This is a genomic window from Sphingorhabdus sp. M41 (assembly GCF_001586275.1).
In the GTDB taxonomy this organism is placed as follows: Bacteria; Pseudomonadota; Alphaproteobacteria; order Sphingomonadales; family Sphingomonadaceae; genus Parasphingorhabdus.
The window spans coordinates 1,119,157-1,174,688 of record NZ_CP014545.1; the positions used below are offsets into that span (position 1 = coordinate 1,119,157).

General features: G+C 57.1%; 57 protein-coding genes (1 of these 57 running past the window's edge). 41 read left to right on the forward strand and 16 right to left on the reverse strand.

Annotation, left to right across the window (positions count from 1 at the left end):
* The first annotated feature begins 221 nt into the window (after positions 1 to 221).
* The 14 genes from AZE99_RS05385 to AZE99_RS05445 all read left to right on the forward strand — a co-directional run bounded on the left by AZE99_RS05385 (position 222) and on the right by AZE99_RS05445 (position 12,502).
* On the forward strand, positions 222 to 542 hold the full coding sequence (locus tag AZE99_RS05385) for a helix-turn-helix domain-containing protein (protein WP_067198686.1): 321 nt from the start codon (positions 222 to 224) through the stop codon (positions 540 to 542).
* Positions 543 to 553: 11 nt separating this feature from the next.
* Positions 554 to 2,215, forward strand: a complete 1,662-nt coding sequence (locus tag AZE99_RS05390) for a SulP family inorganic anion transporter (RefSeq protein ID WP_231862693.1) — start codon at positions 554 to 556, stop codon at positions 2,213 to 2,215.
* Between the two features lie 167 nt (positions 2,216 to 2,382).
* Positions 2,383 to 3,102: a heme ABC transporter permease CcmC gene (gene ccmC / locus AZE99_RS05395; protein ID WP_067198688.1), complete on the forward strand. Its 720-nt coding sequence runs from the start codon at positions 2,383 to 2,385 to the stop codon at positions 3,100 to 3,102.
* Positions 3,099 to 3,230 carry a hypothetical protein gene (locus tag AZE99_RS16420; RefSeq protein WP_257721891.1) on the forward strand — a complete coding sequence of 44 codons (132 nt, stop codon included), beginning with the start codon at positions 3,099 to 3,101 and terminating at the stop codon, positions 3,228 to 3,230. The genes ccmC and AZE99_RS16420 overlap by 4 nt, the downstream gene beginning before the upstream one ends.
* The gene (gene ccmE / locus AZE99_RS05400) at positions 3,227 to 3,676 is read left to right on the forward strand and encodes a cytochrome c maturation protein CcmE (RefSeq protein ID WP_067198690.1); all 450 of its coding nucleotides are present in this window, start codon (positions 3,227 to 3,229) and stop codon (positions 3,674 to 3,676) included. Before AZE99_RS16420 ends, ccmE begins: the two co-directional genes overlap by 4 nt.
* On the forward strand, positions 3,673 to 5,610 hold the full coding sequence (locus AZE99_RS05405; RefSeq protein WP_067198692.1) for a heme lyase CcmF/NrfE family subunit: 1,938 nt from the start codon (positions 3,673 to 3,675) through the stop codon (positions 5,608 to 5,610). Before ccmE ends, AZE99_RS05405 begins: the two co-directional genes overlap by 4 nt.
* Positions 5,607 to 6,134 (forward strand): DsbE family thiol:disulfide interchange protein, encoded by a 528-nt coding sequence (locus tag AZE99_RS05410; RefSeq protein ID WP_067198694.1) that lies wholly within the window; start codon positions 5,607 to 5,609, stop codon positions 6,132 to 6,134. Before AZE99_RS05405 ends, AZE99_RS05410 begins: the two co-directional genes overlap by 4 nt.
* Positions 6,131 to 6,547 carry a cytochrome c-type biogenesis protein gene (locus AZE99_RS05415; protein WP_067198696.1) on the forward strand — a complete coding sequence of 139 codons (417 nt, stop codon included), beginning with the start codon at positions 6,131 to 6,133 and terminating at the stop codon, positions 6,545 to 6,547. Before AZE99_RS05410 ends, AZE99_RS05415 begins: the two co-directional genes overlap by 4 nt.
* Positions 6,544 to 7,200: a tetratricopeptide repeat protein gene (locus AZE99_RS05420; RefSeq protein WP_231862694.1), complete on the forward strand. Its 657-nt coding sequence runs from the start codon at positions 6,544 to 6,546 to the stop codon at positions 7,198 to 7,200. The genes AZE99_RS05415 and AZE99_RS05420 overlap by 4 nt, the downstream gene beginning before the upstream one ends.
* A gap of 154 nt (positions 7,201 to 7,354) precedes the next feature.
* A complete protein-coding gene (locus AZE99_RS05425; RefSeq protein WP_067198699.1) occupies positions 7,355 to 9,295 on the forward strand; it encodes a potassium transporter Kup in 1,941 nt (646 codons plus the stop codon).
* 236 nt (positions 9,296 to 9,531) lie between these two features.
* Positions 9,532 to 9,984: a ribose 5-phosphate isomerase B gene (gene rpiB / locus AZE99_RS05430; protein ID WP_067198701.1), complete on the forward strand. Its 453-nt coding sequence runs from the start codon at positions 9,532 to 9,534 to the stop codon at positions 9,982 to 9,984.
* Positions 9,981 to 11,288: a serine hydroxymethyltransferase gene (glyA, locus tag AZE99_RS05435; protein WP_067198703.1), complete on the forward strand. Its 1,308-nt coding sequence runs from the start codon at positions 9,981 to 9,983 to the stop codon at positions 11,286 to 11,288. Before rpiB ends, glyA begins: the two co-directional genes overlap by 4 nt.
* A gap of 15 nt (positions 11,289 to 11,303) precedes the next feature.
* Positions 11,304 to 11,765, forward strand: a complete 462-nt coding sequence (gene nrdR / locus AZE99_RS05440) for a transcriptional regulator NrdR (protein WP_067198705.1) — start codon at positions 11,304 to 11,306, stop codon at positions 11,763 to 11,765.
* Entirely contained in the window at positions 11,762 to 12,502 is a 741-nt protein-coding gene (locus AZE99_RS05445) for an RNA methyltransferase (protein ID WP_067198706.1), read from the forward strand. Before nrdR ends, AZE99_RS05445 begins: the two co-directional genes overlap by 4 nt.
* Positions 12,503 to 12,514: 12 nt before the next feature.
* Here the strand turns inward: AZE99_RS05445 and AZE99_RS05450 are convergent, their stop codons facing one another.
* Positions 12,515 to 12,823, reverse strand: a complete 309-nt coding sequence (locus tag AZE99_RS05450; RefSeq protein WP_067198708.1) for a chorismate mutase — start codon at positions 12,821 to 12,823, stop codon at positions 12,515 to 12,517.
* 219 nt (positions 12,824 to 13,042) lie between these two features.
* Between AZE99_RS05450 and rpsD the strand changes: the two genes are divergently transcribed.
* Entirely contained in the window at positions 13,043 to 13,657 is a 615-nt protein-coding gene (rpsD, locus tag AZE99_RS05455; RefSeq protein WP_067198710.1) for a 30S ribosomal protein S4, read from the forward strand.
* A gap of 74 nt (positions 13,658 to 13,731) precedes the next feature.
* Here the strand turns inward: rpsD and AZE99_RS05460 are convergent, their stop codons facing one another.
* The gene (locus tag AZE99_RS05460) at positions 13,732 to 15,801 is read right to left on the reverse strand and encodes a S9 family peptidase (RefSeq protein WP_231862695.1); all 2,070 of its coding nucleotides are present in this window, start codon (positions 15,799 to 15,801) and stop codon (positions 13,732 to 13,734) included.
* 48 nt (positions 15,802 to 15,849) lie between these two features.
* Between AZE99_RS05460 and AZE99_RS05465 the strand changes: the two genes are divergently transcribed.
* From AZE99_RS05465 to aguB, 5 genes are all read left to right on the forward strand, one after another.
* Positions 15,850 to 17,526 (forward strand): M28 family metallopeptidase, encoded by a 1,677-nt coding sequence (locus AZE99_RS05465; protein WP_067198711.1) that lies wholly within the window; start codon positions 15,850 to 15,852, stop codon positions 17,524 to 17,526.
* Positions 17,527 to 17,541: 15 nt separating this feature from the next.
* Positions 17,542 to 18,525: an agmatine deiminase family protein gene (locus tag AZE99_RS05470; RefSeq protein WP_067198713.1), complete on the forward strand. Its 984-nt coding sequence runs from the start codon at positions 17,542 to 17,544 to the stop codon at positions 18,523 to 18,525.
* Between the two features lie 78 nt (positions 18,526 to 18,603).
* On the forward strand, positions 18,604 to 20,124 hold the full coding sequence (locus AZE99_RS05475; protein WP_067198715.1) for an FMN-binding glutamate synthase family protein: 1,521 nt from the start codon (positions 18,604 to 18,606) through the stop codon (positions 20,122 to 20,124).
* Positions 20,125 to 20,201: 77 nt separating this feature from the next.
* Positions 20,202 to 21,056, forward strand: a complete 855-nt coding sequence (locus AZE99_RS05480; RefSeq protein WP_067198717.1) for a class I SAM-dependent methyltransferase — start codon at positions 20,202 to 20,204, stop codon at positions 21,054 to 21,056.
* Positions 21,057 to 21,074: 18 nt separating this feature from the next.
* The gene (gene aguB, locus AZE99_RS05485; protein WP_067198718.1) at positions 21,075 to 21,923 is read left to right on the forward strand and encodes an N-carbamoylputrescine amidase; all 849 of its coding nucleotides are present in this window, start codon (positions 21,075 to 21,077) and stop codon (positions 21,921 to 21,923) included.
* Between the two features lie 70 nt (positions 21,924 to 21,993).
* Here aguB and AZE99_RS05490 read toward each other — a convergent pair whose 3' ends face one another.
* A complete protein-coding gene (locus AZE99_RS05490) occupies positions 21,994 to 22,500 on the reverse strand; it encodes a MarR family winged helix-turn-helix transcriptional regulator (RefSeq protein ID WP_067198720.1) in 507 nt (168 codons plus the stop codon).
* Positions 22,501 to 22,651: 151 nt separating this feature from the next.
* Here AZE99_RS05490 and AZE99_RS05495 point away from each other — a divergent pair, with 151 nt between their 5' ends.
* Entirely contained in the window at positions 22,652 to 23,695 is a 1,044-nt protein-coding gene (locus AZE99_RS05495) for a dipeptidase (protein WP_067198721.1), read from the forward strand.
* On the opposite strand, the gene AZE99_RS05500 is transcribed toward AZE99_RS05495, so the two are convergent.
* Together AZE99_RS05500 and AZE99_RS05505 are read right to left on the reverse strand one after the other, a co-directional pair.
* Entirely contained in the window at positions 23,676 to 24,353 is a 678-nt protein-coding gene (locus AZE99_RS05500) for a uracil-DNA glycosylase (protein ID WP_067198723.1), read from the reverse strand. The genes AZE99_RS05495 and AZE99_RS05500 overlap by 20 nt on opposite strands.
* Before the next feature lie 40 nt (positions 24,354 to 24,393).
* Positions 24,394 to 24,759 carry a DUF3597 domain-containing protein gene (locus AZE99_RS05505; protein WP_067203317.1) on the reverse strand — a complete coding sequence of 122 codons (366 nt, stop codon included), beginning with the start codon at positions 24,757 to 24,759 and terminating at the stop codon, positions 24,394 to 24,396.
* 244 nt (positions 24,760 to 25,003) lie between these two features.
* Here AZE99_RS05505 and AZE99_RS05510 point away from each other — a divergent pair, with 244 nt between their 5' ends.
* Positions 25,004 to 25,585 carry a DUF937 domain-containing protein gene (locus AZE99_RS05510; RefSeq protein ID WP_231862696.1) on the forward strand — a complete coding sequence of 194 codons (582 nt, stop codon included), beginning with the start codon at positions 25,004 to 25,006 and terminating at the stop codon, positions 25,583 to 25,585.
* A gap of 27 nt (positions 25,586 to 25,612) precedes the next feature.
* Positions 25,613 to 25,993 carry a hypothetical protein gene (locus AZE99_RS05515; RefSeq protein WP_067198725.1) on the forward strand — a complete coding sequence of 127 codons (381 nt, stop codon included), beginning with the start codon at positions 25,613 to 25,615 and terminating at the stop codon, positions 25,991 to 25,993.
* Here AZE99_RS05515 and AZE99_RS05520 read toward each other — a convergent pair.
* Both AZE99_RS05520 and AZE99_RS05525 read right to left on the reverse strand, forming a co-directional pair.
* Positions 25,983 to 26,462, reverse strand: a complete 480-nt coding sequence (locus AZE99_RS05520) for an NfeD family protein (protein WP_067198727.1) — start codon at positions 26,460 to 26,462, stop codon at positions 25,983 to 25,985. The genes AZE99_RS05515 and AZE99_RS05520 overlap by 11 nt on opposite strands.
* Before the next feature lie 26 nt (positions 26,463 to 26,488).
* Positions 26,489 to 27,457 (reverse strand): SPFH domain-containing protein, encoded by a 969-nt coding sequence (locus tag AZE99_RS05525; RefSeq protein ID WP_067198729.1) that lies wholly within the window; start codon positions 27,455 to 27,457, stop codon positions 26,489 to 26,491.
* A gap of 102 nt (positions 27,458 to 27,559) precedes the next feature.
* Here AZE99_RS05525 and AZE99_RS05530 point away from each other — a divergent pair, with 102 nt between their 5' ends.
* From AZE99_RS05530 to AZE99_RS05545, 4 genes are all read left to right on the forward strand, one after another.
* Positions 27,560 to 29,056: a M28 family peptidase gene (locus tag AZE99_RS05530; RefSeq protein WP_067198731.1), complete on the forward strand. Its 1,497-nt coding sequence runs from the start codon at positions 27,560 to 27,562 to the stop codon at positions 29,054 to 29,056.
* Positions 29,057 to 29,106: 50 nt separating this feature from the next.
* Complete coding sequence (gene guaB / locus AZE99_RS05535; protein ID WP_067198738.1) at positions 29,107 to 30,585, forward strand: IMP dehydrogenase; 1,479 nt, start codon at positions 29,107 to 29,109, stop codon at positions 30,583 to 30,585.
* Between the two features lie 89 nt (positions 30,586 to 30,674).
* Positions 30,675 to 31,853 carry an RsmB/NOP family class I SAM-dependent RNA methyltransferase gene (locus tag AZE99_RS05540; RefSeq protein WP_067198740.1) on the forward strand — a complete coding sequence of 393 codons (1,179 nt, stop codon included), beginning with the start codon at positions 30,675 to 30,677 and terminating at the stop codon, positions 31,851 to 31,853.
* Positions 31,854 to 31,922: 69 nt separating this feature from the next.
* A complete protein-coding gene (locus AZE99_RS05545; RefSeq protein ID WP_067203320.1) occupies positions 31,923 to 32,453 on the forward strand; it encodes a tetratricopeptide repeat protein in 531 nt (176 codons plus the stop codon).
* Between the two features lie 19 nt (positions 32,454 to 32,472).
* Here AZE99_RS05545 and AZE99_RS05550 read toward each other — a convergent pair whose 3' ends face one another.
* The 3 genes from AZE99_RS05550 to AZE99_RS05560 all read right to left on the reverse strand — a co-directional run bounded on the left by AZE99_RS05550 (position 32,473) and on the right by AZE99_RS05560 (position 35,102).
* Entirely contained in the window at positions 32,473 to 33,423 is a 951-nt protein-coding gene (locus AZE99_RS05550) for a DUF481 domain-containing protein (protein WP_067198742.1), read from the reverse strand.
* A gap of 22 nt (positions 33,424 to 33,445) precedes the next feature.
* On the reverse strand, positions 33,446 to 33,931 hold the full coding sequence (locus tag AZE99_RS05555; RefSeq protein ID WP_443027816.1) for an RNA pyrophosphohydrolase: 486 nt from the start codon (positions 33,929 to 33,931) through the stop codon (positions 33,446 to 33,448).
* 220 nt (positions 33,932 to 34,151) lie between these two features.
* On the reverse strand, positions 34,152 to 35,102 hold the full coding sequence (locus AZE99_RS05560) for an alpha/beta hydrolase (RefSeq protein ID WP_067198745.1): 951 nt from the start codon (positions 35,100 to 35,102) through the stop codon (positions 34,152 to 34,154).
* A 181-nt stretch (positions 35,103 to 35,283) separates the two neighbouring features.
* On the opposite strand from AZE99_RS05560, the gene AZE99_RS05565 reads away from it, so the two are divergent.
* The 8 genes from AZE99_RS05565 (at position 35,284) to AZE99_RS05600 (ending at position 44,548) form a co-directional block, all read left to right on the forward strand.
* On the forward strand, positions 35,284 to 37,173 hold the full coding sequence (locus AZE99_RS05565; protein ID WP_067198747.1) for a 2-oxoacid:acceptor oxidoreductase subunit alpha: 1,890 nt from the start codon (positions 35,284 to 35,286) through the stop codon (positions 37,171 to 37,173).
* Positions 37,170 to 38,201, forward strand: a complete 1,032-nt coding sequence (locus AZE99_RS05570) for a 2-oxoacid:ferredoxin oxidoreductase subunit beta (protein ID WP_067198749.1) — start codon at positions 37,170 to 37,172, stop codon at positions 38,199 to 38,201. The genes AZE99_RS05565 and AZE99_RS05570 overlap by 4 nt, the downstream gene beginning before the upstream one ends.
* A 45-nt stretch (positions 38,202 to 38,246) precedes the next feature.
* Entirely contained in the window at positions 38,247 to 38,636 is a 390-nt protein-coding gene (locus tag AZE99_RS05575) for a GxxExxY protein (RefSeq protein WP_067198751.1), read from the forward strand.
* Between the two features lie 46 nt (positions 38,637 to 38,682).
* Entirely contained in the window at positions 38,683 to 39,663 is a 981-nt protein-coding gene (locus tag AZE99_RS05580; protein ID WP_067198753.1) for a metal-dependent hydrolase, read from the forward strand.
* 14 nt (positions 39,664 to 39,677) lie between these two features.
* Positions 39,678 to 41,072: a cryptochrome/photolyase family protein gene (locus AZE99_RS05585; RefSeq protein WP_067198755.1), complete on the forward strand. Its 1,395-nt coding sequence runs from the start codon at positions 39,678 to 39,680 to the stop codon at positions 41,070 to 41,072.
* Positions 41,073 to 41,232: 160 nt separating this feature from the next.
* Positions 41,233 to 42,015, forward strand: a complete 783-nt coding sequence (locus AZE99_RS05590; RefSeq protein ID WP_067198757.1) for an SDR family oxidoreductase — start codon at positions 41,233 to 41,235, stop codon at positions 42,013 to 42,015.
* A gap of 55 nt (positions 42,016 to 42,070) precedes the next feature.
* Entirely contained in the window at positions 42,071 to 43,318 is a 1,248-nt protein-coding gene (locus AZE99_RS05595) for an SAM-dependent methyltransferase (RefSeq protein ID WP_067198758.1), read from the forward strand.
* Between the two features lie 21 nt (positions 43,319 to 43,339).
* Positions 43,340 to 44,548: a serine hydrolase domain-containing protein gene (locus tag AZE99_RS05600; protein WP_067198760.1), complete on the forward strand. Its 1,209-nt coding sequence runs from the start codon at positions 43,340 to 43,342 to the stop codon at positions 44,546 to 44,548.
* Between the two features lie 6 nt (positions 44,549 to 44,554).
* Here the strand turns inward: AZE99_RS05600 and AZE99_RS05605 are convergent, their stop codons facing one another.
* Positions 44,555 to 45,256: an SDR family NAD(P)-dependent oxidoreductase gene (locus AZE99_RS05605; RefSeq protein ID WP_067198762.1), complete on the reverse strand. Its 702-nt coding sequence runs from the start codon at positions 45,254 to 45,256 to the stop codon at positions 44,555 to 44,557.
* Positions 45,257 to 45,258: 2 nt separating this feature from the next.
* Positions 45,259 to 46,782 (reverse strand): amidophosphoribosyltransferase, encoded by a 1,524-nt coding sequence (gene purF, locus AZE99_RS05610; protein WP_082788257.1) that lies wholly within the window; start codon positions 46,780 to 46,782, stop codon positions 45,259 to 45,261.
* A 177-nt stretch (positions 46,783 to 46,959) separates the two neighbouring features.
* Here purF and hisI point away from each other — a divergent pair, with 177 nt between their 5' ends.
* The 4 genes from hisI to AZE99_RS05630 are packed head-to-tail and all read left to right on the forward strand — an operon-like array spanning position 46,960 to position 50,185.
* Positions 46,960 to 47,331, forward strand: a complete 372-nt coding sequence (hisI, locus tag AZE99_RS05615; RefSeq protein ID WP_067198764.1) for a phosphoribosyl-AMP cyclohydrolase — start codon at positions 46,960 to 46,962, stop codon at positions 47,329 to 47,331.
* Positions 47,331 to 47,852: a hypothetical protein gene (locus AZE99_RS05620; RefSeq protein ID WP_067198766.1), complete on the forward strand. Its 522-nt coding sequence runs from the start codon at positions 47,331 to 47,333 to the stop codon at positions 47,850 to 47,852. The genes hisI and AZE99_RS05620 overlap by 1 nt, the downstream gene beginning before the upstream one ends.
* A 37-nt stretch (positions 47,853 to 47,889) precedes the next feature.
* Complete coding sequence (locus AZE99_RS05625) at positions 47,890 to 48,327, forward strand: MerR family transcriptional regulator (RefSeq protein ID WP_067198768.1); 438 nt, start codon at positions 47,890 to 47,892, stop codon at positions 48,325 to 48,327.
* A 55-nt stretch (positions 48,328 to 48,382) separates the two neighbouring features.
* Complete coding sequence (locus AZE99_RS05630; protein WP_067198770.1) at positions 48,383 to 50,185, forward strand: acyl-CoA dehydrogenase C-terminal domain-containing protein; 1,803 nt, start codon at positions 48,383 to 48,385, stop codon at positions 50,183 to 50,185.
* 9 nt (positions 50,186 to 50,194) lie between these two features.
* Here the strand turns inward: AZE99_RS05630 and AZE99_RS05635 are convergent, their stop codons facing one another.
* Entirely contained in the window at positions 50,195 to 50,983 is a 789-nt protein-coding gene (locus AZE99_RS05635; protein WP_231862697.1) for an aspartyl/asparaginyl beta-hydroxylase domain-containing protein, read from the reverse strand.
* A gap of 270 nt (positions 50,984 to 51,253) precedes the next feature.
* Between AZE99_RS05635 and AZE99_RS05640 the strand changes: the two genes are divergently transcribed.
* Positions 51,254 to 51,538: a hypothetical protein gene (locus AZE99_RS05640; RefSeq protein ID WP_067198772.1), complete on the forward strand. Its 285-nt coding sequence runs from the start codon at positions 51,254 to 51,256 to the stop codon at positions 51,536 to 51,538.
* 33 nt (positions 51,539 to 51,571) lie between these two features.
* On the opposite strand, the gene AZE99_RS05645 is transcribed toward AZE99_RS05640, so the two are convergent.
* Genes AZE99_RS05645 through AZE99_RS05655 form a run of 3 tightly spaced genes read right to left on the reverse strand, consistent with a single transcriptional unit; the run spans position 51,572 to position 54,525 of the window.
* Positions 51,572 to 52,312 (reverse strand): dienelactone hydrolase family protein, encoded by a 741-nt coding sequence (locus AZE99_RS05645; RefSeq protein WP_067198774.1) that lies wholly within the window; start codon positions 52,310 to 52,312, stop codon positions 51,572 to 51,574.
* Complete coding sequence (gene cysK / locus AZE99_RS05650; protein WP_067198776.1) at positions 52,309 to 53,229, reverse strand: cysteine synthase A; 921 nt, start codon at positions 53,227 to 53,229, stop codon at positions 52,309 to 52,311. Before cysK ends, AZE99_RS05645 begins: the two co-directional genes overlap by 4 nt.
* A 24-nt stretch (positions 53,230 to 53,253) precedes the next feature.
* A complete protein-coding gene (locus tag AZE99_RS05655) occupies positions 53,254 to 54,525 on the reverse strand; it encodes an MFS transporter (protein WP_335339234.1) in 1,272 nt (423 codons plus the stop codon).
* A gap of 160 nt (positions 54,526 to 54,685) precedes the next feature.
* On the opposite strand from AZE99_RS05655, the gene AZE99_RS05660 reads away from it, so the two are divergent.
* Positions 54,686 to 55,532: the 5' end (the start) of a DUF885 domain-containing protein gene (locus tag AZE99_RS05660; protein WP_067203325.1), read on the forward strand. It continues 905 nt past the right edge of the window; only the first 847 of its 1,752 coding nucleotides appear in the window; the start codon lies at positions 54,686 to 54,688; its stop codon lies off the right edge, out of view.

Consider the following 55,532-nt stretch of genomic DNA (forward strand, 5'->3'; position numbering starts at 1 on the left):
TTGTTTGCGGCAGCCGCAGAATATTCAGCCTGCGACTGTGAAGGCGGTGAACCGGCCGGTCGCGGGGCAGGCACCATCACCGCTGTGAAATTTGTCTGGTCCATGTTCCTGTCAGTATTGCCGGTCCAGATTAGCGGCAACGACAGTTGCCCTCTATACACTATCAGAATAAATTGTTAATACTGAGTTTTGATGTATAATGTATCATAAGGGGTGGATGGATGATCACGTCGCAGCAAATGCGGGCAGCGCGTGCCCTGCTCGGTATCGATCAGCGGCAACTGGCCGAACTGGCTGGCCTGTCGCTGCCGACGATCCAGCGGATGGAAGCGTCGGGCGGGCAGGTGCGTGGCGTGGTCGACACTCTGGTCAAGGTTATCGGGGCGCTCGAAAGCGGCGGAATCGAGCTGATTGGCGAAAATGCGCCCAGCATTGGCATCGGCCGCGGTGTGCGGATGCGCGAGACCATGGATGGCAGAGCGGCGAATGCGGTGGGCTCGATATTGTTCGATCAGGCAAGGTCGGACGCGGACAAAGAATAGTCGTTCGTCCGGTGCAAGGCTTTACCCCCAAAATCATCACGACAATGCGTGAAGGCTATAATCCCGGCCTGTTCAAGGCCGATGCTGTCGCAGGACTGACGGTCGCAATCGTTGCTCTGCCGCTTTCGATGGCCCTGGCAATTGCCAGCGGGGCTTCTCCCGACAAGGGCTTGATTACCGCGGTTATTGCCGGATTCCTGATCTCTTTCCTCGGTGGCTCGCGGGTTCAGGTTGGCGGGCCGACGGGTGCCTTTGTCGTGGTTGTGTACAATGTCATTGCCCAATATGGCTATGACGGCTTGCTGCTCGCCACATTCATGGCGGGTCTGATTCTCATAGCTGCCGGGGCGTTCAAGCTCGGCCGGCTGATCAAATTTATCCCGCATCCGGTGGTGACCGGCTTTACCGCCGGGATCGCCGTGATCATTGCCTCCAGTCAGGTGAAGGATTTTCTCGGCCTGTCGCTCGATAATGTCCCTTCCGAATTTTTACCGAAATGGCAGGCCTATTTCAGCGCGATATCGTCGGTTCATATGGCGACTCTGCTGGCCGGGGGCGGTGCTTTCTTCGTGATTGTCGCACTCAAGAGATTTGCCCCCAGGCTGCCGGGTTTCCTGATTGCGCTCGTGCTGGCCTCGATCATGGTCGCGCTGCTCAAGCTGCCCGTCGATACGATCGGGACGCGGTTTCCAGATATGCCGGCGACGATGCCGATGCCGTCGCTGCCGGTGTTCGGCTGGGCAAGGATGGTCGAATTGCTCCCTTCTGCCTTCACGATCGCCTTTCTTGCCGGGATCGAGGCGCTGCTGTCGGCGGTGGTCGCGGACGGGATGATTGGCACGCGCCACCGTTCCAATCAGGAGCTGATCGGGCAGGGCATTGCCAATCTCGGTTCGGTCGCGTTCGGTGGACTGCCTGCGACGGGTGCGATTGCGCGGACGGCGACGAATATCAAGGCCGGGGCAAAAACCCCCGTGGCGGGTATGATGCACGCGCTGTTCATCCTGTTGTTCATTTTGTTCGGCAGTGGCCTGATGGCCTATGTGCCGATGGCTGCGCTGGCTGCCATCCTGTTCGTCGTCGCCTGGGGCATGTGCGAAATCGACCGGTTCATTGCGCTGCTGCGCATGCCCAATAGCGATCGCGCGGTATTGCTGCTGACCTTCGGGCTGACCATATTGGTCGATCTTACCGTGGCGATTGGCGTCGGCGTCACCCTGGCATCGCTGCTGTTCATGGCTCGGATGAGCGAGACCGTGGAGCTGGAGAACGGAAATTCAGCTGATCGCGAGGGCCAGTCTGATGGTGATGATCTGGATCAGCGCGACGATCTCCCGAGCGGAGTTGAAGTGTTCCGGATCAGCGGTCCGGTATTTTTCGGGGTGGCGGGTGAATTGCTTGACGCGATGCGCAAGATCGGGCGCACACCCAGGGTCATCATCCTGCGTATGCGGCTGGTGCCGATGCTCGATGCCAGCGGGGTGACGATGATCGAGGAATTTATCGAACAGGCCCGCGTCTCGGGCGCGAAGATCATTTTATCGGGTGTGCAGCCGCAACCGAGGGACATGCTCCGGCGCATCGGCTTGTCAGAGGACGAAGCAGATGTCTGTTTTGCAGCCGACTATGCCGCTGCGCTGCGGAATGCCGAACGACTGACATCCTCAGGCTGATCTGGCGAAGGGTTTGAGGAGGGTTGGCAGAGAGCGGTCCATTTGGGGGTTTCCAACTTTGTTACTGGCCGCAATTCGCAAAAACGCTTGTCGGCCAGCCACGCTTCTGCCATCGAAAGTCGCGATTGATGTTGATCATCCGTAACCGAGGCAATATCGCTTTACCCATGCATGCATATGCGAATCCCACCCGTTTCCTGTCACTTGCCAGGCCGCTGACGCCGTTTTTGCTGTTCGGCGGTATCGCCATGGTAGTGGCCGCTTGCATATGGGGCCTGCTGGCTACGCCAGCCGAGCGGTTGCAGGGCGACACGGTGAAGATCATCTTTGTTCATGTGCCGATGGCATGGCTCGGCATGGCGGGCTGGTCGGGCATTGCGATTGCCAGCATCACCGAGCTGATCTGGCGGCATCCGCTCGCCTCGCATGCGGCGCGCGCGATTGCGGTGCCCGGGGCGCTGTTTTCCCTTTTATGTCTGATCACGGGAGCAATCTGGGGACGTCCGGCATGGGGTACATGGTGGGTCTGGGACGGTCGCCTGACCTCGATGCTGGTGCTGTTTTTTCTCTATCTGGCCTATATCGTGCTCGCCAACGAGACGAGCAAGAGCAACGGCCAGAGCCGGATCGCGGCAATTTTCGGCGTTGTCGGCATCATCAATCTGCCAATCATCCGTTTTTCGGTCGAATGGTGGGAAACCCAGCATCAGGGGACGAGCATCAATATCATGGGCAAATCCACCATCGATGCGCTCTATTTATGGCCTCTATTGGTTTCGGCCGTAGGTTTCTCTCTGCTATTCGGCGCGATTGTGCTTATGCGGATGCGGGCCAGTCTGGCGCAAACCAAGGTCGATGCGCGGCTGAAAAGGATGGCAGCAGAATGAACCACTGGACTTTTGTCTTTGCCGCCTATGCCATAGTGCTGATTGGGACGGCAGCCGTTATCATGAACAGCTTTGTCGCGATGCGAAGGGCAGAACGCAAGGCAGATCAGTTGAGCAAGCGGAAATGAAAGCAAAGCATCAAAGACTGACCCTGGTTCTGCTGGCGGTGGTGGCGCTGGTCGGTGCTGGTTTGCTGGCCGCTTATGCGCTCCAGGATCAGGCGAGCTATTTCTACACGCCTTCTGATATTGCGGACAAGAAACCGCAGGCGGGTACGGCCATCCGGCTGGGTGGCATGGTAGAAAAAGGCTCGATCCAGCGCTCGGCGGACGGCGTGACGGTGCAGTTCATCGTGCAGGACGCCAAAGCCCAGCAAAAGGTCACGTATACCGGTATCACTCCGGACCTGTTTGTCGAAGGTTCGGGCGTGGTTGCCGATGGACGGCTCGATGCCAACGGTCTGTTTGTTGCCGAGACTTTGCTCGCCAAACATGATGAAAATTACATTCCGCGCGAGCTGGAAGGCATTGATATGACATCCGGCAAAAATAAAACGGAGACGCTGGTCCAATGATCGCCGAAACCGGCCTGATCGCGCTATGGCTCGCCGCTGCGCTTGCGCTCCTGCAATTTGCTCTCGGCGCGATTGGCCTGCGCGCGCAGCGGGACGAATATTTTTCTGCGATCCGGCCGGTCGCGGTTGCGCAAGGGCTGTTTGTCAGCCTGTCGTTTCTGCTGCTGATCTGGCTGTTCCTGCGCTCCGACATGTCGGTTCGGCTGGTGGTGATGAACAGCGCCTCGGTGAAGCCTTTGCTCTACAAATTTGCCGGAACCTGGGGCAATCACGAGGGATCGATGCTGCTCTGGGTTACGGTGATGGGCCTGGCCGGTGCCTTCATTGCGCTATTCGAACGATCACTGCAGACCAGAACGCTGGTCGCAACCCTGGCGGCTCAGGCTTTTATCAGTCTGGGTTTTTACGCTTTCCTGCTGGTATCATCCAATCCGTTCGAACGGATGTTTCCGGTGCCGGCGGACGGGCAGGGACTCAATCCGCTGCTGCAGGACCCCGGTCTCGCCTTTCATCCACCCACTCTCTATTTCGGCTATGTCGGGCTTTCGGTAGCCTTTTCCTTTGCGGTCGGAGCGATGATTACCCGCGATGTCGGCGCGTCTTTTGCCAAGGCGATGCGGCCTTGGGTATTGGGTGCCTGGATATTTCTGACGCTCGGCATTACCGCGGGCAGCTACTGGGCTTATTATGAACTGGGCTGGGGCGGCTGGTGGTTCTGGGATCCTGTGGAGAACGCCTCGCTCATGCCGTGGCTGGCGGCGACGGCCTTGCTCCATTCGGTGACAGTACTGGCGACGCGAGACAGCCTGCGCGCCTGGACGCTGATGCTGGCTGTGGTCGCTTTTTCGATGTCGATGATCGGGACTTTCCTCGTACGCTCCGGTATCTTGACGAGCGTACACGCCTTTGCGGTCGATCCCGAACGCGGCAGCTTCATATTGGCCTTGCTTGCCATCTATATTGGCGGAGCGATGGCTTTGTTCGCGCTGCGGGTCGGTACGGTGAAGGAAGGAAAGCGTTTTGAACTGGTCAGCCGGGAAGGCGCACTGGTTGCCAATAATCTTCTGCTGTCGGTCATTTTGGCACTGGTTTTCATCGGCACGCTTTATCCGTTGCTGGTCGAAGCGGTGACCGGAGACAAGCTTTCGGTTGGTCCACCCTATTTCAATCTGGCTACCGGTCCGCTGGCACTGATTCTGGTGTCGGTTATGGCGGCCGGGCCGCTTCTGCGATGGCGACGCGACAATCCGAAGGCGTTGCTGAACCGCATTTCGATACCCATTTTGCTCACTGCCGCAGCCCTGTTTGCACTGGCATTGTTCACCACCGGGATGTCCATTCTTTCGCTGCTCGGCCTCGGGCTGGCAGCTGGCGTTGCCGTCGCCAGTTTCGCGCCTTTGTGGAAACGGAACCTGCGGCGGACGCCGCTTCACACTTACGGCATGGTGATCGCTCATTTCGGTATCGCGGTTGCGCTGACCGGAATGGCTTGTGAAAGCAGTTTCACCGAAGAAAAGCTGGTCGCGGCTATGCCGGGGGATGAAATTGCGGTGAACCAGTGGAAGCTCAAGTTCGAAGCGATCGAACCGATGGCCGGACCCAATTGGACCGCGCTCGAAGGGCGGATGACGGCGCAATATGGCGACGGGGCGATCCACGAGATCACGCCGCAGAACCGTATGTTTGCTGCTGCACAGACCCAGACCAGCGAAGCGGCGCTGCTGACTCGCTGGAACGGGCAGCTCTATGTGGTGCTCGGCGACGGGGACAGCGAAGGACGCTGGCAGGTTCGGGTCTGGTGGAAGCCATTCGTGCCCTTGATCTGGTTCGGCGGAATATTGGTCGCTCTTGGCGGATTTCTGGCGATGATTGGCAGGCTGCGGCGTGGCTATAAGCAGCGCAAGCAGCGCGAATATGCAGAGGCGATGCTATGAACCGCTGGTTGCTCTGGCTACCGCTCGTGCTCTTTGGCCTCTTCTTCGCTGCGGTCGCAGTCGGGCTGATCATGCCCAAGAATGATATTATCGAGAGCAAGATGGTCGGCAAGCCGATGCCAGCCTTTGCCTTGCCAGCAGCGGTGGAGCAGCGGCCCGGATTAAGCAGTACCGACCTGACCAAGGGCAAGCCGACCTTGCTCAATATATTCGCCAGCTGGTGCGTGCCCTGCATCGCCGAGGCACCGCAACTGCTGGCGCTGCAGCGGGCGGGTGTTGAAATCAACGCAATCGCCAGCCGTGACACGCCCGAAGATATTGCCAATTTTCTTAATCGCTGGGGCAATCCCTATAATCGGATCGGAACCGACACGACCAGCAAGGTGCAACTCGAACTGGGTTCGTCCGGCGTACCCGAGACCTTTGTCATCGATGGTAATGGCATCATCGTTCATCAGCATATCGGCGACATCCGCCAAGAGGATGTCGCAAAGCTGATCGAATTGCTGGAGGAAGCGGGATGAAGCGATTTCTTGTTCTGCTTATTCTGTGCCTCTCGGTGCCGATTGCCGCGCAAACCGGTCTGCCACAGGCGCCTTATGCCGACCGGCAACTGGACGATCCCCGGCAGGAAGCCGCCGCGCGCGACCTGATGGAAGAATTGCGCTGCCTGAAATGCCAGAGCCAGTCGATTGCCGACAGCAATGCGCCGATGGCGGGCGATATGCGCAGTCAGGTGCGGGAGAGAATCGCCGCCGGCGAAACGCCGGAACAGGTCAGAAACTGGCTGATCGAGCGCTATGGCAATTGGGTTTCCTATAATCCGCCGATAGGGTCGGCGGTCACCTGGCCGCTGTGGATTGCGCCGATCATTCTGTTGCTCGCTGCCCTGTGGCTGGCGCGCGGGCGTTTCCGCAAATCCAAGGATGATCAATGATGGGCTGGATCATAATTTTTCTGTTCGTATTGATTTGCGCTGGCGCTCTGATCAAGCTCGGCAAATTATCCCGTGGCACCTATGAAATTACCGCTGCGGCCCTGTTGCTGGGGGTTGCCGGTTACGCCTGGCAGGGGCATCCCGGGATGGCGGGGGTCTCGGTTGAGCCAATCGAAAAACCCAATAGCTTTGACGATGATACAATTGACGCACGCAACGAGATGGGCGAGCGCTTCGGTACCGCACGGGAATGGCTGGTCTTTTCCGACTCTCTCAATCGTACCGGAAAACACGGAGCGGCAGCCAATTATCTGCGCAACGGGGTAAAAGAACATCCCGATGATCCCGATCTCTGGGTCGGGCTGGGCAATGCTCTGGTTGTTCATGCCGATGGTGTCATCACGCCGGCCGCGCAATTTGCCTTTCAGAAAGCCGCCGATCTGTCGCCGGAACATCCTGGACCGCCATTCTTCCTCGGACTGGCTTATGCCCAGTCGGGCAAGATCGATCAGGCCCGGGCAATCTGGACCGAATTGCTGGCGCGGAGCAGCGCAGATGCCCCGTGGCGCGCCGATCTCGAGTCGCGACTGGCGACGATGGAAAAGATACAACCGTCGCTTCCAACGGCGCCGGACTCCCCTGCAGAGCAGTAAAAACCTTGTGTTATGAATGGGTTGATATTCGCAGTCAGTCGGTTTGTTGCGCCCGATAAAAGCCGGTGCTAAGCGCTCGCGCTTGCTGAGACAAATGTCAGTAAACAGAGTATTTTGTCCAAATTGATCGGGGTACGCCTTACACGGCCAACCAATGTCCGCAGAAACAACCGAAAGCGCAGAAGCGCAAGGCAGCACGGTGCAAACCCACGGCTCGCCTCAGCGTAACACTGCTATCGCCAAGCTGGCCGCGGGCGCGATTGGAATCGTGTTCGGCGACATCGGCACGAGTCCACTCTATGCGTTTCGCGAAACCTTCGTCGGGGCGCATCCGCTGGAACTGGATCGCATCCATGTTCTAGGCGTGGTCAGCCTGATCTTCTGGTCGATGACGCTGGTCGTGACCATTCAATATGTCTCGATCACGATGCGGGCGGATAACAAGGGGCAGGGCGGCAGTCTGGCGTTGGTGGCGCTGATTTCCGGTGCCATGCGACGGTCAAAATATGGCTGGTTGGCGATCTTGCTCGGTGTGTTTGCGACAGCGCTTTTTTACGGCGACAGCATGATCACGCCGGCGATTTCAGTGCTCTCGGCGGTTGAGGGCCTGACCGTCGTGCAGCCCCAACTGGGACATCTCGTCATTCCGATCGCGCTCACCCTGCTGATATTCCTGTTCCTGCTCCAGTCCCGCGGTACCGCGAAAATCGGCGCGTTGTTTGCGCCGGTGATGTTTGTTTATTTTGCCGTGATCGGGACGCTCGGCATCATTCAGATCGTCGAACATCCTTCGATTCTCTTTGCCTTCAACCCCTGGTACGCTGTGCAGTTTTTCATCACCGACGGGGTGAAGGCCTTCCTCGCCCTGGGTTCTGTCGTGCTGGCCGTAACGGGTTCCGAAGCCCTGTTTGCCGATATGGGCCATTTCGGCAAGAAGCCGATGCGTATCGCATGGTATGGTTTCGTCATGCCGGCGCTATTGTGCAATTATTTCGGCCAGGGCGCGATGATCCTGTCGCTTGATGCCGCTGGCGCAGCCGCGGCGATTGAAAGTCCGTTTTTCATCATGGCACCCGAAGTGCTGCGCCTGCCGCTCGTCATACTGGCGACGGCGGCGACATTCATTGCCAGCCAGGCCGTTATTTCGGGTTCCTTCTCGGTGACCCATCAAGCGATCCAGCTTGGTTTCATTCCGCGGCTGACGATCAAGCATACCAGCGCGTCCGAGGCCGGCCAAATCTATATCCCGTTCGTCAACTGGGCGATCATGATTGCGGTGATCCTGCTGGTGCTGACCTTCCAGAGCTCGAGCAATCTCGCTTCGGCTTATGGTATCGCGGTCACCGGTGCGATGTTCATCGACACCTGTCTGCTGGCCATCGTGATGGTGGTTCTGTGGAAGTGGAAACTATGGATCACCGTGCCGTTGCTGGCGGTTTTCTTCATCGTCGATGGTGCTTATTTTGCCGCCAATCTGACCAAGGTTCCCGATGGCGGCTGGTTCCCGCTGGCTGTCGGCGGTGTCGCTTTCATCATCCTGACGACCTGGGCCAAGGGCCGCAAGATCATGCGCAAGAATATGGCGGAAGCGGCGATGCCGATCGAGATATTCACCAAATCTGCCGCCAACAGCGCCACCCGCGTGCCGGGCACCGCGATTTTCATGGCATCTTCATCCGCTGGTGTGCCGTCGGCGCTGCTCCACAATATCAAGCATAACAAGGTGATCCACGAACGGGTTGTCATCCTGACCGTGAATATCAAGGATGTCCCGACAGTGGCTCCCAACAAACGCTGCGAAGTGAAGGACCTGGGCCATGGTTTCTACCGGCTCATCCTCCATTTCGGTTTCATGCAGGAAACCGATGTTCCCGAGGCGCTGAAACTGGTGAAAGGCTGCGGAATGGAATTCGACATGATGACCACCAGTTTCTTCCTCTCGCGCCAGACCCTGCTGCCGTCGAAGAAGCCGGAGATGATGATCTGGCGGGAGAAACTCTTTGCCTGGCTGCTGCGCAACGCGGCGACGGCCATGGAGTTTTTCAAGCTGCCCACCAATCGGGTGGTGGAGCTTGGAAGTCAGATGGAAATCTGACCGGCTGGCAGGCTGCTTTCCGGGCGTGAAATCAGGAGCCTGTCCGGCATGGTTGAGAAGGCATCTTGTCTTGAGTCGGAAAGAGACACCGGCCTTCGCCGGGGTTGATCCCCGCCTTCGCAGGGACAGGCTGTATCGTCCCGCTGCGCATGACGCGGCGCGTCAAATATTTGGTGGCCTATCGCCGGACTCTCTACTAAATAGCGGCCATTCGATTCTAACCACAGGAACAGCCCATGCGCGTCGCTATTGCCTCCGATCATGCCGCCCTTGAAATGAAGGCCGCGCTGGTGGATTGGTTGCAACAGGCAGGTCACGACGTCAGCGATCTGGGACCGATGACCACCGATAGCGTCGATTATCCCGATTATGGTTACAAGCTGGCCGACGAAGTAGCCTCGGGCCGGGTGGACCGGGGGGTCGCGCTTTGCGGATCAGGTATTGGCATTTCGATGGCGGTCAACCGCAATCCCGCCTGTCGCTGCGCGCTGGTGTCCGAGGGCCTCTCGGCGAAACTGGCCCGGGAACATAATGATGCAAATGTCATCGCCATGGGCGCGCGGCTGGTTGGCATAGAAATCGCGAAAGACTGTCTGGACGTCTTTCTGAAAACAGAATTTGGCGGCGACCGGCATCAGCGGCGGGTCGATAAATTGTCCGCACCACAAGTTGAAGGAGCAAGTGCATGAGCAACGTCGCAGATATTCAGGATATCAGGCAGACCGGATTTTTCGACTTTTCGGTCGATGAAAGCGATCCAGCTGTAGCAGGCGCCATTAACGCGGAATTGTCGCGCCAGCAAAATCAGATCGAATTGATCGCTTCGGAAAATATCGTTTCTAGGGCCGTGCTGCAGGCGCAGGGATCGATCTTCACCAATAAATATGCCGAAGGCTATCCCGGACGCCGCTATTATCAGGGCTGCGCGCCGTCGGATGATGTCGAGACGCTGGCGATCGAACGCGCCAAGCAGCTGTTTGATTGCGGCTTCGCCAATGTTCAGCCGCATTCGGGTGCGCAGGCCAATGGCGCGGTTATGCTCGCGCTGGTCAAGCCGGGCGATACGATTCTGGGCATGTCACTCGACGCTGGCGGCCATCTGACCCATGGCGCGAAACCGGCGCTGTCGGGCAAATGGTTCAACGCGATCCAATATGGCGTCAATGATGACGATCACCTAATCAACTATGAAGAAGTCGAGGCTCTGGCGAAGGAGCATCAGCCGAAACTGATCATTGCCGGTGGTTCCGCCTATCCGCGCCAGATTGATTTCGCCAAATTCCGGGCCATTGCCGATGCTGTGGGTGCTTTGTTCATGGTCGATATGGCGCATTTCGCCGGACTGGTGGCTGCCGGGCTGCACCCCAGTCCTTTGGGCTATGCTGATGTGGTCACGACCACGACGCACAAGACACTGCGCGGACCGCGCGGTGGCATGATTTTGACCAATGACGAAGCCATTGCCAAGAAGATCAACTCTGCGGTTTTCCCCGGCCTGCAGGGCGGCCCGCTGATGCATGTGATCGCGGCCAAGGCGGTTGCCTTTGGCGAAGCGCTGCGTCCCGAGTTCAAGAGCTATTCTGCTGCCGTGATCGAAAATGCAAAAATTCTCGCGGCCACGCTCAAGGAACGCGGTGCCGATGTTGTCGCCGGTGGCACCGACACCCATCTGGCGCTGATCGATCTGTCGCCGCTGGGTATCACCGGACGCGACGCGGATGAAGCGCTGGAACGGGCCGGCATCACCTGCAACAAGAACAGCATTCCCAACGATCCGCAGCCGCCGATGAAGACGAGCGGCATCCGGGTTGGTTCGCCGGCTGGTACGACCCGCGGCTTCGGTCCCGCAGAATTCCGGATGATCGGTGACATGGTTGCCGATGTGCTCGACGGGCTGCGCGAAAAAGGCGAGGGCGGTGATCCGGCGGTGGAGCAAGATGTGCGCGAGCGGGTGCAAGAGCTTTGCGACCGCTTCCCGATCTATCAGGATTGATCGGAAAGCCATAACATGCGTTGCCCATTTTGTGCCCATGATGACAGCCAGGTCAAGGACAGTCGTCCAACCGAGGACAATACGACGATCAGACGCCGGCGGCAGTGTGAAAGCTGTGGCGCCCGGTTCACGACCTTTGAACGCGTGCAATTGCGTGAGATCACGGTGGTAAAGAGCGAGGATCGCAAGGAACCGTTCGACCGGTCCAAGATCGATCTGTCGGTTTCGCTCGCTTGCCGCAAGCGCGGTCTGGCGCAGGAGCAGATGGACCAGCTTGTTTCCGGTATCCAGCGACAGCTGGAAACCAGCGGCGAGACCGAAATTCCGTCCCAGAGAATTGGCGAGATGGTGATGGACGGGCTGAAAGCCCTCGACAGTGTCGCCTATATACGTTTCGCCTCCGTCTATAAGGATTTTACGGAAGCCAAGGATTTCAAGGAATTTGCCGGTAGCGTGAAAGACGTCGGCGGAGCGTGATCAACCAGCCCGCGATCATATTGGTCAATCCGCAGCTAGGCCAGAATATCGGCAAGGCAGCGCGAGCGATGCTGAATTTCGGCTTGACCGAAATGCGCATCGTCAAGCCGCGGGACGGCTGGCCAAATCCGGATGCGGGTCCTTCCGCTTCTGGCGCAGATCAAGTGCTCGAACATGCTCAGGTTTTTGAAACGACGGCTGAGGCGGTGGCCGACTGCGCTCATGTCTATGCCACAACCGTACGCAAACGCGGCATGACCAAGCCGGTGCTGACGCCTTGGGAGGCTGCAGAAGACATGGCGCAAGCGAGCGGCAAATGCGCAATCCTGTTTGGTCCGGAACGGTCCGGGCTCGAGGTTGTCGATGTCGAACTGGCACGGAAAATCATTACGGTTCCGATTAATCCGGAATTTGGCTCGCTCAATCTGGCGCAGGCAGTCATCCTTGTGGCTTATGAAATATCCAAGATCGATAGCAGTGCCAATGTTCAGCCGACGCTGGAAAAGAAGACGGCTGAGCCGGCCCCGCAGAAAGAGCTGGATATGTTTTACGAGCATCTGGAGCGAGCGCTGGACAAAAACGGCTATTTCTATCCGGCTGATCGGGCTGTGGCGACGAAGGTTACGCTCCGCAACATGCTGACCAAGCCGGCATGGACGAATGAGGAGGTCAAGACATGGCGCGGTGTTATTTCGTCTCTCGAACGACCGCCTCGCAAGGATAAAGCTGAAAAATAGGCGTCAAACTCGCTATTTGCGCATTTGGTCCCATTTCTGCAATTCGTAGCTGATCGATGTTTCCACCAGCATTTCCCAAATCGCTGCCATAGCCGGCACCGGAACGCGCGCTTCTTCTGCCAGTCGTTTGACATTTTGCAGGACAGCCGCCTTGCGGGCTTCGTCGCGCACGATATTCCGATCTTGCTTGATCCGGGCGGCGGCGTCCATGCAAGCGAAGCGTTGCGCCATCAAAGCGATGATTTCGGCGTCGATGCGGTCGACCTGCTGGCGGACATCGGTCATGGTTTCCATGGGTGGCAATGGCTTGGGATCAATCATGTCAGCGCATTAATCGCCGGTCGATTGAGAGTCGAGACTTGTTGCCGGATTTTGTACGTTTTTCGTGGGGCAATAGAGTTGACAATGGCGGCTTTGCTCGCCATAGGCCCGCTCTTGCAATTGGCCCCGCACCCCGGTGAAGCGGCGGCCGCATCAAGACTCAGGTTTTGATGGTGCGCTCCGGGAAGACTTATAAACAGCAAATGAGGAGTCATTGATATGACCAAACGTACCAGTTCCAAATATAAGCTCGATCGCCGTATGGGCGAGAATATTTGGGGCCGTCCCAAATCTCCCGTCAATCGTCGCGACTATGGCCCGGGCCAGCACGGTCAGCGCCGCAAGGGCAAATTGTCCGACTTCGGTATTCAGTTGCGCGCCAAGCAGAAGCTCAAGGGCTATTATGGCGACGTCACGGAAAAGCAGTTCCGCCGCGCCTATAAAGAAGCCGCAGCGATGAAAGGCGATACCAGCCAGAATCTGATCGGCTTGCTCGAACAGCGTCTCGACATGGTTGTCTATCGCGCCAAGTTCACCCCGACCATCTTTGCTGCCCGTCAGCTCGTCAGCCACGGTCATATCCGTGTGAACGGCGTCAAATGTAATGTTGCATCGCGCAAGGTTGTACCGGGCGACGTGGTCTCGCTTAGCGACAAGGCGCAGGAAATGCTGCTGGTTATCGAAGCACAGAGCCTGCCAGAGCGTGACATTCCTGAATATGTGAATCCCGAAGGCACCGACAAAGTGACCTATGTCCGTATCCCGACATTGGACGAAGTGCCTTATCCGGTGACAATGGAACCCAATCTGGTTGTCGAATTCTATTCGCGCTGATTGTTTTCAACGATATTTACAAAAAAGGGCGGCCCGTTGGAGCCGCCCTTTTTTTTTGATCGTCTGTATAAATGTTATTTGGGCAGGAATTCCGCTGATTTCGTTAGCAGTTCGGCACGGATTTCCGAATTCCACAGACTGTGGGTCGTATTTTCATATTCGTGGTAGGTAACCTCTTTGCCGGCGTCTTGCAGACGGTTTTCCATCAACCTGGAATGCTGCACATCGACGTTCTGGTCATTGTCCCCGTGGAACATCAATACGGGCGCTTTGAACTTATCAACATTCTGCGCCGGTGATCCGTCTTTTACATGCGGACCATCCCCAACAAAATCCCGCACTACCGCGCTACCATAAGTGTTTTTGGCGTTGGTTTTCAGTGTGCTGAGATCGGTGACCGGAGCGATGGCGACGACGGCTTTGAAAAGATCAGGCTCCAAGACAGCGGATTGCAAGGCCGCATAGCCGCCGTAGGACCAGCCGACGATGGACAGTGCTTCGGGCTTGGCGATGCCTTGGGACACCAGCCATTTTCCGGCATCGGTGACATCTCCAATGGATGTGCGCCATGACTGAAAGCCATTCGTCTGGTACCATGCATCACCATATCCGGAGGATCCCCGGAAGTTGGGTTGGATGACGGCAAAGCCTTGGCTTGCAAAAAATTGCGAAAACCAGTCATAACCCCACTCGTCCCGGCTCTCAGGGCCTCCATGCGGCATCACGATGGCAGGCAAGCCTTTTCCATTCGAACCGGGGGGCAAGGTCAGGTAGCCCGGAATCATGGTCCCATCGGCAGCCGGGTAGGATATTGACTGGACGGTCGCCAGAGTTTCCTTTTCCGCATAGGGACGGATCGCCAGAAGCGGCTCCAGTTTCATCTGCGTTCGGTCGAACAGATAATATTGCCCAGGATCCGTGTCAGATGTTGCACGGAGCAGCAATTTGCTTTCATCCATGCTCGCGTCGACGAATCCAATAGAGACATTGTTGGAAAGCGCTTTTGCGAGGCTGTTTCTAAGCTTTTCGAGATCTTCGTCAAAATAATGACCCTGACGGACATCCACGACATAGCTTGCACCTACGATCCGTCTTTTGCGGCCGATACGAATCAAGCCATCAACGTCCACTTCATCATGGGCGAATATGACTTCGGTTTCCCCGCTGCCGTCCAGAGCCTTGGTGACGAGCGCCTTGCGGCCATTCACGGTTTCGTAACCGAATATGCGATTGGTTCCTGGGTCGACGGCATGAGGATTAAAGCCAGTCCGGTCGGCATAATTTAATTCCCCAAGCCGCTCCCAGTCGCCCTCATTCTTGAAAAAATACTTGATTTCTCCGCTGTTCCGCTCGGTTCGTCCAAGTTTCGTCCGCATTCCCATGATCCGGACATTGCCTTCACCGTCGGTGATATATGTCGTTGCTTCATCCTCGGGGCGTTCGACGATTTTCCGTTTGCCAGTGATCGTATCCACCCGTTCGACTGCAAGCCCTCGGGCGCTATTGGCTATCCGTGATCCAACTCGCGATTTCTCGAGATGCCATTGGGTCATCAGGATCGCATTTTCTTCGTCTGGTAGCCAGTCGATTACCTGCCCACCATAAAGCGTGTAACCGATTGTGCCTTGGCGTTGTTTAAGGGTCAGAAGCTTTGGATTGGCGCCATTGGCATCGACCGCGAAAATATTGGAAAAACTGTACAGCTCGCCTGCATATTCCTCGACCCCGCCTACCTGGCAGACCAGACGGGCGTTCGATACCCAGTTGCACCAATGCAAGCTTTCCGGCTCACCGGAGGAACTGGTTACCCGCGTCGGGGTACCCCCCTTGCTGATGTCTATCGTGTATAGATCCATTGTCTTCCCGGGACCGGGAGATACAAACGCCACTTTTGAGCCGTCGGGTGATAGGCTGATATCGGTGACACTCGGTAATGCCCCAAATATTTTGGCTTTTTCATTAGCCGACACCGCCGGGATGGTGAGGGCCGTGGTGACGGCGAGCGAGAATAAAACTATACTATTACGAAACACAAAGACTCCCATTTCCAATATCCAGTTGTGAAACATCGCGAACTCGTCATCGTTTGGCAACCCGGTATCTGAATCCTGAGGCTGCTTGCCTTGCAGAAAATCGTCTGCCATTGAGCACGCAACGTTTTTCGAAACAGAGAATTTCAGAAGGATAGCTTTATGTTGAAACGGTCGCTTTGGGTGCTGCTCGCACCATCGCTGGTACTGGCTGGCTGCACCAAGATCGATGAGGGTGACACGGCGGTAGCGCTTCCCGAAATCGCGGCGCCGGAATTGTCGGTTGAAACGATGAAGTCGATCACCGAAGAGCTTTCCTCTGACGCCTATGAAGGACGCGCGCCCGGTACGGCGGGTGAGGAAAAGACAATCAAGCTGATATCCGAAAAATTTGCTGCAGTCGGTCTGGAGCCGGGAAACAAGGGTGGCTGGTTTCAGGATGTACCATTGGTCGGCATCACCGCGAAAAATATGTCGCCCCTGAAAATCAGCGGCGGCGCCAGCGAATTGTCTTTTGCCTATGGCAGTGAATATGTCGCTTCGAGCTATCAGGAACAGCCGAAAATTGACGTTGCTGACAGCGAAATGGTATTTGTCGGTTACGGCATCACCGCTCCCGAGCGAGGCTGGAACGACTATGCTGGCGTCGATGTCAAAGGCAAGACCGTCGTCATCCTGGTAAATGATCCCGATTTCGGGACCGAAAGCCTGGAAGGCGAATTTGGCGGTCGGGCGATGACCTATTACGGGCGCTGGACCTACAAATATGAAGAAGCGGCACGGCAGGGGGCTGCTGCGGCTTTGATCATCCACGATACCGAGCCTGCAGCCTATGGCTGGAATGTTGTCGAATCGAGTTGGACGGGTGAGCAATTTTACCCCAAGTCGGAAAATGGCGGCGCGGACCAGACCAAATTGAACGGCTGGATTCAGAAAGACGCGGCGGCCAAGGTCTTTGCAGCAGCCGGTCAGGATTTGACCGCGCAAATGGCAGCAGCGAAGAAAAAGGGTTTCAAGGCAATTGATCTGAAGCTGAAAGCTTCGGCTTCGCTCGAGAATGATATCAAGCAAACCGACAGCAAGAATGTCGTCGGCATCCTGAAGGGCAAGACCCGTCCTGACGAATATGTGATCTATACCGCGCACTGGGATCATCTTGGTCGCTGCAAGCCGGCACCCGATGGCGATGATATCTGTAATGGTGCGATCGATAATGCCACGGGCACTGCCGCTTTGGTTGCTCTGGCCGAAGCGCATGTGAAGGCCGGTGCGCCGGATCGCAGCATCATCTTCCTGGCGGTGACCGCTGAAGAATCGGGGCTTTTGGGTTCCAAATATTATGCACAAAACCCGATCTATCCGCTCAGCCAGACCGTTGGCGGCGTGAATATGGATGCGTTCGGCATGGCTGGCCCTGCCAAGAATGTGATTGTTGTCGGCAAAGGCAAATCGGGTCTGGATCGCTATCTCGAAGCGGCGCTGACCGGCGATAGCCGTGTGGCCGAAGCCGAGCCGACACCGGAGAAGGGCTATTATTACCGTTCCGATCATTTCAGCTTCGCCAAGCTTGGCGTGCCGATGATCTATTTCGAAGGTGGCGAGGATCTTGTCGAGGGTGGTCGGGAAGCCGGTGAAGCCCTTTCGAAAGATTATACCGAAAACCGCTACCATGGCCCGAAGGACGAATATGATCCGAACTGGAATTGGGAGGGCGTGATGGGCGATCTGAAAATCTATTATTCCGTCGCGCGGATGCTGGCGATGACCGAAGACTGGCCCAACTGGAACGAAGGCGACGAATTCCGCGCAACGCGGGACGAGAGCCGCGCCGGCAACTGATCCCGGAAGACACGCATGACAAGATGGCCCGCAGAATGGGAGCCGCATCAGGCGGTCTGGATCGGCTTTCCCGGTGATCCGGCGGAATGGCCGCAGGGCCGGGATGCCGCGCAGCAGGAAGTGGCTGGCTTTGCCAATGCGGTCGCCGACAATGGTGCCGGCGAGACAGTGGTTCTCGTGTGCCGTGACGCTGCGGACGCGGAAATCGCGCGGGGGCTGGTCCAGTCCTGCGTCGACGTGATCGTCGAGCCTTTTGGCGACATTTGGTTGCGCGATTCCGCACCGATTTTCGTCACCGGTCCCGACGGGCTTGCCGGTCGGGATTTCGGCTTTAACGGCTGGGGCGGCAAATATGAAATGGCTGGTGATCAGGATATCGGGGCGCGCTTGTCGAAGCGCTTTGGGCTGAGCGATAATGTGCAAGACTGGATATTGGAAGGCGGGGCTATCGATGGCGATGGTTCGGGTCGGTTGGTTACCACCGAGCAATGTGTGCTCAACGCCAATCGCAATGACCAGCTAAGCAGGGAGCAGGCTGCTTCCCGGCTGCGCGAAGCTCTGGCGGTAGAGGATATCTGCTGGCTGGGGGACGGCTTGGTCGCCGATCATACGGATGGTCATGTCGACAATCTTGCCCGCTTTTTCTCGCCCGGCACGGTGGCTATCCCGCAAGCCGAAACCGCCGAGGATCCCAATGCGGATATTTTTGACAATGCCGCACAGCGAGCCCAGTCGTCGGGTTTGAAGGTGGTCCGGCTGCCGTCAGCGGGATTGTACACGATTGACGGCGACATCGCACCGGCAAGCTATATGAATTTCTATATCGGAAATACTGTAGTCGCGGTTCCGCAATATGGAGCGGTGAACGATGCCAGAGCAGTCGATCAGATCGCGGCCCTTTTCCCCGACCGCAAGGCGATCGGACTATCCAGCCAGGCGCTGCTGCGCGGTGGCGGAAGTTTTCACTGCATCTCGCAACAGATCCCGCTGCTGGGGTAACCGGGTCACCGATTTTCGCAAACCTTTGTCAGGAAGGCGCAAGCTGCTACTCTGTGAGGTCTGTTGAGGGGAAGATTGATGCCGAACGGAATCCTGAGCGTGATAAGCGCGCTCACCTATATATTCATTCTGTTGTTCGGGCTTGGACTGGCGGCTTTTGTCGTGCTGTTCATCATCGATATCACCCAGAAACAGGATGCGGTGCGGCGGAACTATCCGGTCATTGGGCGCTTTCGTCATATTTTCTCGACCTTGGGAGAGTTTTTCCGGCAATATTTTTTTGCCATGGACCGCGAGGAATTGCCGTTCAACCGGGCCGAGCGGGAATGGGTTGAAAGAGCCGGCAAGGGCTTGGACAATACGATCGCCTTTGGATCGACCAAGAATCTTGATCCGCCGGGCACGGCAATTTTTGTCAATTGCCCATTTCCTGCGCTTGATAGTGATGCGGCGGAAACCACAACATGCATCATCGGGGAATATTCGAGACATCCCTACGAAGCTACGTCCTTTTTCAACATTTCCGCAATGAGCTTCGGGGCATTGTCTGTGCCAGCGGTTCAGGCCCTGTCGCATGGTGCGAAACTGGCCGGGTGCTGGCTGAATACCGGGGAGGGCGGCCTGTCGCCTTTTCATCTTGAAGGCGGCTGCGATATTGTCTTTCAGATCGGTACGGCAAAATATGGAGTGCGCAATCCGGACGGCAGCATGAGCGATGAAAGATTGCAGGCCGTGGCTGCGCACGATCAGGTGAAGATGTTTGAAATCAAGCTTTCCCAAGGTGCCAAGCCGGGCAAGGGCGGGATATTGCCCGGCGAGAAAGTGAACCGGATGATTGCGGACGTCCGCGGCATAACCGAGGGGCAGTCGAGCATATCGCCGAACCGCCATCCCGAGATCAACAGCGTCGATGAATTGCTCGACTTCATCCATCATGTGCGGGAAGTCACCGGCAAGCCGACCGGGATCAAGGCTGTGGTCGGCGCCTATGGCTGGCTGGAGGAATTGTGCGAGGCAATCCATGAGCGCGGAATCGCGAGCGCTCCGGATTTTTTCACGCTCGATGGCGGCGACGGTGGCACTGGTGCAGCGCCGATGCCGCTGATGGACAATGTCGGACTGCAACTGAAGGAAAGCCTGCCGATGCTGTCCGATATCTTTCACCGCTATGGCCTGCGCGACCGGATCAGGATAATCGCTTCGGGAAAGCGGATCACACCGTCGAGCGCTGCCTGGGCCATTTGTGCCGGAGCGGATTTCGTCAACACGGCGCGCGGTTTCATGTTCTCGCTCGGCTGTATCCAGTCGCTGAAATGCAACAAAAATACCTGCCCGACCGGGGTTACTACCCACAACCCCCGCCTGCAGCGCGGGCTTGATCCGCAGGACAAGAAAGTCAAAGTCGCCAATTACTGCAAGAATATTGTCCATGAGGTGGAAGTGATCGCGCACAGTTGCGGTGTGGACGAGCCGCGAAAATTGGGCAGAAGACATGTGCGGATCGTACAGGATACGGGGAAATCAGTGCCGTTCGACGAACTTTGTCCGCGGCCCGATGTGCTTCTGCAATACAGGCCGTCTATGGAAGCTGCCCGATAATATATATTGTGTCCTGACCGGCCTCGCGTAGGAATGCATACAGGAAAAAATGCCGGAAATCTGAGAGGAATGACATTATGAAGAAATTACTGATGGCGAGCGCGGCGCTGGCGATGCTGGGAGCGGCTGTTCCCGCGGTTGCCAATCACCATGAAAAACACGGTGCCGCGATGACGGACGCAAGCCTGCAAGCTATTCTGGATCATGAGCGCCGCGCCGACGACAAGGCCCGCGATGACCATCGCCATCCGGCCGAGACGTTGAGTTTCTTCGGCGTCAAACCCGGGCAGACGGTCGTTGAATATGGACCCGGCGGAGGCTGGTACACGCGTGTGTTGGTGCCTTATCTCGCCGATAGCGGGCAATATATCGCGATCAACGCGGATAGTTCCAACTCCACTTTTCCCGATCGTGCCCGCGAAGCGCGCACCAAGGGCTGGCCTGAGATCTTCCCTACAACAGCGGCGAAATGGACTGGTACGGATGCCAGCAAGATACTCGCTTTTGAAAGCGACGAACTGCCGGATGATATGAAGGGCAAGGTCGACCGGATTTTGATTTTCCGGTCGCTGCACGGAATGCTGAACGGCAACCGTGCTGACTTCGAACTGCGCGCTTTGCGCGACATGCTGGCCGACGACGGGATGGTCGGAATTGTCCAGCACCGCGCCAAAGCGGATGCCTCCTACGCCATGTCCAACGGTAGCAAGGGCTATCTGAAACAGGCATCGGTCGTGGCATTGTTTGAACTGAACGGTTTCGAGTTGGTCAGCGAGTCCGAAATCAACGCCAATCCCAAGGACACAACCGATTATGAACGCGGCGTCTGGACATTGCCTCCGGTCCTCGCATTGGGTGACACGAACAAAGCCAAATATCAGGCGATTGGAGAATCAGACCGCATGACATTATTGTTTAAGAAACGTCCTTAAACCGCTATCAGGGCTGCTATGACCAATTTAAGCGTAGCGGCCCTGCAGCTGCCCCTCGGTGGCGACGAACAAACGAATATCTATGCCGTCGGCGGCCTTGTCGCCGAGGCGGCGGAGCAGGGCGCGCAGATCATCCTGCCACCGGAACTGTTTGCCGGCCCCTATTTCTGCAAGACCGAGGACGAAGCCTTGTTTGCGCTGGCCCAGCCGGTTGGCGAAAGCGCGCCAGTGCTGGCGATGCAGAAGCTCGCCAGACAACATGGTGTGGCGATTCCGGCCAGTTTTTTCGAACGCGACGGGCAGCATTATTATAATAGCCTTGCGATGATCGATCCCGAAGGCGAGATCATGGGCGTCTATCGCAAGAGCCATATTCCCGACGGCCCCGGCTATGAGGAAAAATATTATTTCCGCCCCGGAAATACAGGCTTCAAGACCTGGGACGTGTTCGGTACCCGGATCGGTATCGGCATCTGCTGGGACCAATGGTATCCGGAGACGGCCCGGGCAATGGCGCTGATGGGCGCAGAAATCCTGTTCTATCCCACGGCAATCGGGTCGGAACCCTATGACGCGGACCTCGACACCAGCCGCATGTGGCGGCGGGCGATGCAAGGCCATGCGGTGAGCAATTGCATGCCGGTAGTCGCCAGCAACCGCATCGGCATCGAAGACGGGCAGGCCTTTTACGGACACAGCTTCATCACCAATGAATGGGGTGATCTGGTGACCGAATATGGTTCGCAGGAAACCGGTGTACTGACGGCATCACTCGATCTCGAACAGGCGCGCAAGCACCGGGCAGGCATGGGATTTTTCAGAGACCGGCGGCCGGAGCTTTACGGGCGTCTGGCCGAGGATATATAGGCTTGATCATGGTGAGATCGTTCGCGTTCTGGTCGTAGCACCGGATACCGACGGTTTTGCTATGGAGACCTTATTCACCACGATAGGGTGGTGTGGTTAGCAAAATATCCTTCACCCGATCATGGAGGGATTTGCTTTTTAGTGCCAGTTCGATCTTGTCGATTGAGGCTATCAGATCGTCGCCTTCTTTATTCAAATCAATGGCGACCTTGACGAGCGCTTGCCAGAGCGGGTTTAGTCTTTTGGTCAGCTCATGTCCCCTTGGGGTGAGGTGAATCTCGTTGCGCCGCCGGTCATTTTTGTCGGGCCGAGAAGATACATATCCGGCTTTCTCAAGCGATTGCCGTGATTGGCTAACGGAAACATGGGTGATCCCCAAAGCTTCGGCAATTTCGCGCACCGACATGGGACCGTTGATTATCAGTTGGTCAAGAAGCCCAAACCAGCGCTGTTCAAACTCCACGCCCATCAAACTATAGGTGCGGGACGCGTCACGGTCGATGGTCGCGGAAAGCCGGCGCAATCGTGCACCGAGGTTTGCACCCCGGGAATCATCGAGATATTTTGCTTTTTTCACCTTGGCTCCAGATCGTCTTGACAACTATGTAGGTGCCTACCTATTAACGGTGTAACATTCAAGCATTGGATTAAACATGTTATATTCGACAGATAGGCGTTCGTTCCTTGCCGCAACTTCTGTTGCTGCTGCCGTTTGTGCGACACCGCTGATGGCTGCTACCGAGGGCGTCAAAGAGCAGGCACGCAGGCTGCTCAGTCGATCCATCGTGATAAATGGCAATATGTTGCCAGGTTTTTCGGATCCAGTGGATGATCCGCAATTTATCTCCGATGTGCGGGCGACGGGTCTTACTGCGGTCAAGCTGAGTGTAGGCGGAGGTGCCGGTACATTTTCTAATACGGTCGAACATATCGGATATATCAACAATCAAATTGCCGCTCATAAAGACGTATATATGCCGGTTTTCTCCATTAATGATCTGGTCGAGGCAAAGCGTAGCGGCAGGGTCGGGATATTCTATGCATTTGAAGATGCTGGCATGCTTGAAGGCAAGGTCGAACGGATCAACTATTTTCATAGTCTCGGCGTGCGGTCGATGCAGCTATCCTACAATGGCGTGTCACCTTTTGCATCGGGTGTTATGTCGACGAAGCCATCGCAGGGCCTGACCAAAAAAGGTGCTGAGGCCGTGATCACTATGAACGGCGTAGGTGTGACGATCGATGTTAGCCATTCGGATGACAAGTCCACGCAGGAGATTGTCGCGCAATCGAGCAAACCGGTGATGATATCGCATGGCGGCTGCGATGCCATTAACCCGCATCCGCGCAACAAGAGCGATGCGATATTGCGGGCGGTGGCAGACCAGGGCGGTGTATTTGGGCAATATGAACTCTCCTATCTGACACCGGGGCTGGAGCAGCAGACACTGGCCGATTATATGCGCCACCTGACCCATGCGCTGAATATTTGCGGAGAAGATCACGTTGGAATCGGTAGCGATGCCTTCATGCTGGCCTTCGATACATCGCCTGAAAGCATGAAGGCGTGGGATGACAGCATCAAGCAACGAGCGGATGCCGGTATAGCGGCACCCGGAGAGGGGCCTCCGCCATTTGCGGTTGGCATGAACGGACCGCACAAGTCACTGGTAATTGCCGAAGGATTGTTGAAAGCCGGATATTCCGAGACTGCAGCAGAGAAAGTGCTGGGTGGCAATTTCCTTCGGATTTTCAAAGAGACGTGGCGTTAGCTTTCAGGACATTCGCAAAAACCTCCTCAAACATCTCCACCGTCAATCGCCGCGTATTCACATTATACCGGCTGCAGTGATAGCTGTCGATCAGGGTGCGGCCATCTGGTAGTTCGTGCTTCGCGCAGTGGGCGAATTTGTGATCGGCGAGTTTTGCGCCGGACAGGCGGATGATGCTGTCATGGGCGACCTTCCCGAGAGCCAGGATGATTTTCAGTTCCGGCAATCCGTCCAGCGCTTTGGCTAGATAGGGTCGGCAATTGTTAATCTCCGCGCCGGTCGGCTTGTTTTCCGGCGGCAGGCATTTCACCGCGTTGAGAATGATGGCACCGTTCAATGTAATACCGTCGGCGGGGTCATTGGCGAACACACCATCGACAAAGCCATATTTGGTGAGAGTGGCAAACAGCGTTTCTCCCGAGGCGTCGCCGGTAAACGGCCTGCCGGTGCGGTTGGCGCCCTCCGTGCCCGGCGCGAGGCCGACGATGGCCAGCCATGCCTCCGGGTCGCCAAAGGCCGGAACCGGGGCGTTCCACCAGTCCGGATGGTCCTTGCGCAAGGATTTGCGCAGGCCGACCAGTCGCGGACAGCGCCGGCAGCCTTTCGGGGCTTCCGCAGCGGGAAGCGGGGCAAAAGGAAGAGGGCCATGATCGCTCACAGCCCCCGCCTAAATTCTATCGGACCTGCGGTCCAGTGGATTAGTCCTTCAGATCAGCCGGTACGATACCGCCCGCTGCTGCAATCTTGTTCATCACCTGCTTGTGCAGCAGGATATTGTCTTCGGCAGAACCGCTATAGTCGCTGTTGCCGAGCTCCTGCGCCAGTTCCTTGCGATTGCCATAGCTGGCATCGATCTGGACCAGCTTCATCAGGTCGACAATCGACGTGCGCCAGTTGAGCTTGTCAGATCCGGGGATGCTGTCCAGCCGTGAAGCGACGTCGACTTCGCTGATCGCCGCGCGCTTGGCTGGTGCCGCTGCGACGGGTGTTGCCGCAACTTCGGGTTCTGCTGCCTTGGCTTCGCCGCCGAAGATTGCGTTCTTAATCTTTCCAAAAATGCTCATATCGTGCTCCATCTTGATTAGCCGGCCTCATTGTCCGACTTTTGCCTGACCATGCCGTTGCATCATCATCTCGGTGTTCCGGTCGATGGAGTCAATTGTCCTTCTTCTGCTGTGGCGGTTGTCAGCCACCAATGGCGTGTAAACACTCGTAAAACCCTTGATCAGGCGGTTTCGCGCCCGAAACTATGCTAAGGACTGGGCAAGCGATGAATCAAACGGGCCGTCAAGGCAAAGAAGGAGAGCAATGATGAATATTATGGAAGTTTTGCAACAGTCGGGCGGGATCGGCACTATGGCCAAGGAATTGGGCATCAACGAGAATGTCGCAGAGGCCGGTGCTGCAGCATTGCTGCCTGCCATATTGGGCGGTTTCAAGAAAACGACACAGGCACAACCAGGCGGTCTGGACGGTCTGGGTGGATTGCTCGGCCAGTTGGGCGGTGGTGGACTGCTCGACAGTGTTCTCGGTACGCAGCCGACCCCGGTCAGCAAAGGCAATGAAGTGCTTGGTCAGATTTTCGGTTCCAAGGAAGTCAGCCGTACTGTCGCTGCTGGCGCAGAACAGCAGACCGGGATCAGCAGCGATTTGCTCAAGAAAATGCTGCCGGTCGTCGCGATGATGGTCGCGGGATATATGGCCAAGCAGAGTGGCGAAAGCGCAGGCAATGGCGGCGGGATTGGCGGTCTCATCGGTGGTTTGCTGGGTGGCGGCAATAATGCGTCTTCCGGCGGTGGCCTTGGTGGTCTCGGTTCGCTGCTTGACCTGAATGGTGATGGCAATCCACTGGATGATATTATCGGCATGGCCGGCAAGCTGATCCGCTAAACCTAGCTCCAACGCAGGACAAAGATTATGGGCATATTCGAAAAAATCATGGACATGCTGCCTGAAAATTTCAGCATTGACGATATTGCAGAAAAAGCCGGGATGACGGCGGAAGAAGCAAAAAAGGGCGGTGAAGCCCTGTTCGCGAAATTGCGTGATGGCAGTACCGACAAGATGACCGCGATCAAGGAAGCGGCTGCCGAAGCGGGTGTGGATGCGGAGAAGCTCAAGGGTCTGTTGCCAGCATTGGCGGAAAAAGCCGGTCTTGATGGTGAGGGCAGTCTGATGGACAAGCTGACCGGTAAAGAGGGTCTGCTGGGCAAGGCTACCCGTTTTTTCGACCGCGATGGTGATGGAAATCCGATCAATGACCTTACCAATATGGCAAAGGGCTTTTTCAAGAAATAGGCTTGCTTTCCAGTTGAACGGTGTCCTCCAGCGCTTCCAGCCTGAGGACACCGCCTTCGACTGCTGCGACTTTCGCGACCATGCCTTTTTTCATGTCCGGACCTCTTGCCGGCCATACGCCGTCAGCGACTTTCGCGCGACCGCTGGTCGCTGAAACCGTTTCCACAATGGTCACGGTTTTTCCGATCAGTTGCGCCGAACGGTTGTTGAGCAGCGGGTTCTCGCTTTCGACATTATGCGTCAGATACCAGCGCCGTCCCCCCCGCACCGCGAGGATGGTCGACAGGCCAAATACAGTCAGCTGACCCGCAAAGGTCATGTCGATAAACAGCGACAATATGCCGGTCACTGCCGCCGCTGCCGCGACCCAGATCAGGAAGACGCCGGGAACGAACAGCTCCGCCAATGCGAGCAAAGCGGCCAGCCCCAGCCAGACATATTCCGGACTGTTCAGCGTGAAATCATCCATGGCTCATGCTCCGCCTCTTGCCGGCCTTACTTGTCCTGATTGTCGAACGGACCCTTGCGCGGGGTCGGCGGCGAGAAGCTTTCATGGTTATCGCCGAGCGCTTCTTTGGCCAGAGCACCGATGCCTCCCAAAGTTCCGATAAGCTGGGTGGCTTCGACCGGGAATAATATCGTCTTAGCATTGGGCGAGGTGGCGAATTTTTCGATTGCCTTCACGTAATCCTGTGCGACAAAATAGTTGATTGCCTGGGCATTGCCGCCTGCAATGGCTTCGGACACCATCTGGGTCGCTTTCGCTTCGGCCTGGGCTTCGCGTTCGCGGGCTTCGGCATCTAGAAAGGCCGCTTCCTTGCGGCCTTCGGCCTGCAGGATCTGGCCCTGCTTTTCGCCTTCGGAGCGGAGGATTTCGGAAGCCCGGGCGCCTTCGGCATCGAGAATATTGGCGCGTTTTTCGCGTTCTGCCTTCATCTGCCGCGCCATTGCGTTGATGATATCCTGTGGCGGGCGAATATCCTTGATCTCGACGCGGGTGATCTTGATCCCCCAGGGCGTGGTGGCATCGTCGATAACGGTTAGCAGCCGTCCGTTGATTTCGTCGCGCTTGGACAATGTCTCGTCCAGATCCATCGAACCCATGACGGTTCGCAGGTTGGTGGTGACGAGGTTGAGGATCGCATTGTACAGATCATTGACCTCATAGGCGGCCTTGGCAGCATCGAGCACCTGGAAGAAAACCACGCCGTCGGTGGAGATCATCGCATTGTCCTTGGTGATGATTTCCTGACCCGGGATATCGAGCACCTGTTCCATCATGTTTACCTTGCGGCCGACGCGATAGAGAAAGGCGGGATAGAAGTTGAATCCCGGCTGGGCGGTCGTGGTGAATCGACCAAAATATTCGATCGTGTAATGATAGCCTTGCCGGACGATCTTGATGCTCGCAAAAAGATAGATGATGGTGACCAACAGCACCAGCAGTAACAGTGAAACACCCATTTCTATTCTCCCTAGCGAACCGTCTCATTATCATTGATTATTTGCAGTATAATGCCAAGGGAAAAGCATATTTTCCATCTCCCCAGAAGGGTTGCAGTTGCGATGCGTTTCATTGCCGGTTTGATTTTGTCGGGACTGATTGTCTCGGGTGCTGCGCGCGCCGAGCCGATTAGCGAAGCAGATATGCTGCGGCATATCGAGATATTGGCCAGCGACGCTTTCGAGGGCAGGGAGCCCGGTACGGCGGGGGAAAACAAGACCGTTAATTATATTGCGACGCAATGGGCAAAGGCAGGGCTTGCGCCGGCTGGGGACAAGGGCTCCTGGTACGCATCGGTGCCGTTGGCAGAGCGAACGCCGGACAGCTACCGCTTGAGTGTTGCTCATAGAAAACGGGGCCATAGGGTACGGTTGGAGCCCGACGAAATCATCCTGCGCGGCCGGGATCCGGCTTTCCGGCAATCCAATATTCCGGTCATTTTTGCCGGCTATGCCGAGCAGGGGCGGGGCGGTCAGTCGGTGGCGGGAAAGCTGGTCTTGCTGCCGAGCAAGCCGTCGGAAGATAGTGGCGACATGCCAGATTTTCGCAATCGCAAGCTTCGGTTGATAGAGGATGGCGCGATCGGCGTGATATCCGTCATTGATGATCAAGAGCGCTGGCCGAGATTTCTCAGAATTTTTCAGCGAGCGTCAACGGTTCTCGCGGGTCCGGAAAATCACGCAGAATTCGAAGGCATGATCAGCTTCGAACAGTTCAGAAAACTGGCCGGGCAATCCGGTCTGGATGCCGAAACATTGCTGGCGAACAAAGACAGCATATCTGTCATCGATCTTGGACTGCAAGCATCGGCAAAGGTCGAGACCCAGGTTCGTACCTATATATCCCACAATGTCGTCGGAAAGATTACCGGCGCCGAATCGAAACGTGGAGCCGTTCTGTTCATGGGCCATTGGGATCATTTCGGCATATGCCGGGTCGAGGATCCGCTGGAACCAGCCAGAGACCGGATATGCAATGGCGCTGTGGACAATGCCAGCGGCATATCCTTGCTTATCGAGACCGCCAAACAGCTGTCCGGTGCACGCCAGGATCGGGACATATATTTTCTGGCGACGACCGCTGAAGAAAAGGGCTTGCTAGGCGCGCGGGCGTTTGTCGAAAAGCCTCCGGTTGCGCTCGAAAAACTGGTCGCGGTCTTCAATGCCGATACCGTCGCTCTTTCTGACAAGGGGCAGACAATTGCGGTTGTCGGGCTGGGAGAGGTTGTACTCGACAGGGATATCGAGATCGTTGCCGCGCAGGAAGGCCGCGAGATTGACCGCAGCGGCAAGGCGGACGTTTATATCAAACGTCAGGATGGTTATGTTTTTCTGGAACAGGATATTCCGGCCTATATGATCACCAGTGCGTTCGCCGACGAGGAACGGCTTCAGGCCTATATTGACGGTCCCTATCATGATGTTAGCGATGAGTTGAACGACAGTTTGTTGCTGGCGGGGGCCGCTGCCGATGCCAATTTCCACGTCGCGCTGGGCCGCTATTTTGCTTCGACCGCGAGATATCCCGGAATAGCCACTAGCGGCGAGCCCGATAACTGATTACATGGGCCGCCACAGAATCACATTCAGCACATCGGAAAGTGGCGACAATGAGCAGGTCAGGCAAGCATAAAGAAATTCGGTTGGGACTCACGTTTGATGATGTCCTGCTGCGGCCCGCTGCATCCGAAATCGTGCCGAGCCAGGCCAATACAAAAACCCAATTATCCAAACTTATCGGCCTGAATATTCCGATCCTTTCTTCCGCCATGGATACCGTCACCGAGTCTGATATGGCGATTGTCATGGCGCAAATGGGCGGGATCGGCGTTTTGCACCGGAACCTCACCATAGCCCAGCAGACAGCCGCGGTACGTCAGGTGAAGCGTTTTGAATCCGGTATGGTGGTCAATCCGATCACGATCGCGCCGGATGCGACGTTGGCGGAAGCGCAGGCGACGATGGAGCAGAACCGGATATCCGGTATTCCCGTGGTCGAGAAATCGGGCAAGCTGGTCGGTATATTGACCAATCGCGATGTGCGTTTTGCAGAAAATCCGAAACAGCTGGTTTCCGAGCTGATGACGAAGGACAATCTGGCTACGGTTCCCGCCGGCGTCAGCCAGGAAGAAGCGCGGCGCACCCTGCACCAGCGGCGTATCGAAAAATTGCTGGTGGTGGACAATGATTATCATTGCGTCGGCCTGATCACAGTCAAGGACATCGAAAAGGCTGTCACCTATCCCAATGCGACCAAGGATGAAACCGGCCGTTTGCGCGTTGCTGCGGCCTCGACCGTCGGCGAAAGCGGGCTGGAACGGACCCAGGCGCTGATCGATGCCGAATGCGATTTGATCGTCATCGACACCGCTCATGGCCATAGCGCGATGGTGGCGCGGGCCGTCGAAGATGTGAAAAAACGTTCAAACGGTGCCCAGATCATTGCCGGAAACGTGGCGACGGCCGCTGCAACCCGCGCGCTGATCGACGCCGGAGCAGACGGTATCAAGGTCGGCATCGGCCCCGGTTCGATCTGCACCACGCGGGTGGTCGCCGGTGTCGGTGTTCCGCAACTTACCGCGATCATGGATTGTGCGGAAGAAGCCGAAAAATCGGGCATTCCGGTTATCGCTGATGGCGGTCTGCGGACCTCTGGCGATGTTGCAAAAGCGCTGGCTGCCGGTGCCTCGGCCGTGATGATCGGCTCTTTGCTGGCCGGAACCGAAGAAGCGCCGGGTGAAACCTTCCTCTATCAGGGTCGTGCTTACAAGAGCTATCGCGGCATGGGTTCGGTTGGTGCGATGGCGCGCGGGTCGGCGGATCGCTATTTCCAGCAGGATATTACCGACCAGATGAAGCTGGTGCCTGAGGGTATCGAAGGGCAGGTGCCGTTCAAGGGACCGGCGCGCGATGTCATCCATCAGCTGGTTGGCGGCGTGAAAGCGGCCATGGGCTACACTGGCTCGGCGACACTGGAAGACTTGCGCGAACGGGCCGAGTTCATCCGGATCACCAATGCCGGACTGCAGGAAAGCCATGTCCACGATGTGGCGATCACCAGGGAAGCACCAAATTATCCGACCCGCTAGGGTCTTGGGAGGCATCACTTGATTGAAGCCAAGATATTTTTGCCAATAATTGTCGGGCCGGCGGCGCCAGCCAATGATCGCATGGGCACATGACGCCCGCGGCAAGACTGCAAGCCGCGATAGAGATGCTGGACTGGATCATTGCCGCTGCGCGCGACAATGGTGCATCTGCGGACAATATCGCCAAGAAATTCTTCAAGGAACGGCGCTACGCGGGGTCGGGTGATCGCCGAGCCATTCGCGAGCTTGTCTATTCTGCCATCCGGCGTTGGGGCGACCGGCCGGAGAGCGGCCGCCAAGCCATGTTGGGTCTGCTCGTCGAACAGCCAGAATTGCGGGAGCTTTTCGGCGGTTCCAACTATGGGCCGGCCGCGATTGCAGAAGGCGAACCGGCTGCCAGCGGTGCGCAAATCCCGGATTGGCTAGTGGACAGATTTGCCAGTCTGATTGACGAGCCGGAACGGAAGGCGCTGTTTGATCGGGCACCGCTGCACGTGCGTGTCAATGGCCAGCGTTCGACGGACATGGAGGTCAAGTCAGCCTGGCCGGATGCCGTCGCTCTGGCCTTGCCACATGGCTATGAACTGCCGGCTGGAAGCCAGCTGGAAGACAAGGCGCTCTTTCGCGAAGGCGCCATCGAAATTCAGGATCTCGGCAGTCAGGCCATAGCTATGGCAGGAGCTGCTGCCAGGCCCGGGCTTGTTCTGGACTTATGTGCAGGAGCCGGTGGTAAAACCCTCGCGTTGTCGGCCATGCTCCCCCCTGAAAGCAAGATTATCGCGGCCGACACGGACCGTGGCCGGTTGAGCCGGATCGAGCCTCGCAAGCGGAGAGCCAGCGCCCGGAATATCGAAACGATTTTGCTCGCACCGGGCAAGGAAATGGAGTCACTGGAGCATCTGAAAGCCAGTTGTGATCTGGTTTTGATCGATGCTCCCTGTAGCGGTACCGGAACCTGGCGGCGCAATCCCGAACTGCGCTGGCGAATGACGCCCAAGCGGCTCGAACATACAGCAGAATTGCAGCAAAGGCTGATAGCGCTCGGCAGCGAGCTGGTGAAACCCGGCGGGCGGCTGGTCTATGCCGTTTGCTCGCTGCTCGATGAAGAAGGCGGCGATCAAACAGACCGATTTCTCGAAAGCCACCCGCAGTGGCGGGAAATATCGATTGATTTGCCGATTGGCCGCCCATATCGTAAAGGCACTCTTCTTTCACCGCATCATGACGGAACGGATGGCTTTTATTTTACTTGCCTCGAAAAATTGTGATAGCCAATCATGTTAAGCCAGCATGCAGATGAGTCTGGCTATGGTCGCGAGAGTTTATTGGAGCTGATTATGCGTTTTTCACCGGCTGTTGTCGCCTTATCTCTCGTTTTTGCCACTGTTTCCAGCGCCAGTTTTGGCCAGTCCGCCGCTATTGAGATCAAGCAGCGCTCGGTCGAATATATGCAATTGGGCGAAGCGGCGCAAAAACGTGGCGAACTCGATCTGGCAGCGGATCTTTATGAGACATCATTGGTCGTGGACCCGCGCAACGGATCGGCATTTATCGCTTTGGCGCAAATCGCCCGGGTGCAGGATTTGCCCGGCAAGGCGATCCGTCTCTATCGCGAAGCGCTGATCCTGGACCCGAACAATCTTGACGCACTGGCTGGACAGGGTGAAGCCCTTATCCAGCGTGGTGCTCTGGAAAAAGCCCGTGTGAACCTGTCGCGGATTGAAACCCTGTGCCGGTCGCGCTGTTCGCAAAATGACCAGCTGGCATCAGCGATCAAGCTAGCGGAGAAGAAACCTGTTCTGTCAGCCGAAGCGGTGACGCCAAAGCCCAAAGTAGGTGATGAAGAACCGGTCACCGAAACGCCTTGATCCCGGTCTTACCGATGTTTCAGAAATCATAGACCAAGGTTGCACGGCTGAGTGTATCGGTTTTAATGCGGCCGACCGGCGGGTTGGTTTCATGGTCAATCGTATAGGAAAAACGGGCGGATAACCCACCAAGCAGCTTGGCGTCGAGCGCTGATGTGGCTGTAAAGCTTGTATTGTCGCTATCGATGACGGCAAGCGCCGATGTGAAACCTTGTGCATCGCTCGCGTAAGTGCCACCGGCATCATGCGAAAAGTTGAGATGGTCGGAAATTTTCCAGTCAAAATCGAGCCCGGCCAGAGCGGCCAGGCTGCTTTTCGACTCACCACCGGCAAAATCGGTTATGCGAATTGCGGGGCCGGCCTTTACAGCGAGCCGGATATCTTTGGTTTTAACCAGCTCGTAACCCAGCCCGCCCGACAAGGTATAGCGGGCAGAAAAACCCTGGAAGCGGTCCCGCTCAAATTGTGCCAGGCCATAGGCATATAGGCTTTTGTCAAACTTGTAATTGGGTTCGATGGTCACGTTCAACTGATCGCGAGTGGTTTTTCCTGCATTGCGTTCATAGTCGGCGCGCGCTTGGAAATTCAAACGCCAGTTTACCGCGTCCTTGACCAGTTTGAGACCGCCAGAGATACCTAAATTGCTGGTGTTTCCGGTTGAACGAAAACCGCCAAGTTCACCTTGTCCTTTCCAGTTTTCGAAAAAGCTCGCCTCTTGTTTCTTGCGCAGCGCTGCCTCGGCCTGTTCTGCCAGTTGGGCATTATAGCCGGCCATGATGGAATCGATTTCAGCCAGATCATCGGGGTTTGTAGATTTGGCGATTTTTACGACAGCTACTACATCCTGATTGTTACCGGATGCAATGGCGGCATCAATCATGGCTTTGACTGGAGCAGGCAGCGCGGCGACGGCTGGCGTGGCAATGCTCCCCGCAACTAGAATCGCGGCTGTTAACGCTGGTCTGGACATAGAATATTCCTGATTGCTGCTATTAAATCAGCGGCAGAAATTCTTTCAATACCGCCCGATACAGGTCCCTTTTGAAGGGAACGATTAAATCTGGCAAGCCATGCGGATCGGTCCATTTCCAGTTTTTGAATTCGGGATGATCGGTCTCGATATTGATTTGATCGTCATCACCGGTGAAGCGCATCAGGAACCAGCTCTGCCTTTGACCGCGATATTTGCCTTTCCAGATCTTACCGAGCAGTTCGTCGGGAAGATCGTAGAGATATTCCTCAGGGCTGCGACCAATGATCTGCACGAGATCGTCCACCACACCGGTTTCTTCCCGGAGCTCGCGCAACGCTGCTGCTTCGGGCTCTTCGCCTTCGTCGATCCCGCCTTGCGGCATTTGCCAGGCATCGGGATATTGGCTGTCGGCCGCATCCAGTCTTTGACCGACGAACACTTGGCCTGAGCGGTTTGCGAGCATGATACCGGCGCAGGGGCGGTATGGAAGTTTGCTTAAATCGATTTTACTATGCCTTTTCAAAACTTTCGGCCGCACGAGATGTCTGGCGCTATTCGGACGAATCCCTGCCTTGCGAAAAGCTGAGGGGCTCGACTTTGATTATAGCGCATTTCTCAGTGCCGCGCCTAGCGACTCTTAATCCTAAATTGAGACTTGGGTCTCTGCCGGTGGCATTATGAGAAGGCGGGTCAAAATTCTAGAAAATTATGACCAGAATCCTGCACTAAGAGTCCAGAGAAGCGAGCAAAGTCTTCCAGGCTGCAATCATCTTGTCGACATCCTGCTGCGCCGAAGGCACCGCTTTGCGGATATTGATGAAGCCATGCACATTGCCGGACATTTCGATGAAATTTGTATTCACGCCGTGACGGATCAAATCGGCGGCATAATCGCGACCCTGGTCGCGCAGAGGATCGAGGCCTGCAGTGACCAGTACCGTTGGCGGTGATTTCGCGAGATCGCCCAGATATGGGGAGACGTGAATGTCATCATCCTTGGCCGCATAATTGCTGTTGAAATAGTCCATGCTTTCCTTGGTAAGCAGAAAGCCTTCAGCGAATTCGTCCATCGATCCACCCTCTGCATCCATGCGGGTCGCCGGGTAGATGGGGAATTGCGCGACGATCGGAACGGAAGCAGGATCGGTTGCCAGCACTTGTCCGACCACCAAGGCGAGATTTCCACCCGCGCTATCACCGCAGGGGATCATGCCGCTGATCTTGAGTTTGAGCTCGGCCTGATTGTCGGCAACCCAGCGCGTCGCGGCCAGACTGTCATGCGGGGCAGCCGGGAAGGGTGCTTCCGGCGCCAGCCGATAGTCAACGGCGATAACCGGAATATCCATTTCGCGCGCAATATAGGTGCAGAAACTATGATGCGATTCGAGGTCGCCGATCACGAAGCCGCCGCCATGATAGAATATGATGACGGGCGTTTCCCCGCTCCGTTCGGCCTGACCATCATATAGACGGAGCGTCAAATCACCGGCCGGACCGGGACAGGAGAAATCTTCAATCCGTGCCAGATCGACAGCGTCTGCTTCCAGCATGGCACTCATCATATTGTACATTTCGCGCGCCACTGGAGGCTCGACCTCAGACATGAGCGGCTGGTCCGATTGCGCGAGCATAGTCAAAATCATCTGCACATCAGGCCGTACATAAGCGTCAGTCATCGATCATCTCCTAGCGTTTAACTGGTCGATTAGATCAGGCCATGTTCACTAGGCAAGCGCTAATCGGGACGCGCCGCCCAAACAAATGCTTTATCCCTATTAGTTTTTGTGGTTTGAAGCGGGGCGCATAGCTGCTCTACAGCCGGCTGCGTAATAATTATAAAGGCACGGAAAACCCATTATGGCCACCGCATTGAAGCAGGAAGAACCGAATAGTCCCAATAGCGACGGCGCAGAAAATGTTGTCGTTCGTTTCGCCGGAGATAGCGGCGACGGGATGCAGCTGACCGGAGGGCAGTTCACTCTGTCGACGGCGCTGGCTGGTAGTGATCTTGCGACCTTCCCCGACTTCCCTGCTGAAATCCGGGCACCGCAGGGCACCTTGTTCGGTGTGTCCGCTTTCCAGATCAATTTCGGCAGTCGCGCGATCGAAACCGCTGGCGACCAGCCGGATGTGCTGATCGCCATGAACCCGGCGGCTCTGAAGACCAACGTCGATGCCCTGCGCGCAGGCGGTCTGATCATCGCTGACGCTGGCGAGTTCGGAAAACGGAATCTCGACAAAGCGAAATATGAGAATAATCCGCTGGAAGACGGGTCGCTGGCGAAATGGCAGTTGCTCAAGCTGGATATTTCCGCGCTGACACTCGAAGCGGTGAAGCCATTCGGGCTGGGCAACAAGGAAGCGCTGCGCTGCAAGAATATGTGGACGCTGGGCCTCGCGCTGTGGATGTTCGAACGCGACCGCCAGCCGATTGTCGACTGGCTGAAGGGCAAGTTTGCGAAATTGCCGGATGTCGCGGAAGCCAATATCGCGGCGCTCAACGCTGGCCATGCCTATGGCGAGACGGCGGAACTGTCGGGTGACGGTCTTGGCAACGGCCATCTGACCTCGCGGACGGTCGGCGCTGCTCCCTCGGCACCGGGTAAATATAGGACAGTGACCGGCGCAGAAGCGCTGTCGCTCGGTCTGGTCGCCGGTGCGCAGCTGGCTGGCCTGCCGATGTTCTTCGGCGGCTATCCGATCACGCCAGCCTCGGCGATCCTGCACCATTTGTCGCGGCTGAAGGAATTCGGCGTGACGACCTTCCAGGCGGAAGACGAGATTGCGGCGATATCGGCGGCCATCGGCGCGAGCTATGCCGGGAAACTCGGTATCACGTCCTCATCTGGCCCTGGTATTGCGCTGAAAGGCGAGGCGATGGGGCTGGCGATCATGACCGAGCTTCCCTTGGTGATTGTCAATTCACAGCGCGGCGGCCCTTCGACCGGTCTTCCGACCAAGACCGAGCAATCGGATCTCTATCAGGCTGTCTACGGCCGCAACGGCGATGCGCCGATGCCGGTCATTGCCGCGCGCTCGCCGAGCGATGCGTTTGAATGCGCGATCGAGGCGGTGCGGATTGCGGTGCAATATATGACGCCCGTGATGCTTCTGACCGACGGTTATATTGCCAATGCGGCAGAGCCCTGGAAGATTCCGGATGTTGCCGGACTCGAGCCATTTCCGACCAGTTTCCAGGAAACGATGCCGGTAGATGGCTTGAAACCTTATGCCCGCGACGAGAAGCTGGCGCGGCCCTGGATCAAGCCGGGTACGCCGGGATTGATGCACCGTATTGGCGGCATCGAAAAGGGCATTGATACCGGACATATCGATTATGGTGCGGCCAACCATCAGAAAATGACTGAAATCCGCCGCGACAAGGTGCTCGGCGTTGCCGACAGCATTCCCGATCAGGACGTCGCGCTCGGCAATAGCAGCGGCAAGCTGGCGGTTGTCGGCTGGGGTTCGACCTTCGGGCCGATCCATCAGGCGGTGCGCCGGGCTGTCGAAGCGGGCAAGGATGTGGCCCATATCCACATCCGGAATATCTGGCCGATGCCGAAAAATCTCGGTGACCTGTTGAAAAGCTATGACAGGATCATCGTTCCGGAAATGAATACCGGGCAGCTGAAAACCGTGTTGCGCGATCAATATCTGGTCGATGCGAAACCGGTGAACAAGGTTTCCGGCCAGCCCTTTACCATTGCCGAAATTGAAGCGGCGATTGAGGAGAATCTGTCATGAACGAGATGACAAAAATCACGACGACGCTCAAAGACTGGGAAACGGATCAGGAAGTACGCTGGTGCCCCGGTTGCGGCGATTACGCCATTTTGAAGGCCGTACAGCGGACCATGCCCGATCTGGGTGCCGATCCGTCCAAAACGGTCTTTGTCAGCGGTATCGGCTGCTCCTCGCGCTTTCCTTATTATATGGAGACCTACGGTTTCCATACGATCCATGGTCGTGCGCCCGCGGTGGCGACCGGCGTGAAGCTGGCCAATCCGGAGCTGGACGTGTGGATCATCACCGGTGACGGCGACGCGCTGTCGATCGGCGGCAATCACACGATGCATTTGCTGCGTCGCAATCTCGATTGCCAGGTGATGCTGTTCAACAACGAGATTTACGGCCTGACCAAGGGCCAATATTCGCCGACCAGCCGGCAGGGCACGCAAAGCCCCTCGACGCCATATGGGTCGGTCGACCGGCCTGCTTCGCCCTGTGCCTTTGCTCTGGGTGCCGGAGCGCGGTTCGTTGCGCGGGGTATCGATATCCACAAGGGCCTGCCCGACGTTCTCAAGGCGGCCCATGCCCACAAAGGCACGTCGTTCATCGAGATTTTCCAGAATTGCATCGTCTATAACAAGGATGTGTTCGAGGAATTTGCGGCGAAGAAAACCGCCGCCGACACCCAGCTGCATCTGATGAACGGCGAACCAATGCTGTTTTCCAAGGGCACCAAGGGTATAACGCTCAATCGCAAAACATTGCAGCTGGAAGTTGTCGATGTGGTCGATGGTGACTGGCAGGCGGCTGACGTGATCGTCCATGATGTCACCAACCGTTCGGTGGCGCATATGCTGATCGAAATGCAGTTTGGCGAATTCCCGATGGCCTTGGGCGTGCTCTATGATGATCCGCGGCCGACGTTTGAGGCGGCTGTAGTCGCGCAGAATGAAGCGGCAGCGGCTGGCAAGGCGCCGGATTTGCAGGCTTTGTTGAGCAAGGGGCAGACCTGGACGGTGGCAGAGGGTGGGCCGGAACTGTAAAGATTTTTGGCTCGCACGAAGACACGAAGGCACTAAGATGAGACTGTGCAAGGTCTTGAAGAAATCGCCAGAATCTCCGTGGATTGCGGGTTTCACTTGCACAGGGATATTGGGCCGGGACTGCTCGAATCCGTCTATGAAGTTTTGCTTTTCGAAAGCCTGAAGGACAAGGGGCATTCTGTCGAAAGACAGAAGATCATTCCTATTACGTTCAAGGGCCGTGTTTTGGACGAGGCCTTTCGCGCGGACCTCATCGTCGAAAGGCGACTGCTGATAGAGTTGAAGTCTACCGAACGGCACTCGCCTGTTCATGCAAAGCAACTATTAACCTATTTGCGACTGATGGATTTGCCATTGGGTTTCCTGATGAATTTTGGCGCAGCCACTTTCAAAGAAGGCGTCAAACGTCTGGCAAATAACTATTTCCGAGGCTAGGCAATGCCAGTTCTTTGTGCCTTCGTGGCTTTGTGCGAGATAAAATTTGGATAATCTAACCCACAGCCTCGCCGGTGCCGTTCTCGGCCAGATGGGGCTCAAGAAAAAAACCGGTCTCGGCATGGCGACGCTGATCATCGCCGCCAATATTCCGGATATCGACGCGGTGGCGACCTTGCTCGGCGGGGTGCAGCATCTGGCGCTCCGGCGGGGGATCACGCACGGCCCGATCGCTATGCTGGTTCTGCCGCTGTTGCTGACCGGGATCATGATCTGGTTTGATCGCTGGCAGACCAAGCGAGGAAAGCGGCCGGCGGACCGGTTGCCGATCCACAAGGGCTGGCTGTTGGCGCTGGCCTATATCGGCTGTCTGAGCCATCCGGCGCTGGACTGGCTGAACAGCTATGGCATCCGCCTGCTCGAGCCCTTTTCTTCGCAGTGGTTTTATGGCGACAGCATCTTCATCATCGATATCTGGATCTGGGCGGCGTTGATCGCCGGCTTGTGGGTGTCGCGGCGGCGGGAGAAGAAGGGTTTGAGAAATTGGCAGCGACCGGCCTGGACCAGCTTTGCTGCGGTCTGTGCCTATATTTTTGCCAATGGGCTGATTACCGGGCAGGCCGAAGCCGAGGCCAAGACAGTTCTCGACAGTAAAGCTTCAGCGGTTGCGCCCGATGATTCACGGGACACGGTTGTCGCCAATCCGCTTCCGCTCCTATTCTGGAAGCGGGAAATTTTGTGGCGGAACGAATCCGCTTACGGGTCAGGAGCTTATGATCTTTTTGGTGGTTTGGTCCTCAATGAAAAACAGAGAATCCCGGATTATGGGCGATTTCTGGTTCCGCAAATCGCGAGAGCCAGCGATGACGCTGCGGCTTTCCTGTTCTGGTCAAGAATGCCGATTGTAAAGGCGGTTGGCGCGCGCGTAACCGTGCGAGACCAGCGCTTCATGGATCCGCTGGTCGGGGACCGCTTCTCGGTTCGGGTGAATGTCCGAAAAGACAGGTTGGCACGACCGGCTCCCTGAGTGATGGGAGGAATATGAGCAAACCCAAGATCATCTGGTTCCGCCGCGACCTGCGCCTTTCCGATCAAGCCGCTGTGGCCGCTGCTGCTGCATCCGGTTGCCCCGTCATTCCGGTCTATATTCTCGACGATGAAACGCCGAAACACCGCATCATGGGCGGAGCTTCGCGCTGGTGGTTGCACCGATCATTGGAAGAATTGGAAGCATGTTTACAGGATCTGGGCTCGCGGCTGATCCTGCGGGAAGGGCCGGCTTCAGAGCATTTGGCCGAAATTGTCAAATCGACCGGAGCGGATGAAGTGCATGGGCTGCATCATTATGAGCCGTGGTGGCGCAATGCGGAACGGATGTTGGAAAAAACACTGGGCGATGAGGCGCGTCTGGTCCTGCATGACGGCAATTATCTGCTGCCGCCGGGTACGGTGACCACCGGTTCTGGCACGCCCTATAAAATCTACACGCCGTTCTGGAAGGCACTGCGCCAGCATATGCCGCCGGGAGAGTCTGCTTCGGCACCTGAAGCCCTCGATACACCGGACCGTTGGCCGGGCAGTGATGTTCTGGACGACTGGGGCCTGTTGCCGACCAAACCGGACTGGGCCGCAGATCTTGGCGACCACTGGCAGCCGGGGAGCGCTGGCGCGGAAGACAATCTCGAAGAATTTGCCGACAAGGCCGCGGAATATGACGAAGGTCGCAATCTGCCTTCGGAAGAACTTGTATCCCGCCTGTCGCCGCATTTGCATTTCGGCGAGATCAGTCCGGCGACGGTCTGGAACCGGCTGGCGGGACAGGGGAGCAAGGTCGAGACCTATCTCAAGGAGCTGGTCTGGCGCGACTATGCGCAAAATGTCATCGACCAGTTCCCGCAATATGGCGGCGAGAGCTATCGCGAGAAAATGCGGGCCCTGCCGTGGCGGGATATGGGCGATGCCGACGTAAAGGCGGACTTCAAAGCCTGGTGCAAGGGCAAGACCGGCTATCCGATTGTTGATGCCGGGATGCGCGAACTCTGGGCGACCGGCTGGATGCACAACCGGGTGCGGATGATCGCGGCGAGTTTCCTGATCAAGCATCTGCTGATCGACTGGCGCGAGGGCGAGCAATGGTTCTGGGACACTCTGGTCGACGCCGATTACGCGTCCAACAGCGTCAACTGGCAATGGGTGTCGGGCACCGGTGTCGACAGCAATATGTTCGTTCGGATCATGGCGCCGCTGACCCAGTCGGAGAAATTCGATGCGGGGGACTATATCCGGCAGTGGGTGCCGGAACTGGCGGATATTGACGATCCCTATATCCACGATCCGGAAGACCACGGCTGCAAGCCCGCGGATTATCCGGCAAAGATCATTGGACATAAAGAAGCACGGGCTCGCGCGCTGGCCGCTTATGCCGAGGTGAAGTGAACCCGGGCATTGAAATGCGTGCGACAAGCCGATATTAATGGTGCGCAGATCAAAGGATATCAGGTCGATGAACAAGTAGGTCGCCGTCAGGCAATATCAAAATTAAACTCCTTCAGTCCTTAGGGCTGGATATTTTGACACCTATTATTCAGGATCTCTCATGCACAGATTATCAGGAAAATTTTGCGTCATCACCGGTGCCGCCCGCGGCATCGGCAAGGCTATTGCCAAGGCCTTTGTCGACGAAGGGGCGACGGTTTTACTCACCGACTGCGATCCCGAGACATTGATGGCTGCTAGCGAAGAACTGCGCTGCGACACGTTGGTGCTGGACGTGGAGAAAGAAGCGGACTGGGAACGGCTCGCCGATTTGCACCCGGCTGCCGATGTCGTTGTCAATAACGCGGGCGTAACCGGTTTTGAAAAGGGCATTGGCCCGCATGATCCGGAAAATGCCTCGCTGGAAGACTGGCGGGCGGTGCACCGGATCAATCTCGACGGGACCTTCCTTGGCTGTCGCTATGCTATCAGGGCGATGAAGGACAAGGGTACGGGATCGATCATCAATATCTCGTCGCGCTCCGGTCTGGTCGGCATACCGGGCGCAGCCGCTTATGCCTCGTCCAAGGCCGCGATCCGCAACCACAGCAAATCGGTCGCGCTCTATTGCGCGCAGCAGGCCTGGCAAATCCGCTGCAATTCGATCCATCCCGCCGCGATCATGAGCCCGATGTGGGAGCCGATGCTGGGTGAAGGTGACGCGCGGGAGGCCTCGGAAAAGGCGCTGGTTCGCGATACGCCGCTGCAGCGGTTCGGCAAGGACAGCGAAGTGGCGGCGATAGCGGTGTTGCTGGCGTCGGACGAAGCGACCTATATCACCGGGTCGGAACTCAATATCGATGGGGGTATTCTCGCTGGCTCTGCCGCCGCACCGGGTTCGTGAATTAACGGATAGTTCTACGTTGCCAAGCGCTTAGCGCTGGTCCATATTTGCGTGCATGAACGTCGACACTCCCAGGCGCGGGCAACATCTGCTTCAGGCGCGCAAACGGTTCGCCACCGGCGGCGGCTTTTTCGCGCGTCTTTTTGCGCCCGGCTTTCATCATATTCTCGACCGGATTGATGCCGGAATGGATCATGGCACATTTGAGGGCAAGCTGCCCGATGGCACGACCAGGATATTGGGCGGACGCGGGGAAGGGCCGATGGCAGAGATCAGGCTGCACAGCTGGAACGCTCTGTTAAGGCTGATCAACAGCGGTTCGGTTGGCTGGTATCGCGCGTGGGAGCTGGGTGAGTGGGAAAGCTCCGATCTGGTGACCGTGTTCGACCTGTTCACCCGCAATCGCGAAGGGTTGAAAAACACCGGTCGGGCCTCCGGCTTTTTCAACTGGGTGGTCAGTCGACGGCACCAGAAACGCGACAATGACAAACGGCGCGCGCGGCAGAATATCCAATATCATTATGATCTGGGCAATGATTTCTACCGGCTGTGGCTGGACGAGAGCATGAGCTATTCCAGCGCCATTTTTGACAACGAATCGGTCAGTCTGGAGCAGGCGCAGCACAACAAGATCGAGGCGATCGCAAAGCGGCTGTCGACCAGATCGGGTGACAGCGTGCTGGAAATCGGCTGCGGCTGGGGCGCGCTTTCTGGCAGTCTGGCGCGCGACCATGGCCTCGACGTGACCGGCATTTCGCTGTCCGACGAACAGACCGCATGGGCGCGGGACCACCATCCCGAAGCGCAGTTTCTGATTCAGGATTATCGCGATGTCGAGGGCCAGTATGATGCCATTGCCAGCGTCGAAATGGTCGAAGCGGTGGGGCAGCAATATTGGCCCGATTTCCTCGACTGCGTCTCGCGCAACCTGAAGCCAGGTGGCCGGGCGGCGCTGCAATATATCACCATCGCCGATGATATTTACGAACAATATGCCAGCAGCGCCGACTTCATCCAGACCTATATTTTCCCCGGTGGCATGCTGCTCTCGGAGAGCCGTTTCCGGGCGCTGGCTGAAAAACGCGGCCTGCAATGGACCGACCAGAAGAATTTCGGTCTCGACTATGCACGGACCCTGAAAATCTGGCGCGAGCGGTTTGACGAAGCGGTTGAGCGCGGTGCGCTGCCAGCCGGGTTTGACGAGAAATTCGTCCGCTTGTGGCGCTATTATCTGACCTATTGCGAAGGCGGGTTTCGCGGTGGCGGCATCAATGTCGCGCAAGTTACGCTGATAAAAATATAATGAATATGGGAGAGCGGAATAATGAGATTTATCGGAAAAATGGCGATGCTGGGCGTTGCCTGCATCAGCCTGACGGCCTGCGAGCAGGTCCAGAAAGTCGCGGCGGATGTCGCTGGCTTGCCGACTGACGAGAACGTGCTGTTCTGGACCCAGGATCAACGCGACAATGCGTTCCGCCAGATGGAGGTGCTGACGACCACGCGGACGATCGAAGCGGGTGATACTATTCGTGAGCTTCCGGCAGGAAAACCGCTGCCTGCCTCCTTGCCGGCGGCTGATGGCAGCGATATTTCTGTCGACGACTATATGGCCGACCAGCGGCTGGCCGGACTGGTTGTGTTGCAGGACGGCAAGGTCCGGCTCGAAGAATATCGCCTGGATTTTACCAAGGATGATCGCTGGACCAGCTTCTCGGTCGCCAAGTCTCTGGTGTCGACGCTGGTCGGGGCTGCGATCAAGGATGGCTATATCAAGTCGCTCGACGATCCGCTGACCAGCTATATCCCGGAACTGAAGGGCAGTGGCTATGACGGCGTGACGGTCGAGCAGTTGCTGACCATGACCTCGGGCGTCAAATGGAACGAGGATTATGAGGACAAGGATAGCGATGTTGCGCGCTTCAACACGACAAAATCGAAAGACGGCGTCGATCCGGTCATCCTCTATATGAAGACACTGGTCAACGAAGCCGAGCCCGGCACCCGCTGGCAATATAATACCGGCGAGACCAATTTGATTGGCGTGCTGGTGGCCAAGGCGACCGGCAAGTCGCTCTCCGAATATCTCTCCGAGAAAGTGTGGGAGCCATATGGCATGGCCCAGGATGCGGTCTGGATATTGAACGATGGCGGCAAGGAGATTGGTGGTTGCTGTATCTCCGCTACCACGCGGGATTTTGCGCTTTTCGGGCAGTTCGCGATGAATGGTGGCAAGGTTGGTGACACCGCCGTTGTCCCGGATGGCTGGTATGAAAAGGCTGGCACGAAACAGGCTGATATCGGCATGGACGGCCGCGGCTACGGCTATCAATGGTGGACCTATGATGATGGCAGTTTCGCCGCGCAGGGTATTTTCGGTCAGGGAATTTTCATTGATCCCAAGCGCAAGCTGGTGATTGCCGGCAATGGTAATTGGCCGAGAGCAACGCCGGATGACAAAAAAGCGGGGCGTGATGCCTTTTATCGCGCGGTGCAGGCCTATCTCGACAGCGAAGCAGCACCGGCCAAGTGATAGCGGCTAGCCGATTTCGAACCGTTCACCGGTTTCGAAATCGCTGGCCAATATCTCGACCAGCCGGTCTGCAACCACAGAAGGCAGTTTAACGCTTTCCGGATCTTCACCGGGATAGGCCCGGGCGCGCATTTCGGTGCGGGTCCGGCCGGGGTCGACAATTGCTGTACGAATCTGACCCAAATTGCGCATTTCTTCACCATAGCTGAGCACAAGTGTCTCAAAAGCTGCTTTTGATGCACCATAAGCGCCCCAAAATGCCCGCGGCTTTCTGCCAACACTGCTCGTAATTCCGACCAGTCTTGCGTTGGCGCTTTTGCGGAGCATCGAATCAAATCCGGCGATCAAGGCTTGCTGGGCGATCAGATTGAGGGTGAGGATCTTGTTGAATTCCTTGCCGTCGATAGTCGGAACCGGTCCCAGCGAGCCGAGCATGGCGGCGTTGAGAACCAAAATATCGAGCCCCTCCCAGCGTTCGGAAATCGCCGTCGCCAGACGGCCGATACTGTCGCCGTCGGTCAGGTCGAGCGGTGCAATGGTCGCATTGCCACCGGCCGCGTGAATCTGTTCTTCGATTTTTTCGAGACCATCGGCGTTGCGTGCGGTGATCACGACATGCGCGCCTTCTTTGGCCAGTGCCAAAGCGGTTGCTGCGCCGATACCGCGGCTCGCACCCGTAACGAGCGCCAGTTGACCTTCAAACTTCATAGTCAGTTCGCCGTTTGCTTGAGACGTGGCAGGTCGCCCGACGGTTCATGTTCCCGCGCCGTTCCTGATGAATCCGACCGCTCGTTGAGCATGCTGAGCTGGTCGGGTTCTTCTTCGCCATCACGGTCGGTGAGGACGGTCGGATAGGCGCCGGTAAAACAGGCATCGCAATATTGCGGCTGGATGTCGTGACGGGTTTCCTCGCCGGCAGCGCGGTAGAGGCCGTCGATGGAGACGAAAGCAAGGCTGTCGGCCTGGATGAATTCGCGCATTTCCTCGATCGACTTGCGGGCCGCGAGCAGTTTTTCCCGTTTCGGCGTGTTCACGCCATAGAAGCAGCTGTGCATGGTCGGCGGGCTGGCGATCCGCATATGGACTTCCGCCGCGCCGGCTTCGCGCATCATCTGGACGATTTTCAGGCTGGTGGTGCCGCGCACGATCGAGTCGTCGACCAGTACGATTTTCTTGCCGTTGACCAGCGGGCGATTGGCATTGTGCTTCAGCTTGACGCCGAGATGCCGGACACCGTCACCGGGCTGGATGAAGGTCCGGCCGACATAATGCGAGCGAATGATGCCGAGCTCAAAGGGGATTCCTGATTCTTCGGAAAATCCGAGTGCAGCGGGGGTGCCGCTGTCGGGAACCGGGATGACATAATCTGCCACAACCGGGCTCTCGATCGCCAGTTGCGCGCCAATACCCTTGCGCACGCTGTAAACCGAGTTGCCGTCAACGATCGAATCGGGCCGCGAGAAATAGACATGTTCGAAAATGCAGGGACGGGCCTGATTGTTGGGAAAGGGGCGATGGGAGCGCAGTTCACCGTTGGAAATGACGATCAGTTCACCCGGTTCGACGCTGCGGACATATTCCGCACCGACCAGATCGAGCGCGACGGTTTCGGAGGCAAAGACATAGGCTTCGCCAATCCGGCCCATGACCAGCGGACGGATGCCGAGCGGATCGCGGCAGGCAATCATGCCTTCGGCGGTCATGCAGATCAGCGAATAGGCGCCTTCGACCTGTTTCAGCGCGTCGATGAACTTGTCGAGCAAGGTGCGATATTTGGATGTCGCGACCAGATGGATGATGACTTCGGTATCGCTGGTCGACTGGAAGATCGAGCCATGGCGAACCAGCTCGTCGCGCAGTGCCAGCGCATTGGAAATATTGCCATTATGGGCGATGGCAAAGCCGCCGGACGCGAGATCGGCTTCGAGCGGCTGGACATTGCGCAAAGTGCCGGCGCCGGTGGTCGAGTAGCGGACATGGCCGCAGGCCGAATCACCGCGCAGTCGATTGATCACTTCTTCGCTGTCGAAATTGCCAGCTACCGGGCCAAGCGCGCGGTGGCTGTAAAATTCCTTGCCATTGCGGCAGGTAATGCCGGCGGCTTCCTGACCGCGATGCTGGAGAGCGTGCAGACCGAGCGCAACCATGGCGGCTGCGTCGTCAATGCCGGCGATCCCAAAAACGCCACACTCTTCCCGCAGCTTGTCGTCATCAAACGGGTGGGTTGTCAGCATATCTCACCTGGCTTGTAAGTGGTCGGGCGGGGGATGCCTGCCATATAGGTTTGAAAGGGGGGTTTGTCTGCCCCCAATGTCATAAAATCATAATATTGCGCGAACCGGCTGGCATCTGCTGGATCAATTGCGCCATTAGCCGTTGCGCGGGACCGGATCGGGTCTTAATCCACTGCCATGACAAAAAGTGAACATGATCGCGAAACCGGAAATCTGCTGCAGCCCAAATATGATTCGAAGGGTTTGATCACGGCGGTGGTCAGTGATGATTCGTCCGGCGAACTGCTGATGCTGGCGCATATGAATGCCGAGGCGTTGCAGCTGACACAGGATAGCGGCATCGCGCATTTCTATTCCCGCAGTCGCCAGTGTCTCTGGAAAAAGGGCGAGACCTCCGGCAATATATTGTCGGTGACCGAGATGCGGATCGATTGCGATCAGGATGCGCTGTGGATCAAGGCGGTGCCGGCAGGCCCCGCCTGTCACACTGGCGAGAGAAGCTGTTTCTATCGAAAAATCGTGGACGGAAAGCTGGAGCCGGTAACTTGATGCGCATCGCTGCGCTGCTCTTGGCCCTGTTGCTGGCAGGCTGTGACCAAGGTCAATCGGATGCCGAGAAAGCCGTGGCCGAAATTTCTCCGCTGGAACAAGCCGCGATTGATGCCGGTGTGATTCCCGATGTTCGGAATGTCACGCTTTCCGGCGCTTATGAGCGACGCAGCGATTTGGGGACCGACAGTTTTTGTGCGGTTGGCAATGATGAAAAGGGCTATCAGATCGGAATGATCGCGGTGTTCGGGCCAGCCACCCAGTGCGAAGGGCTGGGCGAAGCCGAACGCGATGGAGAAAATGTCCGAATCACTCTCAACAGTGAAAAAAAATGCAGCTTCACAGCCCGTTTCGACGGTGTTGAACTGAAATTGCCTGGCGATTTGCCGGACGGCTGCGCGAGCTATTGCAGCCGGCGCGCTGGTTTCGAAGGGGTCAGCTTTTACAGGATCGGCGAGGGCGATGCGGTTGCCCGATCGACCGGTGGCCGGAATTTCGAGAATCTGTGCCCCGGCGGATAGCATTGACGTTTACGTTAGCGTAAGCTATGCGGTGCTTATGTCGAAGCCGCCAAACCATGCCGAACTTGATACGCCGGATCTGAAGAATAGGGAGACCTATACGATATCCGACCTGTCGGAAGAATTTGGCGTTACCGCCCGCGCGCTGCGCTTCTACGAGGACGAGGGGCTGATAGCTCCGGACCGCAAGGGGCTGTCCCGGATATATACCAAGCGCGACCGGGCGCGGCTTGCCTGGATCATGCGGGCAAAAAATGTCGGGTTCAGCCTGACCGAAATTCGCGACATGATCGACCTCTATGATCTAGGCGACGGTCGGCAGACGCAGATGCAGGTTACGGTCGAAAAATGTCAGGAAAAAGTTGATACGCTGAAGAAACAGCGCGCCGACATCGACAGCTCGATCAAGGAATTGACCGGTTTTATAAAGACTGTGCAGGACGCCATGGCGGACACCAAAGCACAGCATCAATAGAGGATAGATGCCGGTAATGACCGGTACCCCCAATTTGAGTAGAAAGTAAATAATCATGCCCAGTTACACCGCACCGATCGGCGAAGTTCGTTTCATTCTCAACGAAGTTCTCAATCTTGAAAAATATACCAGGATTCCGGGATTTGAAAATGCAACGCCGGAAATGGTCGATGCGATTCTCACCGAGGCCGGGAAATTTTCGACCGAAGTGCTGCATCCGCTCAACCAGTCGGGCGACGAAGAAGGCTGCACCCGTCACGCTGATGGCTCTGTTACGACGCCAAAGGGCTTCAGGGAAGCCTATCAGCAACTGACCGAGGGCGGCTGGACGACATTGTCCTCCCCGGAAGAATTTGGCGGCCAGGGATTGCCGCGCGTGATTGGCAATGCGGTCATGGAATTCATGGTCTCGGCCAATCAGGCGCTGGAAATGTATACCGGCCTGACCCAGGGCGCGATTGCCTCGATCCTCACCGAGGGTAGCGAAGAGCAGAAGCAGGTCTACGCCACCCAGATGATTTCCGGCAAATGGACCGGGACGATGAATCTGACCGAAGCGCATTGCGGTACCGATCTGGGTCTCATTCGTACCAAGGCCGAACCAATGCCCGGCGGCAGCTATGCCATCACCGGCCAGAAGATTTTCATCTCTGCCGGCGAGCATGACATGGCGGAAAATATCATCCATCTGGTTCTGGCGAAAACGCCGGGTGCTCCCGATAGCTCGAAAGGCATCTCGCTGTTCATCGTGCCGAAATTCCTTGTCAACGAGGATGGCTCGCTGGGCGCGCGCAACGGCGTGAGCTGTGGTTCGATCGAGGAAAAAATGGGCATTCACGGCAATGCGACCTGCGTGATGAACTATGACGGTGCGACCGGCTATATGGTTGGCGAAGAGAATAAGGGCCTGCGCGCGATGTTCATCATGATGAACGCAGCGCGGCTTGGCGTCGGTCTGCAGGGACTGGCGCAGGGCGAAATCGCCTATCAGAATGCGGTGGTCTATGCCGGTGACCGGCGTCAGGGCAGGGCACTGACCGGAGCGCAGGATCCGGAAGAAAAGGCCGACACATTGTTCGTCCATCCCGACGTTCGCCGGATGTTGATGGACGGCAAGGCGTTTACCGAGTCAATGCGTGCACTGGTTCTCTGGGGCGCGTTGCAGGTTGATCTGGCGGACAAGGCGGAAACCGAGGAAGAACGGCAGTCGGCCAATGATCTGGTCAGCCTGCTGACTCCCGTGGTCAAGGGCTATGGCACCTATATGGGCTATCAGATCGCCACCGAGTCGCAGCAGGTTTATGGTGGCCATGGCTATATCAAGGAATGGGGCATGGAACAGTTCGTGCGCGATGCGCGAATTGCCATGATTTACGAGGGCACCAACGGTGTTCAGGCGATGGATCTCGTCGGCCGCAAGCTCGGCCAGAATGGCGGCCGCGCGGTGCAGGCCTTCTTCAAAGTCGTGGCCGAGGAAATTGCGGAAGCAAAAAGTCACGACAAGCTCTCCGGATTTGCCGAGGCGCTCGAAAAAGCCAATGGCGAACTGCAGAAAGCGACGATGTGGTTCATGCAGCATGGCATGGCCAATCCGAACAACGCTGGCGCCGGCGCCTATCATTATATGCATCTGATGGGCATTGTATCGCTCGGACTGATGTGGTTGCGGATGAGCAAGGCGGCGCAAGCTGCTCTGGACGCGGGTACGGACAATCCGAAATATTACGAGGCCAAGCTGGTGACGGCGCAATATTTTGCCGAACGGTTCCTGCCGGATACCGGATCGCTGCGCCGCAAGATTGAAGGTGGTGCCGACTCGATCATGGCGCTGGATCCGGAAATGTTCGCGGTTGCCTGAGCTTTCTAATCAGGCGGCTTCATTCTGTTCCGCCTGCCTATAGGCTTCTTCCCACATGCCAAGATTTCGCCGGGCATCCTGTACAAAGGGTGACCGGCGAATTCCCCATAAGGCCAGATCATTGGCAAGCCGGCCAAGCAGGCGCATCGGCCGCTTTACCTGGATCAGCAGGATGACCCGGCGCTGATCCGTGTCATTGTGCACCTCATGATAATAGCTGTCGTCAAAAACCAGCCATTTGCCCGGCTCCCAGAACAAATCGATATCCTCGACCTGCATCGCGCATTTTTCCGGTCTGTCGGGGATGATCAGTCCGAGATGGCAAGTGACCAGGCCCCGAGTGACGCCGCGGTGACGGGGAATCGTGGCACCGGGCTCGAGAATCGAGAAAAAGGCCGAGTTGAGATCAGGTATCTGGCGCACCAGTTCCGCCGTTACCGGCGCGCGGGCGCAATTTTCTGCCACTTCATAGCCATAGCCGATCAGGAAGAAGGAGCGCCAATTGCCATCGCCGGCAATCCGCGCATGATCGGGTGAAATTTCCTTGAGCGGCGGTACGGCGTCGCGGTGGCGCAGAATCGCGGCAGCTTCCTGCGCGATCGTCTGCCAATTTGCGGTCAGCCTGTCGGTCCATTGAAATGCATTGGCCTGGATGACCGGTTCCGTCGGGATTTTCGACTGGCCCATCGATATCCGGTTCATCGTGCCGCGCAGCCGTTTGCCGATCTTGATGATCAGGGGGCGCTGGTTGGCATCAGCCGTCGAGGCGGAGGTTCCGCGAAGCTTTTGCATGGTCATGGCTTGCAACCTTTCAGTTGAAATATCCCGGACCCGTTGTTCCAATTATACAGCAAAATGTGACGATATTTCGACAAACCTCCGCCGAAATTCTGTTTAACGCGCTGCTGCCTTTCGCCCACGATGAATGGTGTTTATTTATCGATAGGCGTCGGAAACCAGCTGTTTAGCGCCGATTTCAACCATATGGTCGAAGCTCGCTGGACCCGCGACCACGGATCCGCCAGCACATCGGTGACAGGGGAATGATATGCATAAGGAGTATATGCAATGCATTCCAACAAAGCCCCCAATCGCATAAGCCGGATGATGCCTTTTCTGATTACTGTCGGATTGGGACTATCGGGCGCAGCTTTTGCCGCAGAGCCAGAATCTCCACCGCACCCCTCTGATGACATGCCGTCCGAAATACCGGCACCAACCATCGACAGTGATGGTGATGGCTTGATGGATGCCTGGGATCGCAGCGGTGACGGGCAGGCCGACGTCTGGGATGAAGATGGTGACGGCCAGCCGGATCTGCTCGACCATGATGGAGATGGTGAGCCGGACTAGAGCTACCGTTCACACGGCGTGGAAACATCGGACCTAATATTGGTCCGGTGTTTTTTTATTCTCGAACACCTCGTCAAACATGCTGAGCATGGCGGCCTTGCTTTGCCGGTCTGCCGACGCGTTATAGCGGACCGCCTCCAGTGACTTCGAACTGCTGCTGATGTCGGTGAATCCGTGAACCACGCCCGAGTAGATATGCATGTGGCAATCCGCTCCGGAAATATCCATTTCTTCAAGAAATTCGCGCACCTGCTTGGGCGGGACGAGCGGGTCGGCCCGGCCATGGCAGACCAGAATGCGCGCCTTAATGGTGCCGCGCTTTGCCGGTAGCGGGGTTGCCAGGAGGCCATGGAAACTGACCACGAGCGCGATGTCCTCACCGCCGCGCGCCATTTCGAGAACGACTTCGCCACCCATGCAATAGCCGATCGCAGCAATGCGGTTATTGGCGAGCTTTGACCGTGTCCGCAATTCTTCCAGCGCGCAGCGGAAACGGTCGCGATAATATTCGGCGTCCGCGCGCAATTCGTTCGCCAGCACCCTTGCTTCGCGAATATCTTCCAGGAAGCCCTTGCCGTAGAGGTCGCAGACCATTGCGCTATAGCCCAGCGAGGCAAGCCATCGGGCGCGGTCGAACATGATCTTGTTCGGTCCTGCAATAGTCGGCACGATCAATATGCCCGCACGCGGATAGCGGCTGGGCTGTGCCATATAGCCGGACAGATTTACATCACCATGCCGATAGGTGAATTGCTGGACCTCAATCGAGCTCATTCTTCGGGAAGAAACTCTGGCACGGATAAATAACGCTCGCCGGTGTCATAGTTGAAGCCGAGAATTCTCGCCTGACTGCCCAGTTCCGGCAGTTTCTGGGCGATCGCAGCCAGAGTTGCGCCGGATGATATGCCAACCAGCATACCCTCTTCCTTGGCGGCTCTCAGCGCCATGGCCTTGGCATCGGCTGGATCGACCTGAATTGCTCCGTCGATGCTCTGTGTGTGGAGATTGCCGGGGATGAAGCCTGCGCCAATGCCCTGAATCGGGTGCGGGCCAGGCTGGCCGCCGCTGATTACCGGCGAGGATGTCGGTTCGACGGCATAGACTTTCAAATGGCTCCAATGTTCTTTCAAAACTTCGGCCACGCCGGTGATATGGCCACCGGTGCCGACACCGGTGATGATAGCATCCAGCGGGTTGTCCTTGAAATCATTAAGAATCTCGATTGCAGTGGTGCGCTTGTGCACTTCGAAATTGGCAGGGTTCTCAAATTGTTGCGGCATCCAGGCGCCGGGCGTCTGATCGACCAGTTCCTGTGCGCGCTCGATCGCGCCCTTCATGCCCTTTTCCTTCGGGCTGAGGTCGAAGGTTGCGCCATAAGCCAGCATCAGCCGGCGGCGTTCGAGCGACATCGATTCGGGCATCACCAGAACCAGCGTATAGCCCTTGACCGCTGCGACCATTGCGAGACCCACGCCGGTATTGCCGGATGTCGGCTCGATGATCGTGCCACCGGGCTTGAGCGCGCCGGATTTTTCCGCATCCTCGATCATCGCAAGGCCGATCCGGTCCTTGATTGATCCGCCCGGGTTGGAGCGTTCGGACTTGATCCACACATTGGCATCCGCGAACAGGCGTTGCATCTTGATATGTGGTGTATTTCCAATGGTTTCGAGAATGTTGTTGGCAATCATTATCCTGCACTCCTGGTTATATTCTCATTCTTTTGCCGGGCTTCGTCGGGGTTCTTCCGGCGGATCAAAAGTTTTGGCAGCACCCAGTTGCGGAAACAGGCGCGACCATAGTCCTGTGACCACTATAGCACCGGCTCCGCCCGCGACAATGGCGGCAATGGGGCCGACCAGAACGGCAAGGCCACCGGACAGCGCATCGCCGAGTTCGTTCGACGCGCTGATCGTCATCTGGCTGACCGCGCCAACCCGTCCGCGCTTGGCATCCGGCGTGTGCAGCTGGATCAGCGAGCTGCGGACATAGACGCCAAACATGTCGGCAGCGCCGCAAATCCCCAGGCAGGCCATCGACAGGTAGAGATTGGTGCTGAGCCCGAATCCGATGGTGCCCAGTCCGAAGATGCCCATCGCGACCAGCATGCTGTTGCCGACATTCTTGCTGAGCGGGGCAAAGGAGAAAATCAGCGCGACAATCACCGCGCCAACGGCGGGGGAGGCCGCGAGCAGCGACAGACCGATTTCGCCGGCATTCAAGATATCCTTGGCAAAGACCGGGATCATCGCGGTGGCGCCGGCGAGGAACATGACCAGCAGATCGAGCGTGATTGCCCCGAGTACCAGCTTGTTGGTCCAGACATAGGCCATGCCGTCGCCGACCTGTTGCAAGGGGCCCCTGGTCTTGTCGGCCGCAGGTCGCGGCACCGGGCCGATCAGGAAAACCGCGAGCGTTGCCAGCGCATAAAGGCCGGCGCAGACGAAATAGGGCAGGGCGGCATCGACCTTGTAGAGCGGGCCTGCCATGCCCGGACCGGCAATGACGCCGACTTGCCAGGCGATGGTCGACAGCGCGATGGCGCGTGGAAGAGAGGCTTTCGGGACGAGATTGGGCGCGAGCGAGGTGATCGCGGGGCCGAGAAAGGCCCGGCAAATACCAAGCAGCACGGCGATGATATAGATGGTCCAGAGCGTAATGCCGCCGGTTGCGGTCAGCAGACCCAGAGCCAGCGCAATCAAAGCCTGGGCAGCCAGCACGATACGGGCGATCCAGCGGCGATCCATATGGTCGGCAACCCAGCCGACCAGCGGCGTCAGGATGAACAGCGGCACGAATTGCAGCAGCCCGAGCAGGCCCAATATCCCGGCCGAGGCGCTGACCCCCATGTCCTCGCGGGCCAGATTATAGGCTTGCCAGCCGAGGATCAGCATCATCGCGTAAAGTGCAAACATCGACGCCAGTCGCGAGAACCAGAGGTAGCGATAATTGGCGATGGTGAAGGGATGTGGTGCGGAGCTGATCACGGGACAGTTGCTAGCGATTGCGGGAAGTTGCTGCAATGATTTCGTTCGCCGGCGACATAATTTCGCGGATGGCGGTTGGTCGAATAGCACTGGCCAAGCCACGGGCGACTATGCAAGTCTGTCACCGAGAGAAACATTCCCCGGGGAGACAGAAATGAAGATGCGCAATCTGATGCTGGCGGTATCGCTGGCCGCCTTGACGGTGACCGGCTGCAAAAAAATCGAGGATCATACGGTCGCTGCGATGGAAATTGACGAAAGCAGTGCCTGGGGTGGTTATCTGTCCAGCTTTCTCGACTCCTATTTCCCGATCAATCCGACATTTGCCGTTTATCAGGGCAAGCATGAATTTGACGGTCAGCTTCCCGACTGGAGCCCAGAGGGCCTGAAAAAGGCGGTCGACCTGCGCAAGAAGGCGATAGCGGATGCGCAGGCGATTGATGCCGCTGATCTGAGTGAAGCGGAACGGTTCGAGCGCGACTATCTGGTCAGCGTGATGGAAGGCGAGCTTTTCTGGCTGGAGACCGCCGACTCGCCACACAAGAATCCGGCTTATTATGTCGGTGCTCTGGATCCCAATGTCTATATTGCCCGGCCCTATGCCGATGCCGAAACGCGGATGAAAGCGTTTATCAAATATGCCAATGCTGTTCCGGCCGCCGCCGCGCAGATCAAGGAAAATCTGCAATTGCCGCTGCCAGAAACCTATCTGAAATTCGGACAGGCCGGTTTTGGCGGCTTCGCGGACTATTTTACCGGCGATGCCAAGGCCGCCTTTGCCGAGGTGAAGGATAGCGAACTGCAGCAGCAATTTGATGTTGCTGCCGCTGCTGCGGCTGCCGCGATGAAGGATCTGGCCGGTCATATCGGTTCGGTTCCGGCGACCAAGGATGGCTATGCGCTGGGCGCCGATAAATTTGCCGCGATGGTGAGCAAGACCGAGGGCGTGAATGTCTCTCTCGACGAACTGGAAGCCATTGGCCGGGCGGATCTCAAACGCAATCAGG

What these genes read in the sequence shown, in the direction of transcription:
- AZE99_RS05545 (WP_067203320.1), top strand. Translation starts at nt 31,923, where the DNA reads ATGCGTTTTTCACCGGCTGTTGTCGCCTTATCTCTCGTTTTTGCCACT.
- AZE99_RS16420 (WP_257721891.1), top strand. Translation starts at nt 3,099, where the DNA reads ATGAACCACTGGACTTTTGTCTTTGCCGCCTATGCCATAGTGCTGATT.
- AZE99_RS05570 (WP_067198749.1), top strand. Translation starts at nt 37,170, where the DNA reads ATGAACGAGATGACAAAAATCACGACGACGCTCAAAGACTGGGAAACG.
- ccmE (WP_067198690.1), top strand. Translation starts at nt 3,227, where the DNA reads ATGAAAGCAAAGCATCAAAGACTGACCCTGGTTCTGCTGGCGGTGGTG.
- AZE99_RS05425 (WP_067198699.1), top strand. Translation starts at nt 7,355, where the DNA reads ATGTCCGCAGAAACAACCGAAAGCGCAGAAGCGCAAGGCAGCACGGTG.
- rpiB (WP_067198701.1), top strand. Translation starts at nt 9,532, where the DNA reads ATGCGCGTCGCTATTGCCTCCGATCATGCCGCCCTTGAAATGAAGGCC.
- AZE99_RS05565 (WP_067198747.1), top strand. Translation starts at nt 35,284, where the DNA reads ATGGCCACCGCATTGAAGCAGGAAGAACCGAATAGTCCCAATAGCGAC.
- AZE99_RS05420 (WP_231862694.1), top strand. Translation starts at nt 6,544, where the DNA reads ATGATGGGCTGGATCATAATTTTTCTGTTCGTATTGATTTGCGCTGGC.
- glyA (WP_067198703.1), top strand. Translation starts at nt 9,981, where the DNA reads ATGAGCAACGTCGCAGATATTCAGGATATCAGGCAGACCGGATTTTTC.
- aguB (WP_067198718.1), top strand. Translation starts at nt 21,075, where the DNA reads ATGACCAATTTAAGCGTAGCGGCCCTGCAGCTGCCCCTCGGTGGCGAC.
- AZE99_RS05405 (WP_067198692.1), top strand. Translation starts at nt 3,673, where the DNA reads ATGATCGCCGAAACCGGCCTGATCGCGCTATGGCTCGCCGCTGCGCTT.
- AZE99_RS05465 (WP_067198711.1), top strand. Translation starts at nt 15,850, where the DNA reads ATGTTGAAACGGTCGCTTTGGGTGCTGCTCGCACCATCGCTGGTACTG.
- ccmC (WP_067198688.1), top strand. Translation starts at nt 2,383, where the DNA reads ATGCATGCATATGCGAATCCCACCCGTTTCCTGTCACTTGCCAGGCCG.
- AZE99_RS05550 (WP_067198742.1), bottom strand. Translation starts at nt 33,423, where the DNA reads ATGTCCAGACCAGCGTTAACAGCCGCGATTCTAGTTGCGGGGAGCATT.
- AZE99_RS05480 (WP_067198717.1), top strand. Translation starts at nt 20,202, where the DNA reads ATGAAGAAATTACTGATGGCGAGCGCGGCGCTGGCGATGCTGGGAGCG.
- AZE99_RS05590 (WP_067198757.1), top strand. Translation starts at nt 41,233, where the DNA reads ATGCACAGATTATCAGGAAAATTTTGCGTCATCACCGGTGCCGCCCGC.
- AZE99_RS05540 (WP_067198740.1), top strand. Translation starts at nt 30,675, where the DNA reads ATGACGCCCGCGGCAAGACTGCAAGCCGCGATAGAGATGCTGGACTGG.
- AZE99_RS05560 (WP_067198745.1), bottom strand. Translation starts at nt 35,102, where the DNA reads ATGACTGACGCTTATGTACGGCCTGATGTGCAGATGATTTTGACTATG.
- AZE99_RS05605 (WP_067198762.1), bottom strand. Translation starts at nt 45,256, where the DNA reads ATGAAGTTTGAAGGTCAACTGGCGCTCGTTACGGGTGCGAGCCGCGGT.
- AZE99_RS05495 (WP_067198721.1), top strand. Translation starts at nt 22,652, where the DNA reads ATGGCTGCTACCGAGGGCGTCAAAGAGCAGGCACGCAGGCTGCTCAGT.
- AZE99_RS05470 (WP_067198713.1), top strand. Translation starts at nt 17,542, where the DNA reads ATGACAAGATGGCCCGCAGAATGGGAGCCGCATCAGGCGGTCTGGATC.
- AZE99_RS05600 (WP_067198760.1), top strand. Translation starts at nt 43,340, where the DNA reads ATGAGATTTATCGGAAAAATGGCGATGCTGGGCGTTGCCTGCATCAGC.
- purF (WP_082788257.1), bottom strand. Translation starts at nt 46,782, where the DNA reads ATGCTGACAACCCACCCGTTTGATGACGACAAGCTGCGGGAAGAGTGT.
- AZE99_RS05505 (WP_067203317.1), bottom strand. Translation starts at nt 24,759, where the DNA reads ATGAGCATTTTTGGAAAGATTAAGAACGCAATCTTCGGCGGCGAAGCC.
- cysK (WP_067198776.1), bottom strand. Translation starts at nt 53,229, where the DNA reads ATGATTGCCAACAACATTCTCGAAACCATTGGAAATACACCACATATC.
- AZE99_RS05460 (WP_231862695.1), bottom strand. Translation starts at nt 15,801, where the DNA reads ATGGCAGACGATTTTCTGCAAGGCAAGCAGCCTCAGGATTCAGATACC.
- AZE99_RS05450 (WP_067198708.1), bottom strand. Translation starts at nt 12,823, where the DNA reads ATGATTGATCCCAAGCCATTGCCACCCATGGAAACCATGACCGATGTC.
- AZE99_RS05475 (WP_067198715.1), top strand. Translation starts at nt 18,604, where the DNA reads ATGCCGAACGGAATCCTGAGCGTGATAAGCGCGCTCACCTATATATTC.
- AZE99_RS05585 (WP_067198755.1), top strand. Translation starts at nt 39,678, where the DNA reads ATGAGCAAACCCAAGATCATCTGGTTCCGCCGCGACCTGCGCCTTTCC.
- guaB (WP_067198738.1), top strand. Translation starts at nt 29,107, where the DNA reads ATGAGCAGGTCAGGCAAGCATAAAGAAATTCGGTTGGGACTCACGTTT.
- AZE99_RS05640 (WP_067198772.1), top strand. Translation starts at nt 51,254, where the DNA reads ATGCATTCCAACAAAGCCCCCAATCGCATAAGCCGGATGATGCCTTTT.
- AZE99_RS05630 (WP_067198770.1), top strand. Translation starts at nt 48,383, where the DNA reads ATGCCCAGTTACACCGCACCGATCGGCGAAGTTCGTTTCATTCTCAAC.
- AZE99_RS05625 (WP_067198768.1), top strand. Translation starts at nt 47,890, where the DNA reads ATGTCGAAGCCGCCAAACCATGCCGAACTTGATACGCCGGATCTGAAG.
- AZE99_RS05595 (WP_067198758.1), top strand. Translation starts at nt 42,071, where the DNA reads ATGAACGTCGACACTCCCAGGCGCGGGCAACATCTGCTTCAGGCGCGC.
- AZE99_RS05515 (WP_067198725.1), top strand. Translation starts at nt 25,613, where the DNA reads ATGGGCATATTCGAAAAAATCATGGACATGCTGCCTGAAAATTTCAGC.
- AZE99_RS05415 (WP_067198696.1), top strand. Translation starts at nt 6,131, where the DNA reads ATGAAGCGATTTCTTGTTCTGCTTATTCTGTGCCTCTCGGTGCCGATT.
- AZE99_RS05525 (WP_067198729.1), bottom strand. Translation starts at nt 27,457, where the DNA reads ATGGGTGTTTCACTGTTACTGCTGGTGCTGTTGGTCACCATCATCTAT.
- AZE99_RS05520 (WP_067198727.1), bottom strand. Translation starts at nt 26,462, where the DNA reads ATGGATGATTTCACGCTGAACAGTCCGGAATATGTCTGGCTGGGGCTG.
- nrdR (WP_067198705.1), top strand. Translation starts at nt 11,304, where the DNA reads ATGCGTTGCCCATTTTGTGCCCATGATGACAGCCAGGTCAAGGACAGT.
- rpsD (WP_067198710.1), top strand. Translation starts at nt 13,043, where the DNA reads ATGACCAAACGTACCAGTTCCAAATATAAGCTCGATCGCCGTATGGGC.
- AZE99_RS05620 (WP_067198766.1), top strand. Translation starts at nt 47,331, where the DNA reads ATGCGCATCGCTGCGCTGCTCTTGGCCCTGTTGCTGGCAGGCTGTGAC.
- AZE99_RS05645 (WP_067198774.1), bottom strand. Translation starts at nt 52,312, where the DNA reads ATGAGCTCGATTGAGGTCCAGCAATTCACCTATCGGCATGGTGATGTA.
- AZE99_RS05410 (WP_067198694.1), top strand. Translation starts at nt 5,607, where the DNA reads ATGAACCGCTGGTTGCTCTGGCTACCGCTCGTGCTCTTTGGCCTCTTC.
- AZE99_RS05530 (WP_067198731.1), top strand. Translation starts at nt 27,560, where the DNA reads ATGCGTTTCATTGCCGGTTTGATTTTGTCGGGACTGATTGTCTCGGGT.
- AZE99_RS05385 (WP_067198686.1), top strand. Translation starts at nt 222, where the DNA reads ATGATCACGTCGCAGCAAATGCGGGCAGCGCGTGCCCTGCTCGGTATC.
- AZE99_RS05510 (WP_231862696.1), top strand. Translation starts at nt 25,004, where the DNA reads ATGATGAATATTATGGAAGTTTTGCAACAGTCGGGCGGGATCGGCACT.
- hisI (WP_067198764.1), top strand. Translation starts at nt 46,960, where the DNA reads ATGACAAAAAGTGAACATGATCGCGAAACCGGAAATCTGCTGCAGCCC.
- AZE99_RS05635 (WP_231862697.1), bottom strand. Translation starts at nt 50,983, where the DNA reads ATGACCATGCAAAAGCTTCGCGGAACCTCCGCCTCGACGGCTGATGCC.